Consider the following 57,671-nt stretch of genomic DNA (forward strand, 5'->3'; position numbering starts at 1 on the left):
TAATCTCCATTAATCGGAAGATAAAAAACAACCACTGCGGCGAAGTAAACTAACAGGCCGTTGACAATATAAACCAAAGCTGTTCTGTAATTCATCTTCTGGTCTTTTTTCCCTTTTGCGCCAATGAGGGAAACTGCCAATAGCAACAGTGAAAAAAGTTTTGATTTATGAAAATCATCAAAAAGTCCAGTTTTGGAAATCCTGCTTATTATCTTCTCCATGATTTCACCTGCAAGATGCCATTGTACAAAAGCTTCATAGCAGTAAAAATAAAAATGCAATACCAGTATAATGACACTGATTAATCTTGTCATATCCAGTATTTTTCTCAGCGCCTGTTCATTCTCTCCTGTCTGCATAGCCATTTTCTTTAGATTTATAAATTATTAGAACGTCTTCTTACTCTTTTCTTTTTTGATGCTTTTTTAAGCTGATTTGGAACATAAAAAGTATCATTTTCTATTCTTGTCAATACTTCTATTATTTTTTGAACAGCTGATTTAAAATCCAGCGTATTCATCTCAAGACGTAAGTCATCGAAAAAACTTTGTTTATCGGTTTCTGTATAAAAAACGCCGCTAGATTTAAATGCTTCATATATAACGGGAATTCTATTTCCTACTCCCTTTTCAAAAGACAAACCGCAGCGTTCTTCTATCTGTTTGGCACTGTACTGTTTTCCCAAATCACTTCCGTTTAAAACACATTTTGAAAGGTGATCCACATAAGTAATCCCATAAAGTTGCCCCAACTCACTTTTTCTAAAAACCATGTCTATTCCTTCCTTTCCTAGCTGCATAGCTAAATCAGAAAGCGAAATGCTTCTGCCTAAAAGTATCAGGTCAACAGCATTAGCAATTCTTTTCTTTTGGTATACAGTTTTATTGTTTTCCTGAAACTTATCGTGCAGAAATTTTAACGTCGGTTTATTATAAAACTCACTTGCTTTGAGCGGAACTCCTATCGGTTTTCCATTTTCGTCCAGCGTCCTGTACAACAGACCATTTGTTTTAAATATCCTTGAATTTTCCTCTCCCCTGTCTGCCCTTACATTATACAGTCCCAGAACTGCATTCAGTTCAGAGAGGCTTTTATATTTATATGCCGAAAGCACATGATCAAGAACCGACTGTACAGCTCTTTTTGATTCTGTCTTTCCATATTTAATCTTTGAAAGCACAAGAGGTCTGATAAACTGATCGGTGCCCCTTTTCTTTAGCTGCGCCTGAACCAGACCAAACGTTTTTTCTATCTCTCTGCGTGCGTCTTCTGACTGATTTCTTCCTATGTTCTGCATATCTATCCTGCTTCCGTCTTCTCTTATTTTTATGGAGACAAGATGCATGTGCGGATGTCCCGCATCATAATGTCTGTATATCAGATATGGCTGATTTCCAAAACCTATTTTCTGCATGTACTGTTCTGCTATTTCAAGCATCTTATCATTTGATAATGCAGATTCTGAAGGATCAAAATTCAGTGAAATATGCACGCTGTTCCTCTTTACATTTTCATTAAGTGAATTCTGTTTCAAAAGCCTGTTAAGCTTCATTGCACCGGTTAATTTTGCAGCTTCCAGAGGATAATTCCCTTCCCCGATAAACTCTGCAATTCCTTCTTTGACTTTATTTTCATTGTAGTTAAAAATGTTATGCACAGAAGATCCTGTTTTGATTACAGCAACCATTTTTCAGTGATTTTTTGGAAGTGAATTTTAATTTCCTCCACCTTCTCCAAAAGCATTTTCCGCTCGAATTGAGAATTTAAAATCCATGTTTTAAACTCCGGAATCTGTCTCAGGGTATGCAGTTTTTTCACAGACTGATTGAAGTTGTTTCCAAGCGAGTGAAGTTCGCTTTTGAGCTTTATAACCTCAGCCATAAAGTCATCAAGAGACTCGCTTCGATACTTGACTGTAATAGGCTTATTGAATAAATGCATCCGGATGTAATCGCTGAGTTTTCTGCAGGTGCTGGCTTTCCATTTCCGTTCTATTTTCTGATACTCTTCAGGGGTAAAACGAAGTCCTACAATCCGTGTTCTGTTTGAATTTTCCTTTTTCATCATCAATCATTTTCATTACTTTTTCAATCTCTTTTAGCCTTTCAGTTTCACTGCCTACGAGTTCCGAGTATAAGGCAGCAAGATTCGGTTGTTTAACAAACGGACATCTTGCCGATTGCAGGAACGTGGCAATCTTTCCGCTTTTATAATACTAGGCAGTAATTTAGCTTCTTAAAATACATATGATAATAGATTCCAGCAAATTGCTAATTTTTGAAATCACAGCCATGTAGTATTTTAGCATAACGAAAGTAAGCAAGACATCTTGATTTCACCTATCATGGTCATATTATGTCCATGACAATTACAATGGCGCTTTATATCTTTACAGGAAGTTATTATTAATCTAATACGTGAAAATTATGCTGACAGAAAATGATGTAGCCAAAGTCTTTGATACTATTTTAAGTATTCCTGGCATGAATGAACCAGTGAAAATCGATCTTAAGATTTCGCGCAAAAATGTACTTCTTTTAAACAATGTGATAGAGAGAGGATCATCACTTGATGGTGAACTAAAATCATCCGCCTTTTTAAGTATTATTCCTGCAGAGAATCTTCAGGAATTGAAGCTTCTTGGAGAGGAGTTCCTTCAAAAAGCAAATCTAAATGAGTTATATGAAAAATTGAAAATCTTTAACGGATCAGGCAAGTAAGATTCATGTAAAATTTAAAAATTAAAAGGCACCCGAAAATAATTTTTCATGGTGCCTTTTTCTGTTTGAAAGAATTTAACTCATAATCAAGTTAACATTTAACTACGAATGAATGTTATTAAAAAATACCAGCCTGTTTTTGGTAACAATTACGCTATCAAATCATTATAATTTTGTAATACAAATTTTCCAAAATACTTAAAACTGCTTTGCTAAATTATAAATGAACGTACAAAGCTTAAGATTAAATAAACAATAAACCTTTGCAATCAAAGCAAAATTTAAAAACAGCAAACAATGAATCTCAGACCTCAAATAAAAAACACAATTATTGAATTTATATGTCTTCTGTTCGTGCTTCTTTTTGTTTATGCTTCAACAAATAAGCTGCTTGATTATGAAAATTTTCGCGTACAGCTTGGCCAATCTCCTCTGCTCAGCGCATTTGCATTTTGGATCTCTTGGTTAGTTCCGCTTCTCGAATTAATAATATCTTTTCTTCTGATTTTTCGCTCCACAAGAATGTGCGGATTATTGCTAGCTTTTAACCTCATGATAATGTTTACTGTATATATTTTTATAATTCTCCATTACAGTTCTTATGTTCCATGTTCCTGTGGAGGAATTCTGGAAAAGATGAGCTGGAACGCTCATATGCTATTCAATTTTATTTTCATTGCATTAGCTGTTATCGCTATTGTGCTGCATAGAAATAATGATAGCAAGATTAAAAACGCTAAGCTGACAGCAACTTCGATCAAAACGATGATCTTATCATCCTTCTGCAGTGTATTGACTGTTGTAATCCTTTACATATGCTCAGAAAAGATTATGCATTACAGCAATCCTTTTCAAAGAAGATATCCTAAAAATACCGCTGTAAATCTTCAGCAGATTGATTTAAAATTTAATTCATATTACATTGCCGGATTTACTAAGGGGAGATTGTATCTTGGAAATTTCAGCAATCCGCAGATTCTGACTTCTTTTGACAATAACCTAGGTAATAAAAAAATTGTAAAAATTAACTTTGATCCAGGAAATATTCCTTTTCAAAATGTTACGCTGTGTGTTAGGGAAAACTATTTTTATTTAAAAGACGGAATGGTTCCTGCACTTTTCAGAGGCAGCATCAAAGATTGGACAATCAATACTCGTCTTAACGAAATGCCGTTTTTTACGCAGGCGGAGCCAATAGATAGTACAACAATAATATTTAGGAATAACAGTGGCAAAAATATGTCAAACAGACTTGGAATATTCAATTATGAGAAAGAAAATAAGATCACTTATAAAGATTCTCTTCTCGAGAAGCAGATCGATGGTATTTTTGATACCGACGGGCTCTTAATGTATAGCGAACACAACAGAAAAATAATCTACTTATATTATTACCGAAATGAGTTTGTTGTTGCGGAGAAAACTGGAAAATTAGTCTATAAAGGTCATACCATCGATACCACTACAAAAGCAAAAATAAAAGTCACCACTGTAAAAAAAGGAGCTGGAAAAACTATGTCAGCACCACCTTTCATCGTCAATGCACATAGCTTTGTTTTTAAAAATCTGCTTTTTGTCAATTCGAGGGTAATGGGTAAATATGAAGATAAGAATACATGGGAATATTCCTCTGTAATTGATATATACGATATCAGCAAACAAACCTATCTTTTCAGTTTTTCAATTTATAATATTGACGGGGATAATTTAAAATCATTCATTGTCGATGGCACATATTTATACGCACTAATTGGAAATAATCTAGCGGTTTACAAGCTAAAGGAAAACATACAAAACGAATTAAAAAGCTCAGAGATTAAGCTGAGATAAATTATTAAATCATACCGGCCGGTTTCAGGAAAAAAAAGATCGAAAACCTGTATAATAAAGTAGATCATTGTTTAATGTAATTTTAATTATTATGAAAACACTTTTTAAAAATGTACTGCCGATTGCCGTTGTTGCACTGGCAGTATCTGGTGCCTTCGTAACCACTTCGATGCAAAGTGCATCAAAGGTTTTGGTGCCAAAAATTGGTTATCCACGAGATAATCAGGGAAATTGTATACTTAATTTGCCTCAGAATTGTAACACATCACCTAATGCTTACGTTTGTTACGTAGGCGGCGGTACAAGTGGAACACAGGCATACGGCCCGGCACAAAACTGTCAAGAGATATTGTTCCGCAACCCATGATTTTGAAATTTTTAATCCTTAAAAAAGAGAATGCCGTTCAATTGAACGGCATTCACATATTTTATTATTGGTAATTATTCCATTGCTTTTTTTATCCACGGATAATTTTTCTTATCCTTAAGATAATAATCCATCCATTGGATGACCTTCTCAGTAATATCCTTTTGGTTAACCTGTTTCGATGGCACATGATTTTCACCAGGATATAAAAGCAGTACACTTTTTTTTCCTAGTCTCCGCAGCGCGAGATAGTATTCTATGCTCTGTCGCCAGTCTACCTGAGTATCTTCTTTCCCACTCCACATTAAAAGAGGCGTCTCCAGATTCGTGATCCATTCAAGCGGAGAATTTCTATCAAAGTCAGCCGGATTTTCAAACGGAGTTTTTCCGCTTAACCTCCATTCTTCAGTTCCGTAACGCCACATATCTGGCTTTGAATTGTTCCATCCCATAGTCAGATAATGGCTTCTCAAATCCGTGATTGCTCCGCTGGCTACAGCTGTGGCAAACATTTTAGTTTGATTAACTACAAACAAAGTCTCGTAACCTCCGAAGGAATGTCCCAGCAAAGCAATTCTTTTGGAATCAATTATTCCCATATCGATAATTTTCTGAGTTCCTGCAGTTACGCAGTCTAGCGTTGATGGTCCAACATTTTCGCTTTCATGAATAATATCGGGAAGAAATACAAAATATCCTAGTGAGGCCAAGACAGAAGGATTAACTCCGGCATCATTGTAGGCTGTCGGATTTTGGTATTTATGCAATTCCTCTGACTGCTTTTCATAAATACTAACGATCATCGGATATTTTTTTTTAGGATAGTAATTTGCTGGATAGTATAACACTCCTTTTAGACTTCTTTGTTTTGAGTTTTTAAAATTTATAAGTTCGCTTCTTCCCCAATAAAACATTTTGTGATGTTCATTGCTTTGGTAAATTATTTTTTCCTCTGATGATTTTTTCGTAGAAATCAGTCTGGGAGGCAGATCAAATTTTTGTTCGGTGACAAAATATAACTTTTTATTGGCGCTATAGTTTATATCACTAATGTAAGAATTCCGGTAAATAATCGGCTGCAGTCCATCTTTCTTATTCCAGCTGTAATAACCAGTCTTCCCATCATCGCCTTCAGCCTTTAAAAGCAATCCCTTTTCCAGATCTATATTCGGTATAACAAGTCCGTTATACTTAAATTCCAGACCGTTTGTGTTTGGGATTGCAGCAATTCGGAATCTAATTTTAAGCTCCCGTCCGCGCGTCAGCCGTCGAGATTTTTTTCCATCTGGGGTTATTGCCCAGATATCAAATTCATCATAAAGAAGGATTTCCTTATCGTCCTTGTTCCATGCTGGATTTCCAAATGTGGTTAGAGGTTCAAAAACACGAAACTTTCCTTCAAAAGCTGTTCCAGTCCTCGAGGTAATATTGGTGTGGGATTTCATTTTTGAGTCATAAATCCACCAGTTTCCTGCATTGAAATAAGCAATATACCGGCCTTGAGGAGAGCAGACCACATCGTAAAATACTGCTGACTGTTTTTTTAGTATGAGTTCTTTAAAACCAGTCTTGACATCCATAATATAAAAGTCGCGTGGTCCCTCAGCCTCAAACTGGGGTTCATATTCCTGCGGATTAGATAAAATAGCATGTGAATTGTCTCCTGTCAGCATTACATGAGGCAGAATATCTGAAGAAATCGGTAATACAGATCCTGTAAAAGGCCGCCACACCATTAGCTTTGGTTGTTCATGAAATTTTCCGTAATTCTGCTCCTCAGGAAAAACCCATTTATCATTGGTATTCCAAATCTCTGCATTGGACTCTTTAACGGTTTCGGCAGCAGTTCTGATTGCCATTTTAAAAAATACCATTTGCGATTTTTCAGAAACAAGCAATGCGTTTCCAGACTTATCGCTTATCTCCATTTCTTTCGATATGGAATTTTCAAGTTTTGGATTCAGTTCAAATAAATCGCCTGATTTCAGCGAATAAAAAAGAAGACAGTTAACAGTTTCAGAAGCGCTTTTAGAATAAAATGCCACCGCTTTTGAGTTTTGGCTCCAGGAAAAATTATCAAAATAATCAGCGCCTTCAGCAATTATTTTTGAACTGCCGTCTTTATGAAGATCCAGAAGATTTACATAATTGGTTCCAGATCTAAATGTGCAGTAAATCAGAATTTCTGTGTCGGGACTCAGTGAGAATTTCTGGACTTGCGCGATTTCTCTTGTTTTTCCCATCGGAGTATAAATCAGTAATTTATTTTCTTCAGCCTGCTGCATGATCAGTTTGTCAGCTGTTTCAGAATATGTGTAGTTTGGCAGAACATTAAACCTTTCACTCTTATGATTTTTAAGATCGACAATATGTAAAGCCTGACCTGCATAATAAACGAAGTGATTATTTTTGGTGAAAAGTGCCTGCCGTCCGGACGGAAAAGAAAAAACTGCATTGGTGACTGTACTTTTAACAAACAGCGTGTCCGCTCCATTCTGATAGGTCATATTAAAGCATGCCCACTTTTCATCAGGTGATATTTTACCGCTTTCCATATGGCCCCATAGGGCATAATCAGAAAAAGAAAGATGTCTTTTTTGTAAAGCCTGCCCTCTCAAAGGGCAGACTACTAAATACAAAAAACAAATTAAAACTAAAACAGGTATTCTAAAAAATTGGTGTTGTTGCTTATAAGAATTAAACATAACTATAAAATTTAATATCCAGCATTCTGAGGCCCTAGATCGGGGTTCGTTTTGATTTCATTTTCGGGAATTGGAAACAGCAGGTCATCAGTGTTCCAGCCAGGTTTGGATAAGGACAAGACAGCATCAAGTTTTTTGAAGCGCTGGAGATCGAAGAAACGATGGCCGCATTCTGTAAAAAATTCCCATCTTCTTTCCTGAAGCACTGCATCGAGAATCTCATCCTGAGTCTCAGCCGTTGTATTGTTCAGTCCCGCGCGACTTCTAATAACATTTAGATCTTCTTTTGCACCTATCAGGTCCCCCCATCTGGCCCTCGACTCAGCTCTTATAAGGAATTGCTCTGCAATTCGGAAAATGATAGAATATTCTTTTGATGGTGAAGTGTAGCTCTGCTCCTTATATTTATAGGCATGAAACCAAGACTCGCCGTTATTTGTGACTTTCCTAATCCAGACTGATCTTCGAAGATCCTGTGCTGAAAAAGACTCCACAAGCTGAGAACTCAAGGAAGCAAAAGAAGGCGGTCCCTGATCAAATATGAATAATGTTCCCTCAGAGGTATTCTGTCCTGGCTCGGCTGGCTTAAGCTGCCAGATTGTTTCTGCAGAATTCAGCAGAAAGACGGCGTCTATGGCAGAAAGCGAATATAGTGCGCTATTATTGATAATGGATGACGCTTCATTTGAAGCCTCTTGGTAGAATCCATTCTCAAGATAAGTTCTTGACAGTAAAGCCTTGACACAGTATTTATTGGGACGCGTTCTCTCGATCGAACTGTATGTTTCCGGCAAAAGCTCAACAGCTTTTTCAAGATCTGTAATTATATAAGTGTATATTTCCTCCACGCCGAGCCTGCGGGCTTTGCTGTTAAGCCGATAGTCTGTGCCAAATATGTAAGGAATACCGCCAAAAAGCTTGACCAGATAAAAATGCGACAGTGCACGAATAAACAGTGCTTCCCCTAAAAGCTTCTTTTTGTCCTCTTCGGCAATATTCCTGCTGGCCTGAAGTCCCTCAATTACTGCATTAGCGGCGTAAATCTGATTATAGCTGGAATTCCAATACTGTAAAACATTTCCTGATGACGCCAAGAGACTATTGTTATAAAAATCAATACTTGGATTGGATGGTCCTCCATAGGCAGTTAATTCATCTGCATAGTTTCCCAACTGGTTTGATAGTCCGGTATAGGAACCATTGAGCGGACCGGCATCTCTAATTTTAGCATAAATGTCTGCCAGAGCCGCATCTGCAGTAGAGTAGCTGTCAAAAACTGCCACATTAGAGAGCTGTGATTTTGGAAGATCAACTTCTACAAATGAATCACAGGCTGTAAAAAGCACTGCTAAACTGCAGATGCTTATGAATTTAATTAGTGCTTTCATGATGATTTATTTAAAATGTTAGTTGCACAGAAGCTGAAATTATTTTTAAAGGAGGAAGAAATCCGTAGGTTATGAATTCCGGATCCCCATCTTTGTAATTTGTAAAAGTCAAAAGGTTCTGCGCCTGCAGCATTACCGTACAGCTTGACTGCTGCAGTTTTAAAGGCAGCTTATACGAAACTGCTATATTTTTCAGTCTGATAAAAGACGCGTCGGTTAAAGTAGCATTACTGTCATAGAAATAATACTGGCCCGCTGCCGCCGCACTGTTCTGCCCTGTCGTGAAAATTTGGTAAGGCGCAATATCTCCGGGATTTTTCCAGCTGTTGGTAATGCGTTGCTGCTGGTTGGCCATATTACCTGGTGCCCCCATTGGATAGATCTGGTTCTGCTGTTTTACGAACTGGAAGAGAAAGTCAAGTTTCCAATTTTTATATTCAAACTGGTTCTGAAAACCACCAAAATATTTAGGATTTAAGTCTGCCGCATACTGTCTGTCTTCTGGGTACGTGATTTTTCCATCTTTATTTAAATCCTCGTATTCGTATATGCCTGTCTGCTGATTTACTCCTTTTAATTTATACATGAGATAAATATTCAGCGGACTTCCAATTCTATATTTTTGGCTGTAAGAGGAACTCTCCAGACCAGGAAATCGCAGAAGCTCGTTTCTGGAGGCAGTTACGTTAAAACTGGTAGTCCACTTAAAGTGCTCTTTATTGTAATTAACCGTGCGAAGGGTAAACTCCAGTCCCCTATTCTCAACAGTTGCCGCTAGATTGGCCTGCAATGTTGGAAACCCAGTAGTCCCCGGCAATGGAATACCAACAAGCTGGTTAGAAGACCTGTTCTGATAATACGCTGCCGACAATGAAATACAATCTTTTAGAAATCCAAGTTCAACAGCCATTTCCAGCTTTTTATTGATTTCCCATCCAAAATCAGGATTAAAAAGTCTGGAAGGCTGAAGTCCTATGACTCCGTCGTAGGCTACACCGGAGCTTGAATAAGTATTTAGGTACTGATAGTCTCCAATCTGATCGTTACCCGTCGAGCCGTAACTTGAACGGAGCTTGCCAAAACTCAGCCACGAACTGTTTTTTAAAAAGTTCTCTTTAGAAAAAATCCACGCTGCCCCTACTGCTCCAAAAACTGCAAACCGGTTGCCCGGACCAAACCTGCTTGATCCATCGCGTCTGGCAGTCAGGTTCACTATGTATCGCTGATTCAAATTGTAATTTATACGTCCAAAAAATGCCTGGTACTTATAATCGCTTTCGTCATTCCCAAGCACAGCAACGTAATTAGCGGCAGCCAGATTATATATCAGACTGTTTGAACTGAATCCTCCTGCATAAATATATAGATTACTGCCCGACTGCTGTTGAAAAGTGGCACCTGCCAAGATATCTAAGACTCCATTTGATATGTTTTTCTTCCAATTTATCTGTGGCTCAATAATCCATGATGATCGCTCTGTATTATTTGTATAAAGTGATGAACGCATACTGCTGACATTGTAAATAGGATTGTACAAGGTGGAAGGCATCGTTCTAGTTTCTAATGTGGTAAGAGTGGAATACCCGAAACTGCTTTTCACAAAAAGATTATTTGCGAGCTCATACGACAGCAGGGTGCTTGCAAGAAAATCTTTTGTTTTCGAATTGAATAGTGAATTATTATTACTAAGCGGGTTCTGCCACGTTGCGTTCTCCCAGTTTAGAGAACCATCCGTATTGTATAATGCCGGCGCATTTGGAGGTAAAAATCTGGAAAAGCTTGAATAATCTTTTGACGGCTGATTATTATCCTGAACAGTATAATTAGCGGACAGCGTTATTTTAAACTTTTTATCCTCAGAGCGGTGGTTAATATTCAGCTGTCCTCCACCGCGAGAGTATTTAAAATCGCCTGGAAAAACAGTGCTCTGGCTGTTGTAGCTCCCATTGAATATAAACTGGGTGTTTTCGCTGCCCCCTGAAATACTGCCTTGGAAATCGTATATATGAGCTGTTCCTCCCAATAATTCCTTCTGCCAGTCGGTGTCCCGGTTTTGATCCCATGTCCCATTTATATCATAATCAGCTTCACCAAATGGAATTCCATCGTTAATGAATGCCTGTCTTCTCATATCTAGGTACTGTTTCGTATTCATTAGTTTTAGAAATCGTGTCACAGTGCCTGCTCCTGTTGAACTTGTAAAACTGAAACTAGTTTTTCCTGCTTTCCCCTTTTTTGTGGTAATGAGAACCACTCCATTTGCTCCGCGAGATCCATAGATGGAAGTCGCATCAGCGTCTTTCAATACCTCTATGCTTTCTATAGTATCTGGATTAATACTGTTTAATGGACTTGTTGAGGATTGAAAAATGGTAGAGGTTAAAGTAGAACCGATCGGTTCCGAAGAATAGGGCACTCCGTCAATAATATAAAGCGGTGAATTCGCATCTGCCCGAAGGCTGTTCTGCCCTCGGATTTTAATATCGAAACCACCGCCGGGAACTCCGGAGGACTGGGTAATGCTTACCCCAGCCATCCGCCCCTGCATGGCTGCCAAAACATTTGTGACAGGCTGGGTATCTATATCTTTCGAGGTAATCCGGGCAATGCTCCCCGTCCGGTCACTTTCCTTAACGGTATAGTAGCCAGCATTCACCCGGACTTCCTTTAATGTGGTTGTATCGAACTCCAAAACAATGTTTATTTTGGACTGTGCTGAAACAGGAATAAGTTTTGTTTTAAAACCTATAAAAGAAACTACTAGAGTATCAGTTGTACCGGCGGAAATCGCGTAGTGACCTGTATAATCAGTAATCGCAGCGGCATTGGGTCTGCCTTTAACAGCAAGTGTTACTCCAGGAAGCGGAGAACTTCCGTCCGTGATAACACCATGAACCTGATTCTGTTGAAAAAAAGAACTGAAACTCCGATTAGAATTTCGGGCTGAAGAAGATGAGAAAGAGAATATCAGTGCCATTAAAAACAGGCAATAAAGTGCTTTCCCTTCCTTGTAAAATGAAAAATAATTCATAATATTGGGATTGGTTAGTTAAATGGTATTTGATTAGCTACGGTCCTCTGCTCTAGTTTGGTCGCTGTCGTAGAGGGCCATTTTTATGCATTAAGTAAACGGCTTAAAGTAACATAAAGAAGATTTTTTTGTTTAATACACAGGCAATGAATGTTAAAAGTTCAATTTATCCAAAGGTTGCGAAACTTGGAAAAAAAATATTTCTGCTAAGAATAAAAGGAGAGTTAAAAAAAAAGCGTGGAACTCAGCCTAAACGTTTCAGAGGTACTGGTATACCTTACACACGAATAAGTGAGCCCACGCCAATGACGTGAGCATCTTACTTATCATCTCGTGTGTTAAAAATTACCAGTTTTCTGAAACGAGATTCTAAGCGAATGCTTCAATATTTTTATATGAAGAATCGCAAAAATACAATCCTAATGGATTGAAAGCAAATATAAGAAAATTATTCTATCGTTTGCTATCGCAAACGATTTTTTTCAACAAATGAACTTATTTTGTTAATATAAACTAACAAATTGGCTACAAATAAATCTACATCTTTAGAGCTTAAAGGTATGCTTTCCAAAAAGCATATATGTAACTTTATTGCCAAAAAATGGATAATTGACAAAAAAGACGAAAATGGAAAAGATATTAGTTTTACATCATATGGTAATCAATGTGATCTTGTAACTAGCACTATTTCAAAAATTGCAAGTGATGAAGGATATAATATTCCTATAAATACATTAATAAAAATTTTACGCAAAGAAGAGATGACATTGTCTCAATTCTTCATAGAATGTGAAAGGGAGTATTTCTAACTAAAAATAAATCAATAATAAGAGATGCCAATTGGCATCTTTTTTATACCCCAAATAATTATATAGTAATAAAAAACACTATTGCAATTCTTCCTATACTTTTTAATATCCCTACATTACTTGTAAGAAGCATAGCAAAAAACTAAAAACTGTGAAATAATAAGCAAAATCAAAAAAGATTTTTTAATAACTAAGCTTTTTATTACATAAATTCGTTTTATCAAAAAGAGTTTACTGATTAGTAATGTAATATAATTATTATGAATTTTGATAAATCAGAGTTTACTGTGATTACTTTAGCAATTAGTATTTTAATAATCTGTTTTGTAATTAGATATGCAATTAACAAACGTAGATTCAAACGAAGAGGTTTTGGAGGATTGCAGCAATTCAAAAATTATGAGCAGGCATGGTTACTTATATTAGTCGAAAAAACACTAATGGTTTTAACTTTGATACTAATTTTGACATCTATTATACTGATACTAATGGTTGTTCTTTTTTGATATAATCAAGTTCCATCTTTTAAAATTTTATAATTTTAGATGTCTACACTGCTGTCTTTTTTATTTATTAAAGGTCAAAAAACACGTATTTATACGTTAGGCTTTTCATCATCAAAGAATTATTTTGCACATTTTTAATGACAGAGATTATGGAAAACCGTACAATAAAACAAAAGTACTTTTGTATGTTTGATTTTGAAATTTCGACGATAGCATAAAGCCTACTAAAATAGAATTTACTCAAGCAATTTTATTTCTTAAATAATAAATTGATAATTATTTTTTTTAGCAAACTTAGGAATCTAACACAATTTTTATAGATGAATAAAGAAGAACAATTAAGAATTGATTCTTGGAACAATTCAATTCAAGCTTTTGGAAAAAGTTACATTTTCAGTAAAAGAGCTCAATTTTATAGCAATTGGAATAAATTTCTAACAATAATGGGAATCGTTGTTCCTCTCACAATTGGAGCTACTGCATCTGGATACGGATTTGATTCTAAAATTTTAAAGAATACAATTGCTATATCAATTCCTTTATCAATCATTCAACTAATAATATCAGCTTTTGCACTTGTAAATAATTGGAATGATAATTTATCATACTCATTAGAAGCTGTAAACGACTACAATAGCTTGTCAGATGGATTTAAAAAATTAGGTAAAAATCCACCGGAAAATTATAATGAATTTTTAAAATCGTTTGAAATATTAGAGACAAAAATGACTTCAAGGTCAGAAAACGATGCTAAATACAATATAAAAGAAAGAGAATTGCGTAAAGGCATGAGATATGCCCTTCGAGAATTTCAAAGAAAATGTGTCGGTTGTGACAAAATTCCAATTTCAATTACATCGACAGATTGTGAAGTATGTGGAAATTATAACAGAAGTTTAATACATAAAATTTTATTCCATGGATGAAAAAGTAAAAAGATTATTAAAAGTCTACACTGAATTAGACTATAGTCAAAGAAAAGAAGTTAGAGAGTATATTGAAAATTACGAAAAAAAAGATTTTTCAGAAAAAAGAAATATTAGTGAATCTTTAAACAAAAGTCTAGGTCCACTAATGACAAATGTTTGTGCTTACTGCGGCAAATAATAACTGCCTATTACACTTAAAATTGACTACTTCCACTTGCGGAAGAAATTGCAAATTTTAGTGAGAATTAGAAAAAGCATAAACAAAAAATACATTTTTATGTTTTTTAATTTATTAGAATATAAAAATACAAACTAAACTTATGACACAAATTACTATTAAACAAGTTGAAAACGCCTTTGTACCAGCTCGAGAAATTTCTGATCCAGAAAAATTTTCTGGTCGTGAAACTTATGTAAAAGATGCGTATCTGGCATTAATTGCAGATGGTTCGAATATTGCAATCGTTGGTAATCGTGGAATTGGAAAATCTTCTCTAGCTAGACAAATAATAAATATAAGTCAAGGTGATAATCGTTTACTTGACAAGTTAGGTATTTACTCTGATGAAAAACTTGACTACCTAAGTATTTACTATGCGTGTGGTAATTCAATTACTAACACTCAAGAATTGCTTGAACGTCTTTTAACAACAAGAGAGTGTTTTTTAGAATGGATTTATGAAATTCCCACGGCAACTAAAGAACTTGATAAACTAAATGGTAATTTAAATATTGGTATTGCTTCCGTAGGCGGTGATGTATCCTCTGAAAGAACTACAACATCAACAATTCAAAAACATTCAATCGAAACAATTTTTCATAATGTGATTTCTGATTTACTCAAAGCGAAAGTTGCGAAGAACGGTGTTTTAATTGTCATTGATGAATTTGATCAGATAAAGGACATATCTGGATTTGCTTCATTCTTAAAATCCTTAGCTACTAATACTCCAGGATTAAAGTTTTGTATTGTTGGAGTTGCTCAAGATATTCAAAATCTGATGAAGGAGCACGAAAGTTCTGACAGATTATTTGCAGGGAGTGTAATAAATCTACCAGTAATGGGCAAAACCGAATTAAGACAAATCATAATAACCGGAGAAAATAGTATTAATAATTTAATAACATTTTCGGAATCTGCAAAAGATAAAATTATTGATCTTTCACAAGGTCATCCCTATATAGTTCACTTAATAGGAAAACAAGCTTTCCGGACTGCGTATTTTGACGGAAAATATGAAGAACTAGATGAAAATTATGTAGAGAATATACTTAAAGCAATCGCTGAAAAAGAAGCCGATCCTGTACTTGAAGGAAGATATAAAAAGGCAGTTGCTTCCTCGCAAGCACGAGAAATTGTATTAAAGGCTTTAGCCAATTATAATGGCACTGATAACGAAATATTCACTACTGAAGTTTATAAAAAAGCCATTGAAAAAGATGTTGATAACCCCAGTCAATATGTTGGACATTTAGTTACTAACGATTATGGAAGTGAAGTTATAAAAGTAAGAGATAAATACTATCGTTTTAAAGATAGTCTATTTCAGACTTATGTAAAAGCTCGACCATCAATTTACTAAAATTATCAATAAAGATATCCCTTTGTATTTTGTCAATTGACATAATGTGATGTTATTTTTTGTGCTTGTATGTTTTCGAAAAATCCAAAAATAGGGCTCATTTAATTATAAATCCTCCAGATTATCCGAACACTAAGTAATATTTTAAAAATCCATATAGAAGAATATCTTTATCAGTATTTAACATCCCATTCAGATTTAGATATTCATGCAATCGGTAAAGTAATGTCAACTGTTGACGGGCAGGATAATGACAACGTTGAAACCGCATGCGCTGACAAAATAAATTTGTAGGAGTCAGGTTGCCAAATTCATTAGATCATGATTTTGACGTTTGCTACGACAACTAAAATTATATTAAACTAATAGTGCTTAAAGAAATTAAACTATGCATAAATAAGATCTTTCTGGGAACTTAAAAAGCTTAACAGATAAAAATTTTGTTATCAGCGAAGATGAAACTAAGTATTTAAATTCTTGGACAAATTTAGCAATGCAGATTTTGGAAGCGCAGTATTCGCTAGAATTCTCTAAAGCATTCAACGAAAAATATCCTTTCGACAAATTTGAAGAATTTATTCTGTCTCATGGAATGTTTAAAAATTCAATCCTCTCCTATTCAAAATGTTTTTCAAGTTTTAGCACCGGAAAAGTATCTTTGGATCCCAAAGATGTTTTCAAAAATGAACCGAAATTAAAAGAAATTCATTTGAACTTAATGGATATGCGTAATCAATACATAGCACATAATGGCACTAGTGATTTTGAACTTGAAATAGTTTTTCAGAAAAAAGTCAAAGATCAAATTACTTTAAACCAGACCATAACTTACAAGGAACCAGTGAGCGAGTATGAAAAATTCTTTGATCTTTTTGAACATTGTTCAAACTACATCTTGAAAAAAGTAAGTAAAAAAGCAGACAAGATAGAAGAAAGATTAGATGTTAAAATAAAATTTAGCTAGCTATAGACACTAAAAAACAAATTTTGCTTAAAAGTAAATGTTTTTCTCTCCAGCCCCGATTGTAGCGGAAATCCTTTTCTGCCGGGGTTCGGCATAAAAGATTGCAGCGCAAAGCGGGAGAAGCTGCCTGCTGAAAATGACTTATGACCGTGCTCCAAAAAGCAATACTATTGTTCCCTCTACAAAGTATCAACCGGCAGAATAACTATAAAAAAGCATAAAAAAATGGGGCTTAAAAACCCATTCTCTCCCTTTAAAAGTAAGTAAGACCGCCAAAAATTATTTCTTCGACTCCTCAATAGAAACCTTTCTGAACTCTTTTAAAAGCTTCTCAATCTCCAAAGATGATTTGCGCGCTCTGGCCCCTGCCGCCTTCACGCCTTTTTCGCTTAAAGACTCAGATTCGGTTTTGAATGTTTCGATTTCGGCGTTTATTTTTGCTATTAAATCTTTCATGATACTATTCATTTTTAAATTAAGCAGGCAAAAATAGAGTTTTACCTAAAAACTTCAAACAGCTTGTCAAAATAAAACAGCATACTAATTGGTATAAAACAGTCTTTTTCATTCGGACATCTTATTGATCTCATCTATAAAAAAAGAAGTCGGGCATCCTGTCTTGGCAAAAAACGCCTGGGAGAATTTCCGGGTGCTGCTGAATCCGCCTTCCTCGGCAAGAGCCTTGTTGGAATATTTCCTAATCTTTTTATCCTCTTTCAATAAAGCTATTATATGTTCGATTTTCAGGTCGCTGATGTAGTTGACGAACTTTTTTCCTTTGTGGTGCCTTATAATGGCGGAAAGATATTTGGGATTCGAATTGGTGATCGATGCCAGTTTGGCCGCATTAAGATCCTTCAGCAGAAACTTCTTGTCGCTTTCAAACTTTTCCAGCTTCCTTAGAATCTGCGCCACGGTCTCACTGCTGATATCCTCAATGCCGCTGGCTCCGTTTTCCCTCTGGGTCTTCTGCACTGAAGCTTTCCTGCCATTAATGGCCTGTTCAAACTTGAGCCTGTAGGTCTTTTTATTACTGGAATGCCGATGGGCAAAAAATATAACCGCTGAGAAAAGCACCACAATGACCCCGCTGTATATGTAGTCATTGTATTTCCTGTTATTGAACAGCTTCTCGATTTTCTGCTTGTCCTCTATCAGCACTTTGGTATCATACACCTTTCGGATCCTGCCCGACAGGTAAACGTACCTGCTGCTGAGCACGCTGTCGGCCTTCAGCAGTTTTTTGATGTAGAAAAGCTCCTTGTTCAGGTCCTGCTTTCCTTTGTAATATTTTATCAGCAGCTCATAATTCTGCCGCAGATCGGGACGGATATAATTTTTATTTTCAAATATCCGGTCCACCTTCATAAAATAGGGAACCGCCCTCTCGGGCTTATGAAGATCCCAGTAGCTTCTTCCCAGATAGAAATAGGCCACCGCTTCATTGGCAAAATCCCTGTTTTTTAAAAGCATCGGAATGGAAGCGTTTATGCTTTTGACGGCATCGGCATAATTGCTTTTAAAATACTGGTTCACCCCTTCGGAGTGGATAAAGTAGTATTTCATTTCATCATTGGAAAGCCTCTCCCCTTCCTTAAGGCCTTCCGCATTGGTCTGCGATGCCAGCCCGTAATTGCCCATCCTGCCGTAGCACAGTCCAAGGGAATGCAGCGAATTCAGGTAGGCCCTCGCGTTTTTTCCGCTGAAATATTCAATGCACTGTTTCAGCAGCGGCACGGCCTCATCATAAAACCCCAGATAGTACTTGATCTGCGCAATGTTGTACTTTACCTTATAGACCAGGTAATCATCATCGGTTTTCGAAATAAAGTTATCGGCAATCAGGTAGTGGTCCAGAGCCGATTTGTAGTTCTTCAGCGAATAAAAGACTATGCCTTTCGAGAGATAAGCCGAACCGATAAGGGCATCCTTATCTGCCTTTTTAGCCGCATAGATCATACTGTCTGCGTATACCAGCTTGAGCTTCCCATCGCAGTAATGCACATAGTTTTTGTATCCGTTCAAGATTTCCTCGTCATTTTTTTCTGTTTTTGCCTTGCGAAGAAAGCTGGAGAGGTAAATCTGCTGCCGCTCGGAGCCTGCTGTCAGCTCAATCTTGTCAAAAAGATAATCATAGGATCTGCCTGAAAGCGTATCACTTTTCTTCGGTTCGTTCCAATTCGCAAAAAGCTGCTGGGTCATCAAGAGCAAAAGAAGGCTGGATCTAAATTTAAGCATAGAGTCAGGATTAAAAATGATACAATACGGGGCAAAAAATGCTTTTCCTTATCAAAATTCCCGAGCTGGAAACCAAAAGCAGGCTATTTGTAAAGAAAGACTTCCAAATATAACGTAATATATTGATAACAAAGGGTTAACATTAAAAAAACATAGTGCCGATTTTCCGAAAATCCATACCTGAAATTCAGAAAATCCACAGCCAAGGGCTTGCAGGGCGGCTTTCATGAGACTAGATTTGCTTTGAATTCACAAGCAAAAAACGGCATCGTGCCGTTTAAGGTTCTGCTTGCCCGGGTGAAATGAACCGGCCCAAAAGGCCGCTCCATTTAACACACTTTAATCATGAAAAAAATTTTAATCGGCATGCTTGCAGCACTTTCTGTGTCATGCGCCAATGAAGATGACTACACACATGAAATTCCAATTTCCAAATCAGCCGAAAATGAGCTGCTGTCCAAAAAAACCGTGCAGGTGAATCCTGAAAACCCAGCCAACGCATATGACATAGCGGGGAGAATCCACAATGAGATACTCGACGCTTATCTTTCCTGCACGATTTCGGACAGCACCATCAATGCTGTCAGCTCCAAGATCGATTCCATATCATATCTGAACACAGATCTGCAGAACCTTCCATCCCCTGCTGCGCCCAATTTCCAGAAGATACAGCAGATTGTCTCTTCGCCGCAGCTGCAGCTCGAGCAGATTCTTGCCGGTTCCCCCATGTCGGCCGCAGCAAAAAACAGCCTGTACCACTTCATGTCTTCGGTTCCAGCCTGGCAGGGCTATCCCTACGGCGATGTGCATTCGCAGATTATCTCTTTTGAAGCAGGCATTATAAATAATGTCCAGTTTACGGCTGAAGAAAAAAGGATAATCCTCACCTCATCGGCCATTGCAAGGCATTCGCTCTATTTTGAATCAGAACGCAAGGATAAGGACTGGGAAACCTCCGTGGGCAACAGGGCCGGTGCAGTACAGGGAGCGCTGAGCAATTCCGCTACCGCGGTTGCCAGCTCACTGCTTGCAGGAATTCTCAGCAGAAACTAAAAAATAAAAAAAATGGACTGGATCATACCTTTTGAAAAGCGGATCGTATACGGCTTTTACGTATTTCTGATTGTTTTGAATCTGGCGGCTATATACTTTATACTGACCATACTGTTTAATAATGAGCCCCGCTGCATCTCCTTTACTGAGACGCCCCCGATTGATTCTGCAAGGAAATTAGTGTATCTGCTTTTCATCAATATGATGTCAAATCTGCTGTTTGTCTGCGTGAGCATGATAGCAAAATTATACCGTTAGCGGCATGGAACGTTCAATTTAAATAAAAGGCTTTGATATTTAAGAAATCAAATTATAAGACGCAGGGTATTGCGTTGTGCGTTTTTGAAAATCTAAAATCCGCAAACGCTTTCAAGGATTTAATTCCAGAGCAGCACTCGACGGTCCTCATAGTAAACTCCGGTGCCGCCGCCATCAGCATCAACAGCAGGACGATACACTTATTTGCCAGTGAACTGATAGCCATTCCCAAGAGATCAGACTTCGAGGTTGTGATGATGAGCACGGAACTGTGCGTATCCATACTGTCATTTACATCAGAATTTGCATTTGAAAACAGCATCAGGTGGCCCCATATCGGGTATTTTAATTTTTTCACCGCCAGATACGTGTCCAAAATTTTCCTGAAGAAAAAGGAACTTAAGAATCTTATGGATCTGCTGCTGCTGGCAGGCACGAGGCTGGAATTATCAAACTCACGGGTTTTCAAAAAGGAACTCATCCTTTTGAGCTTCAACCTTTTTTTATATGAGCTCGCCAGTCTGTACTACAGAAGTTCCTGGCTTGAAAAGACCAGATATTCCGCTGCGGAAAAAACAGCCGTCCATTTTTTCAGATTAGTTGAGCTCCACTGCAGAGAACAGCACAGCGTAAGGTTTTACGCAGATGCCCTGAACATTTCCTCAGGGCATCTTACTAAAACCATCAAACTGGTTACAGAGATAACGGCCAAGCAGTGCATTGAAAACGCGCTGGTTCTTGAAGCCAAAATTCTGCTTCAGAATAATGATTTAACCATTCTAAATGTTTCGGAAACACTACGATTTGCAAACACTTCTTTCTTTAGTAATTTTTTTAAAAGACATACCCAGATGTCTCCTTCCGAATATCGATTAAAATTACATTCCGCCTACTGACTTGGCCTGACCAGGATTGAAATGTTCTGCAGTTTAATTTAAATACTCCTGCTATTGAATCAGGAGCGGTATTTACTAAAAAATGAAGACATGACGCAACCCTATCTATTGGAATGGCTGGATGCTATGGTTACACTTAATCTAAATCCCAGAAAGAATAATTTTATAGAGCTGACCCAGCAGCAGTCCAAAGAAATAATGGAAAAGGCTGTCCTGGAAACCCAGCTGATCCAGTCCAAGATGACTATTCAGGTTTTCTCGCTCACCAAAGAAAAACAGATAAAAGTGCTTATAGGAAACTATCACAGCTCGCTGGTCAATCTTTGGAACAGCCTGATGCTCATAGAAAAGACAAATGGTCCCGAACAGAACAGCCATCGAAAAGTAATCAGCACCCTGATGTCCTGTCTGGATGAACTCCTGAATTTCATGGAATCCCGATTTGACCAGTTTCTAAGCCAGGATTCAAGAATGCCAGGGCTTTATGCGGCATCGGTAAAGAAAAAGCTGAAAAAGAAGATCGGCCTTCTGGCCGGCAGACCGCAGTTTCATTCCTGCAGCAAAACAGCTTCTGAAATTGTTTTCAGCGAATTATACCGATTTGCAAACTCATCAAAAAATGAAAAAATCACATTTCGGGACGTCCTGTATAGAAAGCAGCTGATCAAAAAACTGGAATCTTTAAAATTAAATCATAGAGAAAACAGCCTGTTTAATGATTTGGATGAAGTTCTCATACATCTCAACTTCAACAGTCCCCTTTATATTAACTATCTGACCAGCCTGCTGTCAGCTAATATAAACGAGTGCGAAAGTTTAAAAGAAAAAAGGGAGCGCCTGCTTCTTTATTCCAAGCAACTGAATCAGATATACACCAACAGCACTATTTCCCTGTATAAAAATTATCCCGATCTAAGGAAATTAATCCACCAGTGGTTTGAACAGGAACTGCTGTTTTTAGAGAAAGAACAGCAGTTTGCTGCTGAGGAAACCTCAGCTGTGCTTAAAATCGAAAGCCCTTCTTTGTCAAAGCCTGTCGTAAAGGACGAAGATAAGGTTACCTGCCAGCTGTCAACCGACCAGACGGCTCTCATATTAAGAGCTTCACAGGAATTAAATGTTCTGGTTTCCAAATCGATGAACCAGCTCTTTAAAAAAATAGTTCCATTTCTTTCCACTCCCAGCAAGAGCACCCTTTCTTATGACTCCATGAGAAGCAAGGCCTATTCGATAGAGGAACGCGACAAGGAAATTGCGATTGAAACCCTCGAGAATATCATTAAAAAAATTAGGAACTACTAAAAACTTCTGAGTTTTTCCTTCCTAAAACCCCAATATTGCATAAGCAGGTATTGGGGCTGCTTCTTTCTGAGAAAAAGCAATTATTAAACGCTCTGCTAAAAAAATTTTATAAGCCAAACTCTTCTAATTAAAACTTATTTTTTTTCATTTTTTTTCTCCTGATTTTACTGCGGGTCCAGCAGGGTACAGCCGGGGTACAGCAAAAAGCTGGACTTGTACGCTCTAAGTTCTAGTCGTTCCTTTGACCCGTAAAATAAATCATATCTGATTCAGATAACATGATTTATAGAAATGAGAAAAATGTCGAACGATAAATGATGATGACTATGTTTACAAATGTTTCATGGAACAGCTATCTGGCTGTAATAGGTACAGCGGTAATAATCTGGTATTTATTTATAGTGCTAAAATTTTACAGCGGAGATTTAAAAAAAATCTTCTCAGGGGAAAAGAAACTTAAACTCCCCTCTTTTAAAAGTAATACGGAAAATACAAAGGAAGCAAAATCCATTTCGGATTCCTTCTCAGAATCATTTGACACTTTAGATGATGCAGAACAGCTTTCAGTCCGCATACAGCAGGCTGCTGCAGAAAGCGCAGAAAAAGGCTTATCAAAAGAACAGTTTCAAAACTACTTAAGAATGCTTCTTGAAGAATATCCCTATGTAAAGATTTCTTCGCTTAGAGAAAGCATCAATAAACTGATTGTTTCCGAATCTGGAAAATACCCTGCTCTGCTTTTGACTTTAAGCGAGGCAGACAGTCTCTGGGAAGAATCGGTTTTCTAAAATCCAGCAGAGGAATCACCCCCGTTCTCTCTGGTGCGGTATGGCTTTATGTGACAAGAAAATAGAGCTGCAACGGCGGTATTCCTCTGCTTTTTAATAATGAAATAACTTTAAAAATGATGTATGATGAAAAAATGTAGCTGGAAATTAAAGTGTTTTTGGAAAAAGAATAAAGTGCAGGCCACTGCAATTCTTTTATTGCTGCTGATTAATGGCACGGGATACGCACAGGACGGCGTGGCGGGAATTAATGAAGCCAACCAGAAAGTGAGAAGTTATTTTGACGCGGGCACTGAACTCATGTACGCAGTAGGTGCCATACTCGGCCTGATAGGCGCAGTTAAGGTGTATCAGAAATGGAATGCGGGAGATCCCGATACAGGAAAAGTTGCCGCTGCCTGGTTTGGGAGCTGCGTATTTCTGGTTGTGGTGGCAACCGTAATTAAATCCTTTTTCGGCGTTTAGCCAATAACCGGTCATGAGCAGCAGTGTTTACCAGATTAATAAGGGAATCAATCAGAGTATTGAATTCAAAGGGCTTAAGGCACAGTACATCTGGTACCTGGGCGGAGGCGTCGTCTCACTCATGATTCTCTTTGCTATCATGTATATCATCGGTCTGCCTTCTCTTGTATGCGTAGGTTTGATTGGAACAGCAGGAGCATTTCTTGTCTTCAAGATTTATAGAATGAGCAATAAGTACGGTGAGTATGGAATGATGAAAGCTCTTGCGAGAAAACAGATTCCAAAGCATATCAAGGTTTACAGCAGGGATATTTTTATAAAGAGATAGCTATAAGACGTTAGAAGTAAAATGAAAGAAAGATGGAGAAGAGGATGGAAAATATACTGCCGATAATGGCAGTGGAACATGATTGCATTTTATCAAAACAGGGAGATGTGACGGTGGTTTTTAAAGCGGAACTTCCTGAGATTTTTACCTTATCCGATCAGGAGTACGAAGCTTTTCACCAGTCATGGATTAAAGCCATTAAAGTTCTTCCTAAGTTCTGCATTTTTCATAAACAGGACTGGTTTTTAGAAAATGCCTATAAAGCTGATTTTTCAGGAGATGACAGCAGTTTTTTAACCAGAAGCAGCGAACGTTTTTTCAATGAGAGACCCTTTCTGGAGCATTCCTGTTATATTATGCTGACCAAGAAACCGCAGGGAAGAAAGAATTCAAGCTCCCTTTTTTCTAATCTGCTGAGAAGCTCCATTGTTCCAGAAGATGTTCTAAGCCAGCAGCTGCTGCAGGATTTTGAAGATGCCTGCGGACAGTTTAAGAGAATTATGGAAGACGGCGGGTTTGTCAAGCTGGCCAGACTGAAAAATGAAGCGCTTAAAAGCGAGAGCAGAAAAATTGGGCTGATCGAAAAGTACTGCTTCTTAGCTGAAAGGGAGGATTCATTTGTTTTTAATGATATCAAATTTGATGAAGGCTTATCGGTGGGCGACAAACACTGCCAGCTTTTCACTCTGGGAGATGCCGCTGATCTGCCGGCGTTATGCGGATCACGAATCAACTTTGACCGTTATTCGACGGATAAAACCAAGTTCAGTGTCGGCTTTGCCTCCACTCTCGGCCAGCTCTTGTCCTGCAGCCATATCTATAATCAGTATCTGTTTATTGAAGATGCCCAGAAAACAATCCAAAAGCTGGAAAGCAAAAGATTAAGGCTTCAGTCTTTGTCCGCCTACAGCAGGGAAAATATGATTGCAAGGGATGCAGCGAATGACTTTTTAAATGAAGCTGTTTCCCAGCAGAGGCTTCCCGTTAAGGCTCATTTTAATGTGCTATGCTGGAGCACCAGTAAGGAAAAGCTTAAGGATATTAAAAACAAAGTCTCCTCTGCCCTTGCCCAGATGGATGCGGCGGCTAAGCAGGAAACTGTCGGAGCCCCGCAGATCTACTGGGCGGGAATCCCGGGAAACGCGGCGGACTTTCCCATGAATGACACTTTTGACACCTTCACGGAGCAGGCAGTCTGCTTTCTGAATATGGAAACAGGTTACAGATCATCGCTGAGTCCCTGCGGCATAAGACTCGGCGACCGTCTGACGGGAAAGCCGGTTCATGTGGACATCAGCGATGAGCCCGTCAAAATGGGAATCTGCACCAACAGAAACAAATTTATTCTCGGGCCTTCAGGAAGCGGCAAGTCCTTTTTTACCAATCATATGGTGAGAAGCTATTACGAACAGGGAACCCATATTGTACTGGTGGATGTCGGGCACAGCTATAAGGGGCTCTGTGATATGGTCAGCGGCTATTATTTTACTTATGATGAAAAAAATCCTATCCGTTTTAATCCCTTTTATATTTCAGAGGGAGACAATCTGGATACTGAGAAAAAAGAAAGCATTAAAACCCTGCTGCTTGCACTCTGGAAAAAAGACGATGAAACCTTTAACCGAAGCGAATATGTGGCACTTTCCAATGCGCTCCAGCTGTATTATGAAAAGTTGGAGATTAATGCTGCTGTCTTTCCGTGTTTTAACAGCTTTTATGAATTTCTAAAAGATGATTTTGTTTCCATACTCGAAAGCGACAAAGTAAAAGAAAAAGACTTTGACGTAAACAATTTTCTCTATGTGCTTCGTCCTTACTACAAAGGAGGCGAGTTTGACTATTTGTTGAATGCAACAGAAAATCTAAACCTGCTAAAGGAAAGATTTATAGTATTTGAACTCGACAATATCAAGGACCATCCGATTCTTTTTCCAGTGGTAACCATAATCATCATGGAAGTATTTATCAACAAGATGCGCAAGCTGAAAGGCATCCGAAAAATGATTTTAATTGAAGAAGCCTGGAAAGCTATTGCCAAGGAAGGGATGGCAGAATATTTACGGTATTTATTCAAGACCGTTCGTAAATTCTTTGGAGAAGCCATAGTAGTGACCCAGGAGGTTGAAGATATTATTTCTTCACCTGTGGTGAAACAGGCCATTATCAACAACAGTGACTGCAAAATCCTGCTGGACCAGAGCAAGTACCAGAATAAATTTGACCAGATACAGGAACTTCTCGGCCTTACCGACAAAGAAAAAGCACTGGTGCTTTCGGTAAATAAAGCCAATGATCCCGCAAAAAAATACAAGGAAGTCTTTATCTCTCTGGGAGGAATGCTTTCAAAGGTTTACAGGACAGAGGTGTCGCTGGAGGAATATCTTGCCTACACAACCGAGGAAAGCGAGAAAGTGAAAATGAACGCGTACGCCCAAAAGTTCGGCGGCGACATCAAAAAAGGAATTGCCGCTATGGCTCAGGAAATGCGAAATGGAAATTAATGAAAGAGAAAAATGAAAACAAAAATCACGGCCTGTCTGATCTGCCTGCTGCTTATCGGCACTCCGGCCAGACCGGCTGAAAAAACGGCGGCACTGCCCATTCTTGAAATAGTAAAAGCGGTAACCAAAAAAGTAATTAAGGCAATTGATCTGCGGATCCAGAAACTGCAGAATAAAACGATATGGCTCCAGAACGCGCAGAAGCAGGTCGAAAATGTCCTGTCTAAATTAAAACTCGACGAAATCTCAGACTGGACGCAGAAACAGAAAGATCTCTATAAAGGATACTATGAAGAGCTGGCGAAGGTAAAATCCATTATCACCTATTACCAGAGGATAAAGGAAATTACAAAAAAACAGACAAGACTCGTCGAAGAATATCAAAGAGCGTGGAACCTTTTTAAAAGAGACACTCATTTTAAAGAAAGTGAGATTTTGTACATGGAGCGTGTCTACACCGGAATACTGGAGGAAAGCGTAAAGAATATTGACCAGATCTTTTTGATACTGGACTCCTTTACCACCCAGATGAGCGATCTGAAAAGGCTTGAAATTATCAATAAAGCCGCAGACCAGATTGATGCCAATTACGATGACCTTAAAATGTTTAACCAGCAGAACATGCTGCTGAGCCTGCAGCGGGCTAAAACGGAAGCAGATGTAAATAGAGTAAAACAATTTTACGGAATTCCATAATTTAAAAACAATCATCATGAAAAAACTGTTTTTTATATTCTCGATGCTTATCATTTTCCCTCTGGGAATACAGGCTCAGGCAAAGCAGAGAAAAGAACTCCTGCTTCAGATTGCCGCGCTTCAGGTATATATAGACTATGCTAAAAAAGGATATTCTGCTGTGTCAAAAGGACTCAATGTTATTGGTGATGCCAAAAAAGGAGAGGTAAATCTGCATGGCGATTATTTCGCATCGCTTTTTAAAATTAATCCAAAAGTCAGAAACTATTATAAGACCGCTGAAATTATTTCAATGCAGTTTAAAATAATGAAAATCTGTAAAAGGACTTCTGCAGATCTAAAAACAGCAGACTTATTTCACGGCAGCGAGCTGGATTATATTGAGCGTTCGTTTGAAAGACTGCTGCAGAACTGCAGCGATACACTGGAACAGCTTCTGTCAGTCACTGCCGATGCCAGCCTAGAGCTTAAAGACGACCAGAGAATTGAACGTATTGACGCGCTGCATGAAACAATGCTGGAAGATTACAATTTCTGCATCTCTTTCAGCAATGATGCCAGACTGCTGTCTGTATCCAAGACATCAGAAAAAAAGGACTCTAAAAATGCAAGTGCTGTTTACGGATTATGAAACAAATTGTCATGAAAAAAATACTGGTTGTAGGACTGATTATGTGCTTTTCAATTATTCCTGAAAAAGCACATGCCCAGTCAGCAGAGATACAGCAGCTGATCCTCAACATTGAAAAACTATCGCAGTTCAAAAAGATTCTCAGTGATATGAAAAAGGGATATGAATTGCTTTCAGGAGGATACAAGACGGTTAAAGATATGTCGGAAGGAAACTTCAGCCTTCATAAAACCTTTCTGGATGCCCTGATGCAGGTCAGCCCGATGGTAAAAAATTACAAAAAGGTCGGAGACATTATAAATTATCAGATTCTGCTGGTCAAAGAAAGCAGGAACGGACTGACCACATTTTCAAAAAGCGGGAACTTCAGTGAAAGGGAGCTGAAGTATTTTGAAACCGTTTACGGCAATCTGCTTAACCTCAGCCTGCGCAATCTTGATGAACTTACGATGGTGGTTACAGCAGACAAGCTGAGAATGTCAGATGATGAACGGCTTGAAGCGGTTGATACTATTTTTCTTGAGATGCAGGATAAACTGGTGTTTCTGCGGGACTTTAATGCCTCTTCAAACATACTGCTGCTGCAGCGGGCAAAGGAAAGAAATGATGTGCAGGCTTCTGAGACTCTTCGATAACTAAAGAATAACAACAATATGAAACTCTCATTAAAAAACAAAAATAAAATTCTTTCTGCAATTCTGTTCCAGCTGCCTTGTTTGATTAGGGCTCAAGGATTAGGCGATGATATGCAGAGCCTTCATTCCGTTTTAGACCAGCTTTACGATGAAATGATCCCTTTGTGCAGCAATCTTCTAGCGGTCGGACAGGGAATCGCAGGATTCGGCACAATCTGGTATATCGCCTCCAGAGTATGGAGACATATAGCAAGCGCCGAACCGATTGATTTCTATCCGCTGTTCCGTCCCTTTGTAATCGGATTCTGCATCATGATTTTCCCATCTGTCCTTGCTCTTATCAACGTGGTTATGAAACCCACAGTTACGGCAACTGCCGCTATGGTAACAGGATCCAATAATGCAGTTGCAGTATTATTAAAAGAAAAAGAAAAGGCTATTAAAGAAACAGATCCCTGGAAAATGTATGTTGGTGCGGCGGGCGCCGGGGACCGGAACAGATGGTATAAATACACCCATGACGGAGCCGACCCATCAAGTGAGAGCATGCTGGCAGGAATAGGCAACGACATCAAGTTTGCAATGGAAAAGGCTTCGTACAGTTTTAGGAACTCAGTCAAGGAATGGCTGAGCGAGGTACTGAGAGTTTTGTTCGAGGCGGCGGCCTTATGCATTGATACACTGAGAACATTTCAGCTGGTTGTCCTCTCCATCCTGGGACCTCTTGTTTTTGGAATAGCGGTCTTTGACGGATTCCAGCATACCCTTACGGTCTGGCTGGCCAGATATATCAATATTTATCTGTGGCTGCCGGTTGCCAATATATTTGGCAGCATTATAGGCAAGATTCAGGAACTGATGCTCAAACTGGATCTTTCCCAGGTACTGGCTACCGGAGATACCTTTTTCAGCAGGACCGACATGTCTTACCTTATTTTTATGATAATCGGCATTATAGGATACTTCACTGTCCCATCGGTAGCTAATTACATTGTCCATGCAGGCGGCGGCGGAGCACTGGCCCAGAAAACCACAACCCTTTTCAGCACCTCAGCCAGTTCAGCGGTTTCCAAGACATCACAGGGAACCGCAATGGTTCTGGATTCAATGGGAAATGCCGCAGGAAGGATGTCGCAGAGCATGTCTGCATCTTCAGCCTCTTCACCCTATTTTGAGGAGAAAGGAAACTATATGAGCGAGAGGCTCAAAGGAAATTCAAAACAAACTTAAATGATCCGCTCATGTTCACCAAAATGAAAAATATAGACACTGCATTTAAATATGTGAGAGGATTTACGATGCTTGTTATTATATGCTGCGCTGTGATCTGCTGTTACACTTTAAGCAGAAGTTTTCAGACTGTAAGCCGCATGCAGGATAAGATATACATCCTGGCGGCAGGAAAAGCTCTGGAAGCCTATGCGTCGGACAGAAAAGATAATGTGCCTGTTGAAGCAAGAGACCATATTAAAACTTTTCACCAGTTTTTCTTTACCCTGGATCCGGACGATAAGGTAATTAAAACCAATGTAACTAAAGCGCTTTATCTGGCGGACGAAAGTGCTAAAAGAATTTATGATGACCTGAAAGAAAACGGCTTTTATTCCGGGATTATTTCAGGAAATATAAGCCAGACCATACAGATTGACAGTGTAACTGTCGATACAAGGGACTATCCCTACCGCTTTAAATGCTTCTCTCGGCAGAACATTATCAGAACCACCAGCATTTTAAAAAGAAGCCTGATTACCGAAGGAAGCCTGCGCAATGTATCAAGAAGCGACAACAATCCGCATGGTTTTTTAATTGAACGTTTCAATACGATTGAAAACCGGGATTTAACTGTTGAAAACCGAAAATGACGGGTTATGAAATCACTGTTTAAAAAACGAGAAACTGCATTTACATACCATAAGCACTATCTCTCAGCACAAAAAAAATGGTCTGAAAAAATGAGCAGTCTGGCGGAAGGATGTTCAAAGAGAAAGCTCATTTTTCTTCTCGGCTTATTTGTTATCCTATCAGCAGGCTATCTTCTTTACAACCTCTATAATGCCTTTTCAGAAAAGGAAGCCCAGAAGGTTAAAATTTCAAAGCAGACTGTAAAAATTAAAATAATCGATTAAAAAATAAAAACATGGAACAGAAGACGATATCAATTAAAGAAGCAAAAAAACGAAAAATGCTTCTGATTCTGCCAATCATAACACTTCCTTTTATCACCATTCTTTTTTACACCCTTGGAGGAGGGAGAATGGAAGCCGCAGCGGCTGAAAATGAAATAAAGAAAGGATTTAATTTTAAACTGCCGCTTCCAAATTTTAAAGAAGATTCATCCTTGAATAAAATGAGCTACTATGACCAGGCAGCAGTAGATTCCATCAAACTGCAGGAGCAGATTAAAAAAGATCCCAACTATTCCAATCAAAAAGTTCTTCAAGAATCTTTAAAGGAGTTCCCGGAACTGGATTTTGCCTCCCAGAGTTTTTCAAAAAAAAGAAACGGCTTGAATGCAGTGGCCCCGCAGGATAGAAACGAGCAGAAAATATACGAAAAGCTGCAGCTGCTACAGAAAACCATCAGCCAGCCTGCACCGGTTAAAAATTACGGGCAGGATATGAGGGAGTTTGAAAACTACGGCTCATCAAATGAAGTATCCGCCCAGATTAAGAACTTGGAACAGATGATGTCCGCAATGGGCGAAACTCAGCCGGATCCCGAACTGCAGCAGCTCGGCGGGATGCTCGAAAATATACTGGATATCCAGCATCCTTCAAGAGTACAGGAACGTTTAAAACAGAATTCCGAACAAAAAAAAGGAAAAGTATATTCTGTAAACCTAAAAAGTAAAGCAGATAATATCAGCTCACTTCAAGAAAATACAAAACCCGCAGACAATTTCAAATTGAACGCTTTTTTCACGGCAGATGAGGATTTAAATCCAGATCATCAGCAGAATGTACTTGAAGCTGCCGTTCACGAAGCACAGACCATTGTAAATGGATCGGTGGTTAAACTAAGGCTCACTGCCGATATTACGCTTCAGGGAACAACAATACCGAAAAACACCTTCGTATACGGCATGGCGGCATTGAAAGGTGAAAGGCTTGAAATAAAGATAGAAAATCTCCAGCATCATGGTTCCATTTTCCCGGTGCAGCTCTCGGTCTTTGATATTGACGGAATTGAGGGCATATACATTCCAGGTGCCATTAACAGGGATGTGGCCAAAGCATCTGCCGACCGGTCGATTCAGACACTCGGACTTACCGGTATTACCGATTCATGGGGAGCACAGGCTGCGGGAATGGGCATTGAGGCGGCCAAAAGTCTTATGAGCAAAAAGGTAAAACTCATAAAAGTTGCGGTAAAAGCAGGATACAAGGTGCTGTTATATGATGAAAAACAAAAGGATTTAAAACCATAAAATAGAATAAGATGAAAAGAATTAATTATTTGTTTTTAATGAGTCTGCTGCTGGTTTCTGTTTGGGCTTATCCCCAGTTAAAGAGCAGGGAAACTGTTTTTTATGAAGACCAATATAAAAATCTTCAGATCGGCTATTCGAAGACTACCAGCATCGTTTTTCCCTACCCGATTAAAAGCATCGATAAAGGCAGTGCTGATGTTCTGGTGCAGAAAGCCAAAGGGGTGGAGAATATTCTGCTTGTAAAAGCGGCGAGACAATATTTTTTCCAGACTAACCTGACAGTAGTCACCTCTGATGCAAAATTGTATGTATTTGTACTGAACTACAATGAAGACTGCCCTGACCTGAATATAAAAGCACAAAATGCTGCGGCTGCGAGTAAGGATGTACTATTTACTTTAGAGAACGAAAATCAGAAAAAAATAGAACAGTCTGCTTCACTGGCATTATCAAAAAAAATAAAGACCAGCGGCTTAAAAAAAGCTAAGTTTCAGATAAAACTGGAGGTCAGCGGCATTTTTATACATGAGGATGTGCTGTATCTGCGCGTAGTATTTGAGAATAAATCCAAAATCAGCTATGATATCGACCAGCTTCGTTTTTTCATAAGAGACCAGCGAAAATCAAAACGAACTGCCTCGCAGGAAATTGAGATTCAGCCGCTGTACTGCACTTCATCAATTGCGGTGATTCCTGATAAGTCTGAAGTAGTAAAAGTTTTTGCACTGGAGAAATTTACCATTCCAGACAATAAGCTTTTAACGCTTCAGCTGCTGGAAAAGAATGGCGGTAGGCATTTGGAAGCCAACGTTAAAAAAAATCTGGCCGATAAAGTAATCCCGCTGCCATAATCCCAGCACCATCCTAAAAAACTAAAAAAGCAGCTTATGAATATAAATATCAATGAAACCGAAACGCTGTTAAGATTTGCAGAGGAAATGGCTTCACTAGGCTATCGCTATGCGGCGCACCCTGTTAATCTTCCGGCTGACTGCGATAACATTGCTTTTTTCAGGACATCAATGGGCGCAGAGGACCATTGTCTCGCAGGAAGGAATGATATCGACTATTTTAAGAGCGTGCCGATCGATTCCCTTATAAAGGACTTAAAGAAAGTCATGCAGAGCGGAATTGACCTCTACAGCAATGAGAAACTTGATCTTACGGAGTTTGTCCGTCTGGCAGGAGAAAACAAGCAATTACCAGAAAACAACCTAAATACAAATATTATGAATGAGAATAATTTAAATTACCTGAAAGACCAGCTGAAATATACTGGATTTGGAGAAACTTTCGATGCTGAATTGAGAGAAAACATGCTGAAAGGAGATAAGGATTTTAAAATCATGCACACCGGCATTATCAACAATGGCGTCCCAAACAGAGACACCGTAACGGTTGAGCTGAACTTCAAGAAGTCAGACCAGACTGATATTTACTTTTTTAATTCCTATCGTGTGAACCTTCAGAAAGAAGAAAACAAGCCGGGACTGCAGCAGACCTTTTACATCAATAATGATGCAACCAGCATTACACTCAAAGAAGCCTATAATTTAATGGAAGGCCGTTCGGTGAATAAAGATCTTAAAACTAAAGAAGGAGAAAGTTACAATTCTTGGTTAAAATTCGATTTTAAACAGACAGATAATTCCGGAAATTTTAAGATTAACCATTACCATCAGAATTACGGCTATGATCTGGAAGCCAGTCTTGAGAAGCACTCCATAAAAGAGCTCAGTACGCCGCAATATAAGGAAGACCTTATGAACTCACTTAAAAAAGGAAATCTTCAGTCTGTGACTTTTGTTGTCAGCGGCGTTGAAAGCAAAATGTTCGTGGAAGCAAATCCGCAGTTTAAGACTCTTAATGTATATGATGGAAACCTACAGCGTATCAATCATCGAGAAAGCAAGGAAGAGAAAAAATCAGAAGGAGAAAAAACATCTGAAAAACAATCTGGCAAAAAACAGTCTGAGAGCACTGACGAGAACAGTGAAACCCCTTCGGCGAACAAACCAAAAAAAAGAAAACAGCATTCTAATTCGGTGTAGAGATTTTAAAATTATTAAAGTTTAGATGATGAACCCGCAGTTTCCCGTAAATAGAGTAGAAATGGAATTCAGCCAATGGAAAGCAAGAGAGGAGCGTTTGGGTACGCTGTTTTCAATTACTCCGGCAGAAAACAGATCTTTATTGGCCGAGAAACTGCGGCAGTTCGAGAGAATCAGAACGAAATACAGATCTTCAAAAAATATTGAGGAGCAGCATACGCTTCGAATCCTTAAAATGGAAATCCACAGGATGTCAAAACAATTGTATCCAAGTCTCATTTCACGTATCCTGAGGAAAATAATCACCAGCACGCAAAATCAGCTTTCACTTCGCAGTGAGGCAAAAAAAGACGAGAGAAACTTCAATTCTCTTAACGAGGAAGTGCAGCGTATCGGCTTTCCTGATTTATCCGAAAAATTAAAAAATCTTATTGACAAAAAACAGGAAAATTTCAGCATTCCTCTCTCCTACTGCCTTAATGAAAAAGAAAAGATCACTCATACCCTTTCCTTTTCAAAAAATGCTGAAGGGCATTTTGAACTTGATGGATTTAAAAGCAGCCTGCAGAATAATTCTAGACCAGAAGACAGCAGGGAATATTATTTTAAAAATGGGCTGGAAAACAATTTTAAAGTGAATGAAGCTTATAATTTATTGTCAGGCCGTTCTGTAGCGCATAACCAATCATGGTTTCAGCTCGACTTTAATGATAAAGACGCTTCGGGCAGTTATCACTTAAAAGAATTTCGAAATGAATATGCTTATGATTTAGAAAAGACTTTAAAGGCCATTCCTTTAAAGATATCCAGCCAATACGAAATAGAGAAACTGAAAAATGCTTTAAGGCAGGGTGACAGAGTATCTGCTGTGCTGATTAAAAATGGAAGAGAAAATCAAATTTATATAGAGGCCAATCCTCAGTTTAGATCATTGAATATCTATGACCAGCATTTTCGTAAAATCCAGACAGCTTCATCAAAAAACCAGGCAGCAGCATTGCCGAAACAATCTGTCCAAAAAGGAATAAAATCTAAAATACAGCAATGATGGAACAATTAAACCCTTTAACGGAATTCTTTAGATCGATAGAAAAAGACCAGCGCATCAGCATTACCCATATTGGAATTTTTGCGGCACTGCTTCAATTCAGAGCAAATGAAGGCAACATCAATCCTATCAAAGCCTACAGGCATGAAATTATGAAAATAGCCAAGATAACCGGCCCTGCCACGTATCACAGGTGCATAAAGGATTTAAATGAATACGGTTATATAAACTATATCCCAAAAAGAAATAGAAACCAGAAAAGCGTCATTTATTTTCTTGTTTAAAAGTGGAGCTGCTATTTTTTGGGTTGCAAAAATAACTTTTACTATTGTCTGTTGTTCCATTGAGGTCAGAAATTGGATTATTCCAAATTGTCTATTTAACTTTTTAGCCCCAATAGCAGCGGAAATCCTTCTGTGCCGGGGTTCGGCGCAGAAGATTGCAGCGGATAGCGGGAAAAGCTCTAAAAAAAACAACAAATCAAACCTAAAAAACCAGTGATCCGCATCAACTATATAGACAATATCGGCACCCACCCCTTGATCACCTGGCCGCTGTTCTATAAATCCAGCCCCTTATGATGTAAAAAAAACTCCCCTGCCGCGTATCACAGGTGCATATAGGATTTAAATGAATACGGCTGTATAAACTTGCGTCCCAAAAAAAATAGAAACCAGAAAAGCGTCATTTATTTTCTTGTTTAAAAGTTAGAGAAAGGCATTATTTTAATTTTAAATAAATGTACGGAGCAATCTGCCAGTACAAAAGAAGCGCTGGCAATTTTAGGCGTAAAAAAAGTAACAACTACAGGAAAATATAAGACACAATGAAAATTAAAAGTTACAGCCCTTTTGGTAACAGAAAAAGATATAAGATAAGTGATTTATTAAAAGTACCAGGCAAAAAATAACCCGCATGAAAAATGAAGCCGATTTTAACTGGAATTGCTGCTGCACTATAGCATATACAAGGCTTCAGGTCTTGACAGATTATAGTTTTTTGATTAATTTTACAGCATGAACCATGAAGAAATAAAACGCCATTTTGAGAACAATCCTCCACCAAAGGAAGTTAGATTGACGGAATGGGCAAATATTACCGACACGCAGGTTTTCCTCAACAGCTGCTATTCGACTATAAGAAACTTTAACGGTCCTGTAGACCGCTGCCCGGCATGGTGGCATCTGCGGGATTTTTACATTCTAATGAAGAAAACAGCCGGCCAGCCGACCGGCGAAGAGCCTGCTTCAGAATAATTCTGATCCTTCCGTAAATTCTTAATAAAGCAAAAAAGCACCTAAACCGGTGCTTTTTTTATGCCCTGAAAAATAAGGCTTTTTTAATTTTGTTATTAATTAGAACATTTTATTTTTAAAAATTGTTATTGACTGTACTAATTTTGACAAGTATAAAATGATTAAGATTATGAGCAGGGCTATTGTACACATCGACATGAACACGTTTTTCGTCTCCTGCGAAAGGCTGACAAATTCTGAACTTAACGGCATACCGCTTATCATCGGCGGCGGCGACAGAGGCGTTGTGGCTTCGTGCTCCTATGAAGCCAGAAAATTCGGCGTGCGCTCGGCCATGCCGATCCATATGGCCATGAAGCTCTGCCCTCAGGCAAAAATTATGAAAGGCGACATGGAACTCTATTCCAGGCTTTCCCACGAGATTACCGAAATCATTCAGGAAAAGGCGCCCGTAGTGGAAAAAGCCAGCATTGATGAATTTTATCTGGACATTACCGGCATGGATAGATTCTACGGCAGCTACAGATGGACTGATGAACTGGCACAGCGCATCACAAAAGAAACGGGGCTCCCCCTCACCTTTGCGCTTTCGGTCAACAAAACCGTTTCGAAAATCGGAACCGGCGAGGGCAAGCAGAAGCAGAACCTTGAAATTCCCGAGCACCTGGTGCAGTCCTTTTTGAATCCGCTCTCCATTAGAAAAATCCCGATGGTCGGACAGAAAACCTTTGAGCTGCTTTCGCGAATCGGCATCCGAACCATTCAGACGCTCTCTGAAATGCCAGCCGAATCCCTGCAGCAGATGATCGGCAAAAACGGAACCGAGCTCTGGAAAAAAGCCAATGGGATTGACAACACGCCTGTGGAGCCCTATACGGAAAGAAAGTCAATCTCAACCGAACATACTTTCTCACAGGACACCATTGATCTATTAAAATTAAACAGAATCCTGCAGGGCATGGTGGAGAAACTGGCCTACCAGCTGCGGGCAGAAGAATGGCTCACTTCAACGGTGACCGTTAAAATCAGGTACGCCAATTTTGATACCGAAACCAAGCAGTCAAGGGTGCCCTATACCTCAGCGGATCATATTCTCACCCAGACCGTCACTGATCTCTTTACCAAGCTCTACCAGCGCCGAATGAGGCTGCGCCTCATAGGAGTCCGCTTCAGCGGGCTGGTCAGGGGAACCTATCAGATTGACCTATTCAATGATACCGAAGAAATGCTTGCCCTGTATCAAGCCATGGACAGAATGAAGACCCGTTACGGCTTTGACGCCGTGATGAGATGCGCCGGCGCATCTTTCAAACCCAACAATAAAGACGAAATTTTAAAACGCAATAAATAAATCATGTACCTCAACTGCCACTCTTTTCATTCGCTGCGCTACGGCACCATTCCGCTGGATGATCTGATCAGGCAGGCAGCGGATTGCGGCGCAACGGCTGCGGCATTGACCGACATCAATACCGTTACTGGGATTTATGATTTTATAAAAGGCTGCGAGGTCTCGGGCATAAAACCATTAGTTGGAATAGAATTCCGCTGCAGGCACATATTCCGCTATATAGGGCTTGCCAAAAATGCTACAGGGCTTGCCCAGATGAACCGTTTTCTGACCGATCATAATTTCAGCGGAAATCCCCTGCCGGAAAAGGCTCCCGATTTTGAATCGGTTTATTTTATCTATACGCTGGAAAATGCGCCGGCAGTGCTTGGCGAAAATGAATATATCGGCATTGAGCCAGACCAGCTCGGAAGGCTTTTTATGCCTGAACTTAAAAAGAAGATTTCCAAGATGGTTATCCTTCAGCCGGTGGTGTTCCGCACCAAAAGGGAATACAACCTGCACCGGATCCTGCGCGCGGTTGACCTCAATGAACTTCTGTCCAAACTCACACCTGATGACTGCTGCAGAAAATCAGATATGATGATTCCCGAAGCAGAACTTATTGCCCTGTATAAAGATTATCCCGAGATTATCCAGAATACAAGGCACATCATCGAGCACTGTAATTTTCATTATGATTTTGAAAGTCCGAAAAACAAAAAATATTACACCAAAAATAAAGCGGGAGACATTGCCCTTCTGACCACTCTGGCCGAAGAAGGTCTGGTATGGCGGTACGGACGCCATAATGCCGAAGCAAAAGCGCGTGTGGAAAAAGAGCTCAAAGTGATCAATGACCTTGAATTCAGCGGCTATTTTCTCATTACCTGGGATATCATACGCTACAGCAGCAGCCGCGGTTTCCTGCATATCGGAAGGGGCTCGGGCGCCAATAGCATTATAGCGTACTGTCTGGGAATAACGGACATCTGCCCTTTGGAGCTAGACCTGTATTTCGAGCGGTTCCTGAATGAAAACCGCAAGAGCCCTCCCGATTTTGATATCGACTGGTCATGGAAGGAAAGGGATGTGATCCTGAAGTACATCTTCGACCGCTACGGCTATGAGAATGTGGCTTTCTGCGGCACGAATGTGGAATTCAAATACCGCTCTATTTTCCGCGAAGTCGGCAAAGTTTTCGGACTTCCCAAAGACGAGTTGGACATGCTGGCCAAAAATCCCATGAAGCTCCACCAGACCAACTCCATTGTCAAACTGGTGCAGGAATACGGCATGATGCTGGAGAAATATCCCAATATGAGAAGCATGCATTCCTGTGGGATTCTGATCTCCGAAGAGCCTCTCACCAATTACACCCCGCTGGAAATGCCCCCGAAAGGTTTTCCCATTGTGCTCTTTGATATGCATACGGCAGAAGATATCGGCTTTGACAAGTTTGACATCCTCAGCCAGAGAGGCATCGGACATATTGATGACACGGTAAAAATAATTGAACAGAACAGAGGAATCCGCATCAATATCCGAGACACGAGAATCTCAAAAAACGAACCCTCCGCAAACGTCTATCTTGCAGAAGGGCGAACCATAGGATGCTTTTATATTGAGAGCCCTGCTATGCGGGGCCTTCTCCGCCGTCTGAAATGCGACAACTATAAAACGCTTGTCGCGGCATCATCGATTATCCGCCCTGGGGTTGCGCAGTCCGGAATGATGAAGGAGTATATCTTCCGACATAACAATCCTACAAAATTTGAATACTTCCATCCGGTTTTTGAGCGCGAGCTCGGAGAAACCTACGGCATTATGGTGTATCAGGAGGATGTCATCAAAATTGCCCTGCATTACGGAGGGCTCTCAGCCGCCGACGGAGATATCCTAAGGCGTGCCATGTCGGGCAAGGGACGCTCAAAAGCGGCACTTCAGAAAGTAAAGGACGATTTTTTTATTTCAGCTGCCGCAAAAGGGCATCCCGAACAGCTGAGCCAGGAAATCTACCGCCAGATCGAATCCTTTGCAGGCTATTCTTTCTGCAAAGCGCACTCTGCCTCCTATGCCGTAGAAAGCTACCAGAGCCTTTATCTTAAGGTGCACTACCCTGTTGAATTTATGGTGGCCGTCATCAACAATCAGGGAGGATTCTACCGCACTGAAATCTATGTGCATGAGGCTCGAATGGCCGGCGCTGTTATCCATACCCCTTGCGTGAATAAAAGCGGATATGAAACCGTGCTTTACGGCAGCGATATCTATCTGGGCTTTATGCACCTGCAGGGCCTTGATTCCAAACTTTCTCAGTTCATCGCTACAGAGCGAGAGAGAAACGGCATCTATAAATCGCTGGAAGATTTCATAAACAGGGTTCCGATGGGAATTGAGAATGTGAAGGTGCTTATTTTCATCGGGGCTTTCCGCTTTACGGGAAAAACCAAAAACCAGCTGCTGGTGCAGGTAAGCCTTCTGATGAATAATTTCAAGCCCGAGAACCGCGGGCTTATGCTCATTGAGCAGCCTGCCAAAGAATTCAAGCTGCCTGTTCTGGAGCGCTCTATATTTGAGGATGCCTTTGATGAAATCGAGCTTTTGAATTTTCCGGTATCCTGCACCGTTTTTGATCTGCTGCAGACCAGATACCGCGGGGATGTAATGGTTCGCGATCTTCTGAAATACCATAAGAAAGAGGTGCGTATGCTGGCATACCTGATCTCTACCAAGCAGGTGCCTACCAAAAGGGGCAATATGTATTTCGGGACGTGGATCGATCATGAAGGAGCCTATTTTGATACGGCGCATTTCCCGGATAGTCTGGTCCAGAATCCTTTTCAGGGAGGAGGCTGCTACCTGCTTTTAGGTACTGTGGAAATTGACTATCATTTCCCGACGATCACCATTTCCAAAATGGCGAAAATGCCTTTCATCCCTGATCCCAGATATTCGGACTCGGAAAAAAGGTATACCACCCAGCACAACATCAAACAGGATGTCAGCAGCACCCATAGGCAGCCATATCCGCAGGAGCATGAAATTAATCTGCCGCGACATAGAATGAAATTTTAAACATTTATTTATTTAAAGTCCTAAGAATGAATTAATTTTGACAGAAAAGCAAAAACAGAAAGAGGAAAACAAGCATGCCACACATGAGTTTTCTGCTGTTTCTTTTTCTAAGCTTTTGTTTTCGCTTTTCATTTTCTTTAATAAGCCTTTCAATGCGCTTGATGTCTATTGGGTATAATTCCATAAGATCGTTTATTCAAACTTAAGCCGCATGAAAATGAAAAAAGCCCTTAAAAGGGCAAATTAGTATCAGGATAAGACATTTTTAAAACAGCCTTTAAAACGGAAAATTATGTGTTATTACACCCAGCAGAATGCCTCGATAGAAGATCTCAAAAGACGCTTTAATGCGGAACTCGACAATGAGGAAACCTATCTGCAGTCGGATTTTATAAACGGGTTTTCCCATCCAAATATCCCCGTGATACTGAATTCCTCTCCGCATCTAATCACTACGGATTACACCTGGGGGCTTCTGCCTTCCTGGGCAAAAGACATCCAGTTCAGGAAAAATACGCTCAATGCCCGCATTGAAACCATTGACGAGAAAGCATCTTTCAAGAGCATAACCCATAACCGCTGCCTTATAATTGCTTCAGCATACTACGAATGGCACTGGAATGACCAGAAGGGAAAAAGCAAGGACAAATACCAGATCAACTCACAGGATGATGAAATCTTCACTTTTGCGGGGCTGTATTCTTCATGGACAGATCCTCTGACAGATGAGATTAAAAACACCTATACCATGGTAACTACAAAAGCCAATGATCTGATGCAGTACATCCATAACCATAAGCTCAGGATGCCCATTATGCTCAAACGCCAGGACGAATCCGCATGGCTGGACCAGTCGGTTAAAATTGAGGATTTCGCTTTTCCCTATCAGGGAAACCTGATCGGTTTTCAAATCTAAAAAACAATGTTATGGAAATGGATAAGTTTAACGGAGTGACAAACGCAGAATTTATAGATTACTTTAAAATTGACCTGCATTCCAGAATGGAAATCATCAATTACACCTATCCGCATGAATTATTGGATGAAGACGCAGGATTTGGCGAGCATGTCCACAGGTGTACGGCTCTGCTCAAAGACTATATTCTCTTGTGCTTCCGCAATGCAAAGGCCGCTGGGCAGCAAAAAGATGCGCTGGAAAGTACGGGCACAGACACTCAGCAGACAGATTCCAGCCATACCCAAACGGGTCAGGAAAATCCCGCACAGAGAAGCGAAAGGCTTGAAATCGAAAGGAAACAGGAAAATGAGCAATCCGCCCTTAAGTACTTGGAGCTTAGGGATGAAATAGGCAGGCTGATTGATGAGCATCGGGAGAACGTAAAAATAATATACGTTGATCTGTAAGATACAGCTTTACGCGGCTGTATTCAGCTCAGACTTCAGCATACGCATTAAATTTACCGCTGCTGACTTTGCGGACTCTAAGACCGCTAGGGTTTTATCATCCATCTGGCCGTGATAATATTTTTCCAATACTTTCAGGAAAACCGGATCTGCGTTCGAAATCCTGCTGAAGAGTGTCATGCAGGATCTGAGCTTCCGCTGGTCAGGCTTTCCAAAGATTTCCAGTGCCGTTAAGCCATCATGGCTCAGAACCGCTTCTGAAATTTCGATCAGGCGTTTACCCAGTACGGGATGATTAAGGTAATGAGAGGCTTCATTAAGGTCCTTTAATCCAAAATACACATTGTACTCGGTGAATCCCAAGCCTCTGATCTGGGGAAATACAAACCACATCCAATGGCTCTGCTTCTTTCCTTTCGTTATTTCATCCAGTGCCTGATGGTACACATTCCCCTGTGCCCGCAAAAATCTTTCAATCCCCTCATTCAGATCCATAACTAACCGCTTTTCCCAATTAAATCTACAATTGCCGTTCATTTCAGCTGATAATCACTGCTGAAATAATCTGCTCTTAAATTAGTTATTTTTTTAGTTACAGCAGCAAAAATATGATGGTCAGTGCAATTTCTTAACAGCGGCCTGCTATTCTCCAATAAAGCCGATGCCGCTTACTCGGCGAAATGAAAATAAAACCATCGCACTAAAGAGCCTCAAGGATCCAGGTCTGACTGCCTCCCATAATAATTTTATCTTTCGATTTCAAATATCCAGTTCTCCAAAAACAGACCATGCTTCCCTGCCCTTTTAGCCCCGATAGAAGCGGAAATCCTTCTGCGCCGGAGTTCGGCGAAGAAGATTGCAGCGCATAGCGGGAACAGCTCCAAAAAAAAATAAACTTAGAGAATAATACAAAGCCTACAGGCATGAAATTATGAAAACAGCCAGAATAACCGGCCCTGCCACGTACCACAGGTGCATAAAAGATTTAAATGAATACGGTTATATAAACTATATCCCCAAAAGAAATAGAAACCAGAAAAGCGTCATTTATTTTCTTGTTTAAAAGTGGAGCTGCTATTTTTTGGCTTGCAAAAATTAGATCAGTTATTTATAAATATTTAGCAATTTAAATTTTGTGGCAAAATCGTGGCACTTGCAGTTTTTCAAAACTAAAAACTCAGTAAAATCAATTGCTGCCGAACTTAGGTTCGAAACTGTATTACGCATTTTTATTCTTATTTTACTGAGCTTCAAAATTGACTTATCTCTGTTCTGCTACCCTGCCATTTTAGCCCCGACAGAAGCGGAAATCCTTCTGCGCGGGGGTTCGGCGCAGAAGATTAGAGCGCATAGCGGGAACAGCTCCAAAAAAATAAAATTAAAACTAAAACAGCGCAATACAATTGGCGGTGCTGCCCGATCAGATCAGTGCAGCTTATCATAAAGGCTGCTCCATTAAAAATAAAACCCCTAATTTTGCTTTCACAACAGAATTAAAGCAACGCAGCTTTAACGGTGCAGGAGATATGAAAAAATATGAAATAAAAAAACAGCCCAAGGCGGCCGGCCGGTCTCCCGCAATGAACATTTTTGGAACTTATGTTCACCGGAATTCAAATTTTAAAGCTGATTTATTATATAAGATCTTTCTGCAGATCTTTCAAGAGTCTTATTAAATCTCTTATTTCATCTTTCTCATAAGGGCTTCTGGGAGCATCTGTATACTCCCGGGATAAGATTTCAATAATCTCTGACTGGACTGTAATGATCTCAATTAGTTTATCTGCTTTCATAATAATGGCTTTTAACCAAATATAATCACTAATTTTGATACTTTAAATTCAATAATCACAAATACTGAAAAAAGGCTTCCGGACTCTGCCTGAAGCCTGCACAAGGGGCAGGCAGATCAAATAGCCACAAGCCTTTGAATTACAATGTCCGATATATTCAAAAAACATATAGCCAAGTTCGCCAAGGTACCAGAGGATGACTTTGAGCAGATCATAAAATTCTTCGACATCAGTGAGGCGGGTAAAAAAGAAAATTTACTGGAGCAGGGACAGATCTGCCGGCATCATTATTTTGTCCTGGAGGGGCTGCTCAGAAAATTCTACATCAACGAGAAAGGCAACGAGCAGACCACTGAATTTGCCATAGAAACCTGGTGGCTCACCGATAACTTTGCCTACGAGAACCAGCTCCCGACAGAGTTTTATATTCAGGCAGTGGAAAAATCCACACTGCTCTGCATCACACCCGAGAAGCGGCAGAAGCTGCTGGAGGAGTTTCCGGTGATGGAGCGCTATTTCCGTTTTGTCTACCAGCGGGCTTATGCAGCGGCCCAGAAACGCATCAAATTCCTTTTCTCGTTCTCAAAAGAAGAATTTTATTTTCAGGCAGTCCGCAACCACCCTGAATTTATTCAGCGTGTTCCCCAATACCTGATCGCTTCCTATCTGGGATTCACTCCCGAATACTTGAGCGAAATCCGCAAGAGGGCTCTTTCTTAAACCAGTTTAAGTTTTTTGTTTTTCATATTATCCAATTTTGCATGGAACAATTTAAATGAATAATACCATGCAGAAACGATTAAACATCAAGCAGGCCGCCCCTGATGCACTCAAAGCGATGATCGGCCTTGAAAGCTATCTTTCAAAGATTTCCATCTCCAAGACAGCCAAAGAACTCATAAAGATCCGCGCCTCTCAGATCAACGGCTGCGCCTACTGCATCAACATCCATACCCAGGACGCGGTTAAAAACGGCGAGACAAACCAGCGCATTTTTCTCCTGAGCGCCTGGAGGGAAGCGGGGGATATTTTTACAGAAGAAGAAAAAGCAGTGCTGGCGATAACGGAAGAAATAACATTAATACATCAACAGGGATTATCAGACCTGACCTATTCAAACGCCGTGCATTTTTTCAGCGAAAACCAGATTGCAGATATCATAACTGCCGTAATTACCATAAATCTTTGGAACAGGGTTGTACTGAGCACCCGACTGCCTATAGGACAAAGTCTGGCATAAAACTGCAAACAGGTGCGGGCTTAAACAGACAACAGACTCCATACAAAACTTTAGAATTATAATCAGATCTGATAATAATGAGCCCGTTTGTTTCGGGCTCATTTCTTTTACATGAATACCAAAGCCACTCAGCAGCATCACATTTCAAAAATAAGAACTCAGCCGCGGCAGCATATGAATAAAATAAAAAAAGATTTCTTCCAAAAACTGCCTTTTAACCCGGCCTTCCCTTTCAACAACCCAATTAAAGAATATCTGAAAAATCCCTTATAAATAGACTCAACAAGCCATATTGACAATTTGGAATTGATACCATTTATGCCACAAATATTAAAGGCGAATTTAAAGTTTTTTTTCAGTGAGGAACGTTTTGTGGTACAATCATCGCACATCGAATTCTGAAATAGGATATACCAAATAAAATCAATAATTAAAAAAAGATTAGATTGGTTCTGTCGCATCTGTCAGAATCAAATATAAGAATTTACGTAATTTAAAAGTTAGCCTGCTAATTTACAGAATGATTTAAACATAGATATCCCTGGTCTAATCATCTGATTCTTTCTAAGCATATGCACAACTTCAATTCCACTCAATGTTCGTCTTGCTGATTCAAAGTTTTTAAAGCCTAACCCGTTTTGTATCCTCCATTTTATAAATCGATGGTCCTGTTCTACAATATTGTTGAGATATTTACACTGCCGAATTTTAATCTTTGAGAACGAACGCTTGTTATAGACTTGGATCGCTGCGGTATTAGAACCGCTTTTATCAATATTTATTACTCGTGGAAGGTAATTATTAGCAATTGCTTTAATTAGAAATGACTGAGCACTCATTCTTTGTCTTCTTCTTGTCAAAAGAAAGTCTACTGTATTGCCTAGTTTATCTACTGCTCTATATAAATAACACCAAATACCTTTTATTTTGATATAAGTTTCATCCAATCTCCAACTTTTACCTACTTTACTTTTTCTCTTCTTCATCTCTGAATCAAGCAAAGGTGTAAACTTAAAAACCCAGCGCTGAATGGTAGCATGATCAACATGAACTCCTCGCATTTTCATGATCTCTTCAACATCCCGATAGCTTAATGTAAACCTAAGCTTAAAATATACTGCCTGCAGTATAATAGATTTCGGATAGCAATGCCCTTTCGTATTCATGAGTTTAAGAATTTAAAAAAGGCAAAGTTAAAACGTATCTAGATGCGACAGAACCCTTTACTGCTGCTATAATAAAAGCTGTAATTTGGAAGAATTGACCCTGCTTGTTTTTTCAGCTTATTATCCCAGGGATACCCCTGCAAATAGTATATTGGCAGAAAGGGAAAATCAGGCTGTAATAATGGAGGCACTAATAATTTTACATGATAAAGGTTATGTTTTTCTAAACTCAGCTGAGGATCATAGTTATTTGACTATAAAAGGAATGATCAAAATAGGGAGCAAAATCCTCTGCAGCTAAAAATCCTTTTCCGCTTACGTATAGGCATCAATAAGTTCTGAATCTGCCGGAATTATTTTCTGACACGGAGCCTCCACATAATGACTCAAAAATTTAAGCCCCTTTCTGCGGCATCTTCGCCAAATTCAGACTTATTAGTTTTATGACTTAATGATGGCGCACGACTACTGCATAAATGAATATGCGAACAAAAACCGGAGTAAGAGTCAAACTGCATTTTTATAATTAGCCAGTCTGTTAAATTCTTTAATTGCTGTATAGTTCAAAACCGAATGCCTTCTTTTTTACTGCACCAGATTCATGCATCAAAATGGACTTATGTCTTTTGCATAACAAAAATTACGGCAATTATCTAAGATATTCGCAAAGTATTTCTTTTGTATGAGAATCGCGGCACAAGAACTGCAGAAGAAAACAGAACCCAGCATTTACAATCTCTGACGGCGGATGGTTCGAATGAACGAGCAGCAACATTTCCAAAAAAATAGTTCTTTACTATACCGCACTGCCATATAAGAATTGCCGCCAGGCTGATGCAGGCATACATTTTCTGATAGTTATTTTCTTAAAAACTTTGCTTTTTATTTCCTACATGGCTAAATATTTAGTACCTTGATAGAAATAATATCACCTATCATGCAAAAAAATAGATATTATGAAGTTTTAGAGATTATTTTAAAACTGTAACAATTAAAATTTAAATTATGAAAAGAATCACATTACTTTTAGCTCTTATTTTTACAGCAGCTTCATCTGCCCAGACCATTACATCTAAACTCGAAGATGCTAACACCGCTCAGTATTCCCTGCTTGAAAAAGTAAATAAATATTATCCGGACATTACCTTGAACAAGGCAGTTACAAATTTCTATGCGGATGGTAAAATAATCGATTCCCAGCAGTCATTCGATTTAAAAGGAACAAAGTTTTCAAGTTATAAGCTGGGAATCGAACCGGACAACAAAAAATTATTGTTCGAATATGTTACCGATGAAACGGGAAAAATTTACGGTGATGTTTCTCTTTTTAAAGGAAGTGTCTTAAGAACAACATTTACCGAAAGGACTGGTCTAATTGAAGTTTCATTAGACGGAAAATCTGTTTATCAGACTAAAATTTAATTCAGGACCATAAGATTATAATCTAAAAGCATGCGCCCATATGGGTGTATGCTTTTTTAATTTACCAGTTTTTTGAAATAGGAAAATTTAGGTTCTGCTGCATCTGTCAGAAAAGATAAGAATTTAAGTGATTTAAAAGTCAGCCCTCCAATTTACAGAATGGTTTAAACATAGTATCCCCGGTTCAATAATCTGATTCTTTCTAAGCATATTCACAACTTCAATTCCGCTTAAGGTCCGTTTGTCCGATTCAAAACTTTTAAAACCCAATCCGTTTTGTATACTCCACTTGATAAAACGATGATCTTGTTCTGCAATATTATATTTACATTGCCGGATTTTAATCTTTGAGAACGAGCGCTTTTTATAGACTTTGATAGCTGCTGTATTTGAGCTGCTTTTATCAATGTTTATTAATCGTGATTTGCAGTTGATGCAGATTTGCCTGAAGCTTCTGCTGTCTCAGCAGCAGCCCCAGCCCCGATAAGAGTGAAAATCCTTTTGTGCCGGGGTTGGGCACAAAAGATAAGAACGGATAGCGGGAAAAAGCTCCTAAAAAATAATAATTACATACAATTGACCCGAGGCTGGGCACAAAAGATTGCTTCGCCAGTTCGCTGCCGCTCGGGTGCATCTTACAGCGGGAAGAGCTCCTGAAAAATAAATACTAATATATATACACCACATCCATAAAACAAAAAAGGCACCTGATTAGAGGTGCCTTTATAAGTTAACTGTGATAGTATATTATGCTACAACTACGTTTACTGCGTTTGGACCTTTACGGCCTTCTTCTACGTCATATCGTACTGCATCGTTTTGAGCGATGTTTTCTGACAGACCTGAAGCATGAACAAAAACTTCGGCCCCTCCATTATTAGGAGTTATGAATCCGAATCCTTTTTCTTCATTGAAAAATTTTACTGTACCTTCTTGCATTTTAATGTATTTAATTGCTCAAAGATAACATTATTAAAATGGGAACCTATTAATATTGAGGGTTTTATTTTCAAAAATAATTCTGCATCCCAAAAACAATGTTAAAAGCGCATTATAATTACAGTGGCGATAATAGTTCAATTCGCATTATTTCCAGCAAATTTAAACCTTAAAGACAGAGAAAAATTAACATTAGTTTTAAAAAAAATCTTTTTTCTGGAACACTGACAGAAAAAAAGGAACTTAAAGAATTAATTTATACTTCAAAAAATTATGAATTAGCGTTAAAAAACAATACCTTACAAAGAAAAGAGAACTATCTCAAAAAGCTTATCATAAAATTTGCTTCTTATATATTTATTTCTATTCGATATACAAATACTCATCAAATTCACTGCCAAGCCATTCTAAATTGCAAATACAGGCCTATTTCTTATATAAATGCAGGTATCCAGCCAAAAAGGGAAAGCACTGCTAATTCATTCTACATAAAACTATTTAATAAAAGAATATTCAATCTTAAATTTAAATCCACCACTTTCAAAATTGGTATAATCTATTAAAGAACTTATGAAAAGACCTAATTATATTATTGCTATTGGAGCTTCTGCAGGTGGTTTGGAAGAGATTAATACTTTCTTTGAGCACACTCCACTCGATGGTGCCGCTTATATAATCGTACAGCATCTATCGAGTGATTTTAAGAGCCGAATGGCTGAGCTGCTCTCAAAGCACAGCAGACTTGAGGTAAAAGAAGCTGAGCAAGGTATGATTGTCTGCAACAATGTGGTATATCTCATTCCCAATAATAAGTTTATGACCATTAAAGATTATAGACTGCATCTGACAGATAAAAGCAAAATGAATGGGCCGCATCTGACTATCAATACTTTCTTTAATTCACTTGCAACAGCCTGTGGTAAAAATGCTATTGGTATCATTCTTTCAGGCTTAGGGTCGGATGGCACCCAAGGTATTAAAGCTATCAAAGAGGCCGGAGGAATGATTATTGCCAGAAATCCTGAAACTACGGAATTCAGCAGTATGCCGGCACACGCCATTGCGACCGATATGGTGGATTTGGTTCTAGAACCTGCTTTTATGCCAAGTGCCATTGAATTTTATATAGATCATAATCAAACAGTATTTGACGTAAATAAAAATGAAGAAAAAATAATGTTTCAGATTACCAGCTTCATAAAGGAGAAATTATCCTTTGATTTCTCTGATTACAAGCTGACGACCCTTCTTAGAAGAACAAAAAGACGCGCCGCATCCATTAATATCTTCGCACTGGAAAAATATTTAGAAATATTGATCATAACTCCCGATGAAGTGAAGGCATTAGCCAATGATTTTTTGATCAGCGTAACATCCTTTTTTAGAGATAAAGATGCTTACGTGGTGATAGAGGAAAAAGTATTCCCAGAGTTACTGAAAAACATGCTGCCCCACGAAGAAATCAAAATTTGGGTAGCGGGATGTGCTACAGGAGAAGAAGCCTATTCGCTGGCCATTCTGTTGAAAGAGCAGTTAAAAGGTAAATTTAAGGATACAATTGTAAAAATATTTGCAACCGATATTGATACTGCAGCCTTGAAACAGGCAGGTAAGGGTATTTACAGCGAAGATAGAATGAAAAATGTAGATCCGATCCACTTAAAAAAATATTTTGACCAAAAAGGAAATGATTATATCGTCAGACCTGACATACGCAGGATGCTTATATTCGCCCAGCACGATCTTGTCAAAAATCCGCCTTATTGTAATATGCATTTTATCAGCTGCCGAAATGTGCTGATTTATATGACTCCTGTATTACAAAAAAAGGTATATGCCATGCTGTTCTTTGGTCTTAAGACTAACGGCTATTTGTTTTTAGGATCGAGCGAAAATCCATTGACTATCATCGAAAACTTGGAAATTGTTCATAAAAAATACCGTATCTATAAAAGCCTTAAAGACAAGCGCACCGCAACCTTTGGAACTTTTGCTCTCCCTGAAATGCTTGATGTAGCTCACAAAGCCTTTGTCAAGAAAGCCGATTCTTTAAGGTTTTCACACAGCTCGCTAATTGATAAAATAAACATTGCCCTGGCTGACGCAATGGATTATCTTGCTGTCTGCGTGGATAACGAAAATACCGTTATAAAAACCTACGGAAATACTTCTAAATACCTGATTCAGCAAAACTTCACCACCAATTTGGTAGAATTGCTCCCCACTCCCCTTGCATTGGCTTACAATTCATTGAGCAGAGAGGTATTGAAGACCAATCAAACTAAAGGAGTTAAAGGGATATTGATTAATCAGAACGGTGTTGTGTCGCAAATAAAACTTTCGGTTAGTCCCGTATTGCTTGATTTCAACTTTAAGGGATTAATTGCAGTTTTTAATGATGACAGCAGCCTAATGGCTGATAAAAATGAATACGCAGTGTTCAATGAAAAAGAATTCCACAACAAGTATACCGAAATACTGGAAGAAGAATTAAAAGGAATCAAGAAAGAACTAACTGCTTCTTATGACAAATTAGATGCTACAAATGAAAACATGCAGTCTTTTAATGAAGAATTAATTTCGGCAAACGAGGAAATGCAGAGTACAAATGAAGAAATGCAGTCAGTAAATGAAGAATTACATACTATAAACGCCGATTATCAGTTAAAAAATAAGGAACTGCTCGAAATCAATGACGACCTTAATAACTATTTTAGAAGTAATGTCAATGGCCAGCTTTTTATTGATAACGAAATGAGACTTATGAAATTTTCTCCTGGAGCCATTAAACACATCAACTTACTCGAAACAGATATTGGAAGACCCATTACTCATATTTCTACAAACATAAAATTTGACACTATCATTGCCGACACAGAGCTGGTTTTAGAAAAAGGAGTGGTAATTACTAAGGAAATTCAAGCTGTCAACGGCAAATGGTATCAGGTTATGGTAATGCCCTACATTCAGACAAACCAAAATAATAATGGTGCGATTATAACTTTTAATGATATTACCGAATTAAAACATACCCAATCTGAATTAAACGATAAAAATCTAAGCTTGCTGCGGATTAATGAAGATTTAGATCATTTTATCCATGCAGCCTCTCATGATCTTCTAACTCCTTTAGGCAATATTGAGAGCACCATTAGAATTTTGAACGATGAAATGCCTTTAATGGATCCTACACATTCTAACTATTTGAATATTATTAATAGTTCAATTAAAAGCTTTCGCGGACTGATTACAGATATTGCAACAATTGCAAAGGTGGAAAATGATATGATTGCCCTTGAATCGGTTAATTTAAATGAAATAGTTGATACTATTGAATGGAGCCTTAAAGATGCAATTTTAGCTTCAAGAGCAAAAGTCATTAGGGATTTTGAAATAAATGAGATTCAGTTTTCGAAAAAAAATCTCAGAAGCGTACTATATAATATGATAGCCAATTCAATAAAATTCCGCAGTAACAATCCTCCCATAATTACAATTAAATCATTTAAAAAAGGAACTCAATGTATGTTGACAATAGAGGATAATGGCAGCGGAATAACTGAACAGGGAATGGAGAAGATTTTCGATATGTATGGAAAGCTCCATCAAGATATTGAGGGATCTGGAATTGGACTTTATCTGGCTAAAAAAATTATAAATGCTGCCGGTGGAAACATACAAGTGGAGAGTGAGCTTAACAGAGGCACAAAATTCATCATCAATATCGGTGGAAAATGTTTAGATTAATAAATACCTTTCTATTAACACTGTTATAATTCCTATTTAATATGTTCAGTAAAAAATATAATTCTTTTTTAAAAGATAGCGAGATGACTGCTGTCATAAGAGCTGCTGATTGGAGTAATACAAGTGTTGGTGAAATCGATAAATGGAGCATGGCTTTACGTTCTGCACTGGGAATTATGCTTAATTCGAGGTTTCCCATGTTCTTGTTTTGGGGTAAGGATATGACTTGTTTTTACAATGACGCATGCCTTGACGCTATGGGTATACGAGGCAAACATTCCAGTATACTGGGAAAATCCCGAGCTGGATCTTTATCTGAAATGTGGCATATCATTTCTCCAATAATAAAAAACGTATTAAAAAGTGGAGAAGCTTCATGGCATGAAGACCAGCGGGTTCCGATTTTTAGAAGCGGAAAAATGGTATATAGCTACTGGACTTCAAGCTATAGTGCCGTTTGCGACGATTTCGAAAAAATCGAAGGCATTCTGGTAGCCATGAATGATGTGACGGAAAAAGTAGAAGCTAGAAAAAAAAAGGAAGAAGCTGAAGAACGAACGCGATTAGCAGCGGAAATTGCCCAAATCGCAACCTGGGACTTGGATCTCCAGACCCACAAGATGATACATTCCGAAAGCTTGGCAACCATCTTTGGACATGAAAAAAATGTACAGCTTACTTATGCTGATATCATTAGCCAGTTTCAGCCAGACGATATAGCTGACGTTGTAGAAAAAGCTTTTGAACTTTCGATGCAGAGCGGAACTTATAAATATGAGGCGAGAGTCATTAAAAATAATGGTGAGCTGGGATGGATAAGGTCGCATGGAAAAATATTTTTCGATTCTACTCATGAACCTCTAAAAATTATAGGAACGCTGATAGATATAACTGAAGAAAAAAATCACAGCGAAATTCTCATGGAAAGCGAATTGAAATTCAGGCTGCTGGCCGATGCATTGCCTCAGCTAATATGGACAGCAGATGCCAATGGGGCCTTGAATTATTTTAATCTTTCGGTCTTGATCTACGCAGGAATCAATTATCGTGATTTAAATGCCGGAGGTTTTCAAAAACTCATCCATCCAGATGAACTTGAGCAATTTGACAGCAAGTGGACCAGCGCTTTAATTACAGGTGATGACTTTTTATTGGAGCATCGTTTACTTCGGCAAGACGGAGTATACAGATGGTTTTATAGCCGCGCAATTGCTCAAAAGGATGCAGCAGGAAAAATACAAAAATGGGTTTGCACCAGTACCGATATCCAGCAGCAAAAAAACTTTACGGAAGAATTAGAAAAAAAAGTCAGCGAGCGCACAGCCGAACTGGAGAACACCAATGTCAATTTGGTAAATATGAACATTGAATTACAGTCTTTTGCATATATATCGAGTCATGATCTGCAGGAGCCTTTACGAAAAATTCAAACTTTTATCAGCAGGCTCAATGATACCGAAGAAATGAAATTTTCTGCAGCTGCCAAAGAATATTTTGAAAAGATCAATGCTGCTGCAGACAGAATGCAGCTCTTGATTCAGGATCTTTTGGCTTATGTTAGAACAAGTGTGACAGACAAGGTATTTATGATTAAAAACCTACAGGAATTAGCGGAGGAAATTAAGGAAGATTACAGGGAAAGAATACAAGAAACCAATGCTGTTGTAGAGATTCGCAATTTATGCGAAGCAAAAGTGATTCCTTTTCAGTTTAGACAGCTTTTTAATAATTTGATAGGAAATGCGCTCAAATATTCCAAACCAGGGATACCGCCGCATATCTTAATAAATGGAAGTCTGATAAACGGATTCGAAATTAAAAATTTGGGTGCAAACGTAGATTCTACATACTGCCATATAAGTATTGCTGATAATGGGATCGGTTTTGATATGGAATACAAGGATAAGATTTTTCAAATCTTCCAAAGACTGCATAGCAAAACAGAATATTCGGGTACCGGTATTGGACTGGCAATAGTAAAAAAAATTGTCGAAAACCACAATGGAATAATTACTGCATCCGGAGCAGAAAATCAAGGTGCGACATTTGATATTTATATCCCGGAGCTATGAAATTGCACTCGCTAATACTACACTGGTTCACTTCTATTGTGCTATAACCAGATATCTCCTTCGCTAATATTTGTAATTCATATTATAAGGATCAACCAGATTCTTAAATCACATTACTATTCGTTGAATGCTTCCCGCTGCCAAATTGTGCTCCTAAAGATGTTTAAAACTTGTAAACTGAGCTTTACAGCAGAATCATAGCGCATAATTTTTAGATCTCTCTCCCATTTACCCCAAAAAGAGAACTCCTTTTAATCCAGCTTGAACTTCAGCAGGCTCATGTCAAATCTTTAATGAAGAAAGAATTGAAACTCTATGGCTCTAAACTTTTGCGCAAAAGGGTAGAAATGACAAAACAAATCATATTGAGAAACGCATTTAAAGGTATCAGCCTCTTAAAGGGCAAAGGGCAGCGCATAATTTCTAATAACAAGATATCAAAGCAGAAAAAATCAAGGGTAAAATTATTGGAATTATGATACACTTCATTTAATGCGTGTAACAGTAAACTTTTAAATATCAATAGCTTCGCTATGAGAACTACAATAATTAAACCTAACCATTATGTATCAAAATCCAAGCCTTCTGCAAAATATAATCGACTTTATTCCCCTGCCCATTGGGGTGTATGTGGGAGATAGCCTAAAAATTGAACTGGCCAATGCCGCGATGATTAAAACTTACGGAAAAGGAAATGATGTACTTGGAAAAACCTATCTGGAGGTTGTTCCCGAAATTGAAAAACAGCAGATCCTCGAGCAGGCACTAGGCGTGCTTAAAACCGGCAATGCCTTTCATGCTGTAGGCAGAAAGGTTGATCTGGTAATACAGGGCATTATGACCGAACATTATTTTAATTATAGTTTCATTCCGCTCTTTGATGACCAGGGAAAAGTATACGGTGTACTTAATACCGGCACCGACGTTACCGATCTACAGCTGGCCAAACAAGAAGTATTAAACTCAAATGAAAGACTTAAAATGGCTGTTGACAGCTCCGGTATAGGAAGTTATGAAATAGACCTTGCTACAAAAAAAATCAAAACATCGGGAAACTTTGACACTATGTGTTCCATTGAGAGCGAAGCTACCAGTGAAGATTTAATTGCAAAAATTCATCCTGATGACCTGCCTGCTCGTGAAAAGGCACATCAGCAGGCTAAAACAACCCGAAGAATAAGTTATGAGGCCAGAATTATCAGTGCTGATAACTCCGCCCGCTGGATTAAAATCAATGGAAAGATTATAAAGGATCAGGATGGAAATCCAAAAACTATAATTGGAATTATTCAGGATATCCATGAGCAGAGAGAATTTGAGGAAGAATTAAAAAAACAGGTGGCCAGCCGCACTGATGAACTCACACGCTCCAATAGTGACCTGATGCATTTTGCCAGCGTGGTCAGCCACGATCTTCGTGAACCGCTTCGAAAAATTAAAATTTTTAATAACCTTTTACGAAATGATATCGAAGACAATGTCAATGACAAATCAAAAAAATACCTTCATAAAGTAAGCCAGTCAGCCCAGAGAATGGAAAACATTATAGAAGGAATCCTGACCTATTCGACCCTTGACAAAGCCTTGCAGCATAACGAAACCATCGATCTCAATGAGATTGTTGAAAATATAAAAATAGACCTGGAACTGATCATAAAAGAAAAAAATGCCATTTTAGTTACCTGTGATCTTCCTCAGATAGAAGGCGCGCCAATCCTGATTAACCAGCTTTTGTATAACCTGATACAAAATGCCTTAAAATTTTCAAAAGCAGATCAGCCTCCCAGGGTTATAATAACAAGTACTATTATAAATAGCAATGGTAACCAATATGTGCAAATCACCATCAAGGATAACGGCATAGGGCTCGATGCGGTTCTGTCGCATCTGTCAGAATCAAATATAAGAATTTAAGTAATTTAAAAGTTAGCCTGCTAATTTACAGAATGATTTAAACATAGATATCCCTGGTCTAATCATCTGATTCTTTCTAAGCATATGCACAACTTCAATTCCACTCAATGTTCGTCTTGCTGATTCAAAGTTTTTAAAGCCTAACCCGTTTTGTATCCTCCATTTTATAAATCGATGGTCCTGTTCTACAATATTGTTGAGATATTTACACTGCCGAATTTTAATCTTTGAGAACGAACGCTTGTTATAGACTTGGATTGCTGCGGTATTAGAACCGCTTTTATCAATATTTATTACTCTTGGAAGGTAATTATTAGCAATTGCTTTAATTAGAAATGACTGAGCACTCATTCTTTGTCTTCTTCTTGTCAAAAGAAAGTCTACTGTATTGCCTAGTTTATCTACTGCTCTATATAAATAACACCAAATACCTTTTATTTTGATATAAGTTTCATCCAATCTCCAACTTTTACCTACTTTACTTTTTCTCTTCTTCATCTCTGAATCAAGCAAAGGTGTAAACTTAAAAACCCAGCGCTGAATGGTAGCATGATCAACATGAACTCCTCGCATTTTCATGATCTCTTCAACATCCCGATAGCTTAATGTAAACCTAAGCTTAAAATATACTGCCTGCAGTATAATAGATTTCGGATAGCAATGCCCTTTCGTATTCATGAGTTTAAGAATTTAAAAAAGGCAAAGTTAAAACGTATCTAGATGCGACAGAACCCTTTATATCTTTAATCAGTTAATTAAGTTTCTAAAATAAGGTTCAAACAGTATTAAAAATAAATACTTGTTTTCACTAATCATAACTGCTTTAATTTTGATCGGCCAAGTCTGAGTTTAAAATTACCGCCATTCTCAACCGATTTAAATCAATATTTACCGTATTAATTAACTATAAAACAAAAGATGCCCGTCTAAGATCTGCATCAATCCATTTTCCTAGTAATCTAAAATTTATCTGCAGACAATAGTATAATCGCAGCAATAAATATGTTAATAACCTTAATGTCTTAATGACCGGTTTTAGGTGCGCTGGAAATTTACACAATTTCCACCATAAACATGGGAATTATGAAAAATCCTGATAAGCTGGCATAATGCAGTCGATACCTGATTAGAATAACTTTACTGAACCAAAAAAACATAATCCATGCATCCAAATACGATTCTTCTGCAAGACATAGC

Annotated in this window: 51 protein-coding genes (2 of these 51 only partly in view); 37 read left to right on the forward strand and 14 right to left on the reverse strand. The window is 38.7% G+C overall.

The window, feature by feature from the left end:
• The 3 genes in view from mobC to J0383_RS01950 are tightly spaced (at most 17 nt apart) and all read right to left on the reverse strand, a layout consistent with a single transcriptional unit that may run on beyond the window.
• Positions 1–359: the 5' end (the start) of a conjugal transfer protein MobC gene (mobC, locus tag J0383_RS01940; RefSeq protein ID WP_207298635.1), read on the reverse strand. The gene continues 1,618 nt to the left of window position 1, outside the view; 359 of the gene's 1,977 nt are visible here — the first part of the coding sequence; it begins with the start codon at positions 357–359; the stop codon falls past the left edge of the window.
• Positions 360–376: 17 nt separating this feature from the next.
• Positions 377–1,687, reverse strand: a complete 1,311-nt coding sequence (locus J0383_RS01945) for a relaxase/mobilization nuclease domain-containing protein (protein ID WP_207296777.1) — start codon at positions 1,685–1,687, stop codon at positions 377–379.
• The gene (locus J0383_RS01950; protein WP_317196719.1) at positions 1,675–2,064 is read right to left on the reverse strand and encodes a plasmid mobilization protein; all 390 of its coding nucleotides are present in this window, start codon (positions 2,062–2,064) and stop codon (positions 1,675–1,677) included. Before J0383_RS01950 ends, J0383_RS01945 begins: the two co-directional genes overlap by 13 nt.
• A 362-nt stretch (positions 2,065–2,426) precedes the next feature.
• On the opposite strand from J0383_RS01950, the gene J0383_RS01955 reads away from it, so the two are divergent.
• On the forward strand, positions 2,427–2,720 hold the full coding sequence (locus J0383_RS01955) for a hypothetical protein (RefSeq protein ID WP_207296779.1): 294 nt from the start codon (positions 2,427–2,429) through the stop codon (positions 2,718–2,720).
• Between the two features lie 297 nt (positions 2,721–3,017).
• A complete protein-coding gene (locus J0383_RS01965) occupies positions 3,018–4,550 on the forward strand; it encodes a DoxX family protein (RefSeq protein ID WP_394369537.1) in 1,533 nt (510 codons plus the stop codon).
• A gap of 441 nt (positions 4,551–4,991) precedes the next feature.
• On the opposite strand, the gene J0383_RS01970 is transcribed toward J0383_RS01965, so the two are convergent.
• The 3 genes from J0383_RS01970 to J0383_RS01980 form a co-directional block, all read right to left on the reverse strand.
• Positions 4,992–7,424 carry an alpha/beta hydrolase family protein gene (locus J0383_RS01970; protein WP_207296782.1) on the reverse strand — a complete coding sequence of 811 codons (2,433 nt, stop codon included), beginning with the start codon at positions 7,422–7,424 and terminating at the stop codon, positions 4,992–4,994.
• Between the two features lie 209 nt (positions 7,425–7,633).
• Positions 7,634–9,010 carry a RagB/SusD family nutrient uptake outer membrane protein gene (locus J0383_RS01975; protein ID WP_207296783.1) on the reverse strand — a complete coding sequence of 459 codons (1,377 nt, stop codon included), beginning with the start codon at positions 9,008–9,010 and terminating at the stop codon, positions 7,634–7,636.
• A gap of 10 nt (positions 9,011–9,020) precedes the next feature.
• The gene (locus tag J0383_RS01980; protein WP_239023214.1) at positions 9,021–11,987 is read right to left on the reverse strand and encodes a SusC/RagA family TonB-linked outer membrane protein; all 2,967 of its coding nucleotides are present in this window, start codon (positions 11,985–11,987) and stop codon (positions 9,021–9,023) included.
• A gap of 575 nt (positions 11,988–12,562) precedes the next feature.
• Between J0383_RS01980 and J0383_RS01985 the strand changes: the two genes are divergently transcribed.
• From J0383_RS01985 to J0383_RS02005, 5 genes are all read left to right on the forward strand, one after another.
• Positions 12,563–12,850 (forward strand): hypothetical protein, encoded by a 288-nt coding sequence (locus J0383_RS01985; RefSeq protein ID WP_207296785.1) that lies wholly within the window; start codon positions 12,563–12,565, stop codon positions 12,848–12,850.
• Between the two features lie 826 nt (positions 12,851–13,676).
• Positions 13,677–14,282, forward strand: coding sequence for a mobilome CxxCx(11)CxxC protein (locus J0383_RS01990; RefSeq protein ID WP_207296786.1), 606 nt, complete (start codon positions 13,677–13,679; stop codon positions 14,280–14,282).
• Positions 14,275–14,463, forward strand: coding sequence for a hypothetical protein (locus tag J0383_RS01995; protein WP_207296787.1), 189 nt, complete (start codon positions 14,275–14,277; stop codon positions 14,461–14,463). The genes J0383_RS01990 and J0383_RS01995 overlap by 8 nt, the downstream gene beginning before the upstream one ends.
• 142 nt (positions 14,464–14,605) lie before the next feature.
• Complete coding sequence (locus tag J0383_RS02000) at positions 14,606–15,868, forward strand: nSTAND1 domain-containing NTPase (protein WP_207296788.1); 1,263 nt, start codon at positions 14,606–14,608, stop codon at positions 15,866–15,868.
• A gap of 493 nt (positions 15,869–16,361) precedes the next feature.
• Positions 16,362–16,832 carry a hypothetical protein gene (locus tag J0383_RS02005; protein ID WP_207296789.1) on the forward strand — a complete coding sequence of 157 codons (471 nt, stop codon included), beginning with the start codon at positions 16,362–16,364 and terminating at the stop codon, positions 16,830–16,832.
• A 279-nt stretch (positions 16,833–17,111) separates the two neighbouring features.
• On the opposite strand, the gene J0383_RS02010 is transcribed toward J0383_RS02005, so the two are convergent.
• On the reverse strand, positions 17,112–17,288 hold the full coding sequence (locus J0383_RS02010; protein WP_131424719.1) for a histone H1: 177 nt from the start codon (positions 17,286–17,288) through the stop codon (positions 17,112–17,114).
• 108 nt (positions 17,289–17,396) lie between these two features.
• On the reverse strand, positions 17,397–19,070 hold the full coding sequence (locus J0383_RS02015) for an AraC family transcriptional regulator (protein WP_207296790.1): 1,674 nt from the start codon (positions 19,068–19,070) through the stop codon (positions 17,397–17,399).
• Between the two features lie 345 nt (positions 19,071–19,415).
• Between J0383_RS02015 and J0383_RS02020 the strand changes: the two genes are divergently transcribed.
• The 23 genes from J0383_RS02020 to J0383_RS02130 all read left to right on the forward strand — a co-directional run bounded on the left by J0383_RS02020 (position 19,416) and on the right by J0383_RS02130 (position 42,181).
• Entirely contained in the window at positions 19,416–20,123 is a 708-nt protein-coding gene (locus tag J0383_RS02020) for a hypothetical protein (protein WP_207296791.1), read from the forward strand.
• A gap of 290 nt (positions 20,124–20,413) precedes the next feature.
• Positions 20,414–21,277 (forward strand): helix-turn-helix domain-containing protein, encoded by an 864-nt coding sequence (locus J0383_RS02025; protein WP_207296792.1) that lies wholly within the window; start codon positions 20,414–20,416, stop codon positions 21,275–21,277.
• A 90-nt stretch (positions 21,278–21,367) separates the two neighbouring features.
• Complete coding sequence (locus J0383_RS02030; RefSeq protein WP_207296793.1) at positions 21,368–22,579, forward strand: hypothetical protein; 1,212 nt, start codon at positions 21,368–21,370, stop codon at positions 22,577–22,579.
• Between the two features lie 326 nt (positions 22,580–22,905).
• Entirely contained in the window at positions 22,906–23,367 is a 462-nt protein-coding gene (locus J0383_RS02035; RefSeq protein WP_207296794.1) for a hypothetical protein, read from the forward strand.
• 126 nt (positions 23,368–23,493) lie between these two features.
• Positions 23,494–23,832: a DUF4134 domain-containing protein gene (locus J0383_RS02040; RefSeq protein WP_207298636.1), complete on the forward strand. Its 339-nt coding sequence runs from the start codon at positions 23,494–23,496 to the stop codon at positions 23,830–23,832.
• A gap of 13 nt (positions 23,833–23,845) precedes the next feature.
• Positions 23,846–24,160, forward strand: a complete 315-nt coding sequence (locus J0383_RS02045; RefSeq protein ID WP_207296795.1) for a DUF4133 domain-containing protein — start codon at positions 23,846–23,848, stop codon at positions 24,158–24,160.
• Between the two features lie 32 nt (positions 24,161–24,192).
• Positions 24,193–26,661 (forward strand): TraG family conjugative transposon ATPase, encoded by a 2,469-nt coding sequence (locus J0383_RS02050; protein ID WP_207296796.1) that lies wholly within the window; start codon positions 24,193–24,195, stop codon positions 26,659–26,661.
• Between the two features lie 12 nt (positions 26,662–26,673).
• On the forward strand, positions 26,674–27,357 hold the full coding sequence (locus J0383_RS02055) for a conjugal transfer protein TraI (RefSeq protein WP_207296797.1): 684 nt from the start codon (positions 26,674–26,676) through the stop codon (positions 27,355–27,357).
• 16 nt (positions 27,358–27,373) lie between these two features.
• Positions 27,374–27,988: a hypothetical protein gene (locus J0383_RS02060; RefSeq protein WP_207296798.1), complete on the forward strand. Its 615-nt coding sequence runs from the start codon at positions 27,374–27,376 to the stop codon at positions 27,986–27,988.
• Between the two features lie 11 nt (positions 27,989–27,999).
• Complete coding sequence (locus tag J0383_RS02065) at positions 28,000–28,623, forward strand: TerB family tellurite resistance protein (protein ID WP_207296799.1); 624 nt, start codon at positions 28,000–28,002, stop codon at positions 28,621–28,623.
• A gap of 18 nt (positions 28,624–28,641) precedes the next feature.
• Positions 28,642–29,853 (forward strand): conjugative transposon protein TraJ, encoded by a 1,212-nt coding sequence (traJ, locus tag J0383_RS02070; protein WP_207296800.1) that lies wholly within the window; start codon positions 28,642–28,644, stop codon positions 29,851–29,853.
• Positions 29,854–29,876: 23 nt separating this feature from the next.
• Positions 29,877–30,485: a conjugative transposon protein TraK gene (gene traK / locus J0383_RS02075; protein ID WP_239023216.1), complete on the forward strand. Its 609-nt coding sequence runs from the start codon at positions 29,877–29,879 to the stop codon at positions 30,483–30,485.
• 6 nt (positions 30,486–30,491) lie between these two features.
• The gene (locus tag J0383_RS02080; RefSeq protein ID WP_207296802.1) at positions 30,492–30,749 is read left to right on the forward strand and encodes a hypothetical protein; all 258 of its coding nucleotides are present in this window, start codon (positions 30,492–30,494) and stop codon (positions 30,747–30,749) included.
• 11 nt (positions 30,750–30,760) lie between these two features.
• Entirely contained in the window at positions 30,761–32,050 is a 1,290-nt protein-coding gene (gene traM / locus J0383_RS02085; RefSeq protein WP_207296803.1) for a conjugative transposon protein TraM, read from the forward strand.
• 11 nt (positions 32,051–32,061) lie between these two features.
• The gene (traN, locus tag J0383_RS02090) at positions 32,062–32,904 is read left to right on the forward strand and encodes a conjugative transposon protein TraN (RefSeq protein WP_207296804.1); all 843 of its coding nucleotides are present in this window, start codon (positions 32,062–32,064) and stop codon (positions 32,902–32,904) included.
• A 36-nt stretch (positions 32,905–32,940) separates the two neighbouring features.
• Positions 32,941–34,104 (forward strand): hypothetical protein, encoded by a 1,164-nt coding sequence (locus J0383_RS02095; RefSeq protein WP_207296805.1) that lies wholly within the window; start codon positions 32,941–32,943, stop codon positions 34,102–34,104.
• A 25-nt stretch (positions 34,105–34,129) separates the two neighbouring features.
• A complete protein-coding gene (locus tag J0383_RS02100; protein WP_207296806.1) occupies positions 34,130–35,152 on the forward strand; it encodes a hypothetical protein in 1,023 nt (340 codons plus the stop codon).
• Entirely contained in the window at positions 35,152–35,436 is a 285-nt protein-coding gene (locus J0383_RS02105) for a hypothetical protein (RefSeq protein ID WP_207296807.1), read from the forward strand. The genes J0383_RS02100 and J0383_RS02105 overlap by 1 nt, the downstream gene beginning before the upstream one ends.
• Positions 35,437–36,168: 732 nt before the next feature.
• Positions 36,169–36,408, forward strand: a complete 240-nt coding sequence (locus J0383_RS02110; RefSeq protein ID WP_207296808.1) for a DUF6965 family protein — start codon at positions 36,169–36,171, stop codon at positions 36,406–36,408.
• Between the two features lie 169 nt (positions 36,409–36,577).
• Positions 36,578–37,759, forward strand: coding sequence for a DNA polymerase IV (gene dinB / locus J0383_RS02115; RefSeq protein WP_207298637.1), 1,182 nt, complete (start codon positions 36,578–36,580; stop codon positions 37,757–37,759).
• A gap of 3 nt (positions 37,760–37,762) precedes the next feature.
• Positions 37,763–40,816, forward strand: coding sequence for a DNA polymerase III subunit alpha (locus J0383_RS02120; protein WP_207296809.1), 3,054 nt, complete (start codon positions 37,763–37,765; stop codon positions 40,814–40,816).
• 292 nt (positions 40,817–41,108) lie between these two features.
• Complete coding sequence (locus tag J0383_RS02125; RefSeq protein WP_207296810.1) at positions 41,109–41,732, forward strand: SOS response-associated peptidase; 624 nt, start codon at positions 41,109–41,111, stop codon at positions 41,730–41,732.
• 11 nt (positions 41,733–41,743) lie between these two features.
• Positions 41,744–42,181: a hypothetical protein gene (locus tag J0383_RS02130; protein ID WP_207296811.1), complete on the forward strand. Its 438-nt coding sequence runs from the start codon at positions 41,744–41,746 to the stop codon at positions 42,179–42,181.
• A gap of 9 nt (positions 42,182–42,190) precedes the next feature.
• Here J0383_RS02130 and J0383_RS02135 read toward each other — a convergent pair whose 3' ends face one another.
• Together J0383_RS02135 and J0383_RS02140 are read right to left on the reverse strand one after the other, a co-directional pair.
• A complete protein-coding gene (locus J0383_RS02135) occupies positions 42,191–42,676 on the reverse strand; it encodes a DUF1810 domain-containing protein (protein WP_207296812.1) in 486 nt (161 codons plus the stop codon).
• Between the two features lie 1,139 nt (positions 42,677–43,815).
• Complete coding sequence (locus J0383_RS02140; RefSeq protein WP_184160561.1) at positions 43,816–43,974, reverse strand: hypothetical protein; 159 nt, start codon at positions 43,972–43,974, stop codon at positions 43,816–43,818.
• A gap of 144 nt (positions 43,975–44,118) precedes the next feature.
• On the opposite strand from J0383_RS02140, the gene J0383_RS02145 reads away from it, so the two are divergent.
• Both J0383_RS02145 and J0383_RS02150 read left to right on the forward strand, forming a co-directional pair.
• On the forward strand, positions 44,119–44,694 hold the full coding sequence (locus J0383_RS02145; protein WP_207296813.1) for a Crp/Fnr family transcriptional regulator: 576 nt from the start codon (positions 44,119–44,121) through the stop codon (positions 44,692–44,694).
• A 67-nt stretch (positions 44,695–44,761) separates the two neighbouring features.
• Positions 44,762–45,214 (forward strand): carboxymuconolactone decarboxylase family protein, encoded by a 453-nt coding sequence (locus J0383_RS02150; RefSeq protein WP_207296814.1) that lies wholly within the window; start codon positions 44,762–44,764, stop codon positions 45,212–45,214.
• Between the two features lie 500 nt (positions 45,215–45,714).
• On the opposite strand, the gene J0383_RS02155 is transcribed toward J0383_RS02150, so the two are convergent.
• Positions 45,715–46,380: an IS6 family transposase gene (locus tag J0383_RS02155; RefSeq protein ID WP_207296815.1), complete on the reverse strand. Its 666-nt coding sequence runs from the start codon at positions 46,378–46,380 to the stop codon at positions 45,715–45,717.
• Between the two features lie 1,005 nt (positions 46,381–47,385).
• Here J0383_RS02155 and J0383_RS02160 point away from each other — a divergent pair.
• On the forward strand, positions 47,386–47,802 hold the full coding sequence (locus J0383_RS02160; protein ID WP_207296816.1) for a hypothetical protein: 417 nt from the start codon (positions 47,386–47,388) through the stop codon (positions 47,800–47,802).
• 132 nt (positions 47,803–47,934) lie between these two features.
• Here the strand turns inward: J0383_RS02160 and J0383_RS23825 are convergent, their stop codons facing one another.
• Positions 47,935–48,243, reverse strand: coding sequence for a DDE-type integrase/transposase/recombinase (locus J0383_RS23825; protein WP_207298638.1), 309 nt, complete (start codon positions 48,241–48,243; stop codon positions 47,935–47,937).
• Positions 48,244–48,549: 306 nt separating this feature from the next.
• Positions 48,550–48,741, reverse strand: coding sequence for a cold-shock protein (locus J0383_RS02170; RefSeq protein ID WP_091490833.1), 192 nt, complete (start codon positions 48,739–48,741; stop codon positions 48,550–48,552).
• Between the two features lie 570 nt (positions 48,742–49,311).
• Here J0383_RS02170 and J0383_RS02175 point away from each other — a divergent pair.
• The 3 genes from J0383_RS02175 to J0383_RS02185 all read left to right on the forward strand — a co-directional run bounded on the left by J0383_RS02175 (position 49,312) and on the right by J0383_RS02185 (position 56,474).
• The gene (locus tag J0383_RS02175; RefSeq protein ID WP_207296817.1) at positions 49,312–52,488 is read left to right on the forward strand and encodes a chemotaxis protein CheB; all 3,177 of its coding nucleotides are present in this window, start codon (positions 49,312–49,314) and stop codon (positions 52,486–52,488) included.
• A gap of 83 nt (positions 52,489–52,571) precedes the next feature.
• Positions 52,572–54,560: a sensor histidine kinase gene (locus J0383_RS02180; protein ID WP_239023220.1), complete on the forward strand. Its 1,989-nt coding sequence runs from the start codon at positions 52,572–52,574 to the stop codon at positions 54,558–54,560.
• A gap of 564 nt (positions 54,561–55,124) precedes the next feature.
• Positions 55,125–56,474, forward strand: coding sequence for a PAS domain-containing sensor histidine kinase (locus J0383_RS02185; protein ID WP_207296819.1), 1,350 nt, complete (start codon positions 55,125–55,127; stop codon positions 56,472–56,474).
• 12 nt (positions 56,475–56,486) lie between these two features.
• On the opposite strand, the gene J0383_RS02190 is transcribed toward J0383_RS02185, so the two are convergent.
• The gene (locus J0383_RS02190) at positions 56,487–57,152 is read right to left on the reverse strand and encodes an IS6 family transposase (RefSeq protein ID WP_207296815.1); all 666 of its coding nucleotides are present in this window, start codon (positions 57,150–57,152) and stop codon (positions 56,487–56,489) included.
• A gap of 484 nt (positions 57,153–57,636) precedes the next feature.
• On the opposite strand from J0383_RS02190, the gene J0383_RS02195 reads away from it, so the two are divergent.
• Positions 57,637–57,671: the beginning of a PAS domain-containing sensor histidine kinase gene (locus J0383_RS02195; RefSeq protein ID WP_207296820.1), read on the forward strand. It continues 1,471 nt past the right edge of the window; 35 of the gene's 1,506 nt are visible here — the first part of the coding sequence; the start codon lies at positions 57,637–57,639; the stop codon falls past the right edge of the window.

It is taken from the genome of Flavobacterium endoglycinae, from assembly GCF_017352115.1.
Lineage (GTDB): Bacteria > Bacteroidota > Bacteroidia > Flavobacteriales > Flavobacteriaceae > Flavobacterium > Flavobacterium endoglycinae.

Excerpts from the sequence above, each read along its gene's own strand:
- J0383_RS02175 (WP_207296817.1), top strand. The coding sequence starts at position 49,312 with ATGAAAAGACCTAATTATATTATTGCTATTGGAGCTTCTGCAGGTGGT.
- J0383_RS01990 (WP_207296786.1), top strand. The coding sequence starts at position 13,677 with ATGAATAAAGAAGAACAATTAAGAATTGATTCTTGGAACAATTCAATT.
- J0383_RS02035 (WP_207296794.1), top strand. The coding sequence starts at position 22,906 with ATGTTTACAAATGTTTCATGGAACAGCTATCTGGCTGTAATAGGTACA.
- J0383_RS02030 (WP_207296793.1), top strand. The coding sequence starts at position 21,368 with ATGACGCAACCCTATCTATTGGAATGGCTGGATGCTATGGTTACACTT.
- dinB (WP_207298637.1), top strand. The coding sequence starts at position 36,578 with ATGAGCAGGGCTATTGTACACATCGACATGAACACGTTTTTCGTCTCC.
- J0383_RS02105 (WP_207296807.1), top strand. The coding sequence starts at position 35,152 with ATGGAACAATTAAACCCTTTAACGGAATTCTTTAGATCGATAGAAAAA.
- J0383_RS02045 (WP_207296795.1), top strand. The coding sequence starts at position 23,846 with ATGAGCAGCAGTGTTTACCAGATTAATAAGGGAATCAATCAGAGTATT.
- J0383_RS02080 (WP_207296802.1), top strand. The coding sequence starts at position 30,492 with ATGAAATCACTGTTTAAAAAACGAGAAACTGCATTTACATACCATAAG.
- J0383_RS02185 (WP_207296819.1), top strand. The coding sequence starts at position 55,125 with ATGTATCAAAATCCAAGCCTTCTGCAAAATATAATCGACTTTATTCCC.
- J0383_RS02110 (WP_207296808.1), top strand. The coding sequence starts at position 36,169 with ATGAACCATGAAGAAATAAAACGCCATTTTGAGAACAATCCTCCACCA.
- J0383_RS02180 (WP_239023220.1), top strand. The coding sequence starts at position 52,572 with ATGACTGCTGTCATAAGAGCTGCTGATTGGAGTAATACAAGTGTTGGT.
- J0383_RS02190 (WP_207296815.1), bottom strand. The coding sequence starts at position 57,152 with ATGAATACGAAAGGGCATTGCTATCCGAAATCTATTATACTGCAGGCA.
- J0383_RS02150 (WP_207296814.1), top strand. The coding sequence starts at position 44,762 with ATGCAGAAACGATTAAACATCAAGCAGGCCGCCCCTGATGCACTCAAA.
- J0383_RS01980 (WP_239023214.1), bottom strand. The coding sequence starts at position 11,987 with ATGGCACTGATATTCTCTTTCTCATCTTCTTCAGCCCGAAATTCTAAT.
- J0383_RS02125 (WP_207296810.1), top strand. The coding sequence starts at position 41,109 with ATGTGTTATTACACCCAGCAGAATGCCTCGATAGAAGATCTCAAAAGA.
- J0383_RS01970 (WP_207296782.1), bottom strand. The coding sequence starts at position 7,424 with ATGACCTATCAGAATGGAGCGGACACGCTGTTTGTTAAAAGTACAGTC.
- J0383_RS02160 (WP_207296816.1), top strand. The coding sequence starts at position 47,386 with ATGAAAAGAATCACATTACTTTTAGCTCTTATTTTTACAGCAGCTTCA.
- J0383_RS02130 (WP_207296811.1), top strand. The coding sequence starts at position 41,744 with ATGGAAATGGATAAGTTTAACGGAGTGACAAACGCAGAATTTATAGAT.
- J0383_RS01975 (WP_207296783.1), bottom strand. The coding sequence starts at position 9,010 with ATGAAAGCACTAATTAAATTCATAAGCATCTGCAGTTTAGCAGTGCTT.
- J0383_RS02020 (WP_207296791.1), top strand. The coding sequence starts at position 19,416 with ATGAAAAAAATTTTAATCGGCATGCTTGCAGCACTTTCTGTGTCATGC.
- J0383_RS02015 (WP_207296790.1), bottom strand. The coding sequence starts at position 19,070 with ATGCTTAAATTTAGATCCAGCCTTCTTTTGCTCTTGATGACCCAGCAG.
- J0383_RS01945 (WP_207296777.1), bottom strand. The coding sequence starts at position 1,687 with ATGGTTGCTGTAATCAAAACAGGATCTTCTGTGCATAACATTTTTAAC.
- J0383_RS01950 (WP_317196719.1), bottom strand. The coding sequence starts at position 2,064 with ATGAAAAAGGAAAATTCAAACAGAACACGGATTGTAGGACTTCGTTTT.
- J0383_RS02120 (WP_207296809.1), top strand. The coding sequence starts at position 37,763 with ATGTACCTCAACTGCCACTCTTTTCATTCGCTGCGCTACGGCACCATT.
- J0383_RS02000 (WP_207296788.1), top strand. The coding sequence starts at position 14,606 with ATGACACAAATTACTATTAAACAAGTTGAAAACGCCTTTGTACCAGCT.
- J0383_RS02060 (WP_207296798.1), top strand. The coding sequence starts at position 27,374 with ATGAAAAAACTGTTTTTTATATTCTCGATGCTTATCATTTTCCCTCTG.
- J0383_RS01995 (WP_207296787.1), top strand. The coding sequence starts at position 14,275 with ATGGATGAAAAAGTAAAAAGATTATTAAAAGTCTACACTGAATTAGAC.
- J0383_RS02135 (WP_207296812.1), bottom strand. The coding sequence starts at position 42,676 with ATGGATCTGAATGAGGGGATTGAAAGATTTTTGCGGGCACAGGGGAAT.
- J0383_RS02050 (WP_207296796.1), top strand. The coding sequence starts at position 24,193 with ATGGAGAAGAGGATGGAAAATATACTGCCGATAATGGCAGTGGAACAT.
- J0383_RS02065 (WP_207296799.1), top strand. The coding sequence starts at position 28,000 with ATGAAAAAAATACTGGTTGTAGGACTGATTATGTGCTTTTCAATTATT.
- J0383_RS02055 (WP_207296797.1), top strand. The coding sequence starts at position 26,674 with ATGAAAACAAAAATCACGGCCTGTCTGATCTGCCTGCTGCTTATCGGC.
- J0383_RS02170 (WP_091490833.1), bottom strand. The coding sequence starts at position 48,741 with ATGCAAGAAGGTACAGTAAAATTTTTCAATGAAGAAAAAGGATTCGGA.
- traJ (WP_207296800.1), top strand. The coding sequence starts at position 28,642 with ATGAAACTCTCATTAAAAAACAAAAATAAAATTCTTTCTGCAATTCTG.
- J0383_RS02010 (WP_131424719.1), bottom strand. The coding sequence starts at position 17,288 with ATGAAAGATTTAATAGCAAAAATAAACGCCGAAATCGAAACATTCAAA.
- J0383_RS01965 (WP_394369537.1), top strand. The coding sequence starts at position 3,018 with ATGAATCTCAGACCTCAAATAAAAAACACAATTATTGAATTTATATGT.
- traK (WP_239023216.1), top strand. The coding sequence starts at position 29,877 with ATGAAAAATATAGACACTGCATTTAAATATGTGAGAGGATTTACGATG.
- J0383_RS02100 (WP_207296806.1), top strand. The coding sequence starts at position 34,130 with ATGATGAACCCGCAGTTTCCCGTAAATAGAGTAGAAATGGAATTCAGC.
- J0383_RS02140 (WP_184160561.1), bottom strand. The coding sequence starts at position 43,974 with ATGAAAGCAGATAAACTAATTGAGATCATTACAGTCCAGTCAGAGATT.
- traN (WP_207296804.1), top strand. The coding sequence starts at position 32,062 with ATGAAAAGAATTAATTATTTGTTTTTAATGAGTCTGCTGCTGGTTTCT.
- J0383_RS02095 (WP_207296805.1), top strand. The coding sequence starts at position 32,941 with ATGAATATAAATATCAATGAAACCGAAACGCTGTTAAGATTTGCAGAG.
- J0383_RS02040 (WP_207298636.1), top strand. The coding sequence starts at position 23,494 with ATGAAAAAATGTAGCTGGAAATTAAAGTGTTTTTGGAAAAAGAATAAA.
- J0383_RS02145 (WP_207296813.1), top strand. The coding sequence starts at position 44,119 with ATGTCCGATATATTCAAAAAACATATAGCCAAGTTCGCCAAGGTACCA.
- J0383_RS02155 (WP_207296815.1), bottom strand. The coding sequence starts at position 46,380 with ATGAATACGAAAGGGCATTGCTATCCGAAATCTATTATACTGCAGGCA.
- traM (WP_207296803.1), top strand. The coding sequence starts at position 30,761 with ATGGAACAGAAGACGATATCAATTAAAGAAGCAAAAAAACGAAAAATG.
- J0383_RS02005 (WP_207296789.1), top strand. The coding sequence starts at position 16,362 with ATGCAGATTTTGGAAGCGCAGTATTCGCTAGAATTCTCTAAAGCATTC.
- J0383_RS01955 (WP_207296779.1), top strand. The coding sequence starts at position 2,427 with ATGCTGACAGAAAATGATGTAGCCAAAGTCTTTGATACTATTTTAAGT.